This window comes from Kitasatospora sp. NPDC001132, from assembly GCF_053598415.1.
The window spans coordinates 1-55211 of the sequence record NZ_JBSFKF010000025.1 but is presented as its reverse complement, the minus strand read 5'-3'; the positions used below and the strand labels follow the sequence as shown (position 1 = coordinate 55211).

General features: G+C 74.7%; 49 protein-coding genes and 1 pseudogene. 22 read left to right on the top strand and 28 right to left on the bottom strand.

Going from position 1 to position 55211, the window contains the following annotated elements:
- The first annotated feature begins 194 nt into the window (after positions 1-194).
- Positions 195-611, top strand: coding sequence for a hypothetical protein (locus tag ACWDBE_RS27925; RefSeq protein ID WP_449809422.1), 417 nt, complete (start codon positions 195-197; stop codon positions 609-611).
- 122 nt (positions 612-733) lie between these two features.
- On the opposite strand, the gene ACWDBE_RS27920 is transcribed toward ACWDBE_RS27925, so the two are convergent.
- Positions 734-1414, bottom strand: coding sequence for a GOLPH3/VPS74 family protein (locus tag ACWDBE_RS27920; RefSeq protein ID WP_449790661.1), 681 nt, complete (start codon positions 1412-1414; stop codon positions 734-736).
- Between the two features lie 48 nt (positions 1415-1462).
- Positions 1463-1972 (bottom strand): Clp protease N-terminal domain-containing protein, encoded by a 510-nt coding sequence (locus tag ACWDBE_RS27915; protein ID WP_449809421.1) that lies wholly within the window; start codon positions 1970-1972, stop codon positions 1463-1465.
- A gap of 226 nt (positions 1973-2198) precedes the next feature.
- Between ACWDBE_RS27915 and ACWDBE_RS27910 the strand changes: the two genes are divergently transcribed.
- On the top strand, positions 2199-3182 hold the full coding sequence (locus ACWDBE_RS27910; protein WP_449809420.1) for a S1C family serine protease: 984 nt from the start codon (positions 2199-2201) through the stop codon (positions 3180-3182).
- Between the two features lie 103 nt (positions 3183-3285).
- Here the strand turns inward: ACWDBE_RS27910 and ACWDBE_RS27905 are convergent, their stop codons facing one another.
- A complete protein-coding gene (locus tag ACWDBE_RS27905; RefSeq protein WP_449790658.1) occupies positions 3286-3882 on the bottom strand; it encodes a GNAT family N-acetyltransferase in 597 nt (198 codons plus the stop codon).
- A gap of 275 nt (positions 3883-4157) precedes the next feature.
- Between ACWDBE_RS27905 and ACWDBE_RS27900 the strand changes: the two genes are divergently transcribed.
- Together ACWDBE_RS27900 and ACWDBE_RS27895 are read left to right on the top strand one after the other, a co-directional pair.
- Positions 4158-4526, top strand: coding sequence for an RNHCP domain-containing protein (locus ACWDBE_RS27900; protein WP_449790657.1), 369 nt, complete (start codon positions 4158-4160; stop codon positions 4524-4526).
- Positions 4527-4554: 28 nt separating this feature from the next.
- Complete coding sequence (locus ACWDBE_RS27895; RefSeq protein WP_449809419.1) at positions 4555-4983, top strand: RNHCP domain-containing protein; 429 nt, start codon at positions 4555-4557, stop codon at positions 4981-4983.
- Positions 4984-5188: 205 nt separating this feature from the next.
- Here the strand turns inward: ACWDBE_RS27895 and ACWDBE_RS27890 are convergent, their stop codons facing one another.
- The gene (locus ACWDBE_RS27890; RefSeq protein ID WP_449809418.1) at positions 5189-5650 is read right to left on the bottom strand and encodes a hypothetical protein; all 462 of its coding nucleotides are present in this window, start codon (positions 5648-5650) and stop codon (positions 5189-5191) included.
- A gap of 6 nt (positions 5651-5656) precedes the next feature.
- Complete coding sequence (locus ACWDBE_RS27885) at positions 5657-6220, bottom strand: universal stress protein (protein ID WP_449809417.1); 564 nt, start codon at positions 6218-6220, stop codon at positions 5657-5659.
- A gap of 318 nt (positions 6221-6538) precedes the next feature.
- Here ACWDBE_RS27885 and ACWDBE_RS27880 point away from each other — a divergent pair, with 318 nt between their 5' ends.
- Together ACWDBE_RS27880 and ACWDBE_RS27875 are read left to right on the top strand one after the other, a co-directional pair.
- Positions 6539-6886 (top strand): GntR family transcriptional regulator, encoded by a 348-nt coding sequence (locus ACWDBE_RS27880; protein WP_392878052.1) that lies wholly within the window; start codon positions 6539-6541, stop codon positions 6884-6886.
- Positions 6883-7896: a DUF1648 domain-containing protein gene (locus ACWDBE_RS27875; RefSeq protein WP_449790653.1), complete on the top strand. Its 1014-nt coding sequence runs from the start codon at positions 6883-6885 to the stop codon at positions 7894-7896. Before ACWDBE_RS27880 ends, ACWDBE_RS27875 begins: the two co-directional genes overlap by 4 nt.
- A gap of 83 nt (positions 7897-7979) precedes the next feature.
- Here the strand turns inward: ACWDBE_RS27875 and ACWDBE_RS27870 are convergent, their stop codons facing one another.
- Positions 7980-10811 carry a hypothetical protein gene (locus tag ACWDBE_RS27870; protein ID WP_449790652.1) on the bottom strand — a complete coding sequence of 944 codons (2832 nt, stop codon included), beginning with the start codon at positions 10809-10811 and terminating at the stop codon, positions 7980-7982.
- A 314-nt stretch (positions 10812-11125) separates the two neighbouring features.
- On the opposite strand from ACWDBE_RS27870, the gene ACWDBE_RS27865 reads away from it, so the two are divergent.
- Positions 11126-11893 (top strand): hypothetical protein, encoded by a 768-nt coding sequence (locus tag ACWDBE_RS27865; RefSeq protein ID WP_449790651.1) that lies wholly within the window; start codon positions 11126-11128, stop codon positions 11891-11893.
- A gap of 177 nt (positions 11894-12070) precedes the next feature.
- Entirely contained in the window at positions 12071-12910 is an 840-nt protein-coding gene (locus tag ACWDBE_RS27860; protein WP_449790650.1) for an SAM-dependent methyltransferase, read from the top strand.
- Positions 12911-12964: 54 nt separating this feature from the next.
- Here ACWDBE_RS27860 and ACWDBE_RS27855 read toward each other — a convergent pair whose 3' ends face one another.
- Positions 12965-13618: a response regulator gene (locus tag ACWDBE_RS27855; RefSeq protein ID WP_449809451.1), complete on the bottom strand. Its 654-nt coding sequence runs from the start codon at positions 13616-13618 to the stop codon at positions 12965-12967.
- A 50-nt stretch (positions 13619-13668) separates the two neighbouring features.
- Positions 13669-14907, bottom strand: a complete 1239-nt coding sequence (locus ACWDBE_RS27850; protein WP_449809416.1) for a sensor histidine kinase — start codon at positions 14905-14907, stop codon at positions 13669-13671.
- Positions 14908-15042: 135 nt separating this feature from the next.
- Here ACWDBE_RS27850 and ACWDBE_RS27845 point away from each other — a divergent pair, with 135 nt between their 5' ends.
- Both ACWDBE_RS27845 and ACWDBE_RS27840 read left to right on the top strand, forming a co-directional pair.
- A complete protein-coding gene (locus ACWDBE_RS27845) occupies positions 15043-15966 on the top strand; it encodes an ABC transporter ATP-binding protein (protein WP_449809415.1) in 924 nt (307 codons plus the stop codon).
- Positions 15963-16838 (top strand): ABC transporter permease, encoded by an 876-nt coding sequence (locus tag ACWDBE_RS27840; protein ID WP_449809414.1) that lies wholly within the window; start codon positions 15963-15965, stop codon positions 16836-16838. Before ACWDBE_RS27845 ends, ACWDBE_RS27840 begins: the two co-directional genes overlap by 4 nt.
- A gap of 88 nt (positions 16839-16926) precedes the next feature.
- Here the strand turns inward: ACWDBE_RS27840 and ACWDBE_RS27835 are convergent, their stop codons facing one another.
- Complete coding sequence (locus tag ACWDBE_RS27835) at positions 16927-17568, bottom strand: maleylpyruvate isomerase N-terminal domain-containing protein (protein WP_449790646.1); 642 nt, start codon at positions 17566-17568, stop codon at positions 16927-16929.
- Entirely contained in the window at positions 17565-19106 is a 1542-nt protein-coding gene (locus tag ACWDBE_RS27830; RefSeq protein WP_449790645.1) for an MFS transporter, read from the bottom strand. Before ACWDBE_RS27830 ends, ACWDBE_RS27835 begins: the two co-directional genes overlap by 4 nt.
- A 219-nt stretch (positions 19107-19325) precedes the next feature.
- Between ACWDBE_RS27830 and ACWDBE_RS27825 the strand changes: the two are divergent.
- Positions 19326-21391: pseudogene (locus ACWDBE_RS27825) on the top strand (MDR family MFS transporter).
- Between the two features lie 7 nt (positions 21392-21398).
- Here the strand turns inward: ACWDBE_RS27825 and ACWDBE_RS27820 are convergent.
- The 3 genes from ACWDBE_RS27820 to ACWDBE_RS27810 form a co-directional block, all read right to left on the bottom strand.
- On the bottom strand, positions 21399-21968 hold the full coding sequence (locus tag ACWDBE_RS27820) for a Uma2 family endonuclease (RefSeq protein WP_449809413.1): 570 nt from the start codon (positions 21966-21968) through the stop codon (positions 21399-21401).
- Between the two features lie 171 nt (positions 21969-22139).
- Complete coding sequence (locus ACWDBE_RS27815; protein ID WP_449790642.1) at positions 22140-23399, bottom strand: MFS transporter; 1260 nt, start codon at positions 23397-23399, stop codon at positions 22140-22142.
- Positions 23400-23485: 86 nt separating this feature from the next.
- Complete coding sequence (locus ACWDBE_RS27810; protein WP_449790641.1) at positions 23486-24154, bottom strand: GntR family transcriptional regulator; 669 nt, start codon at positions 24152-24154, stop codon at positions 23486-23488.
- Positions 24155-24343: 189 nt separating this feature from the next.
- Between ACWDBE_RS27810 and lysA the strand changes: the two genes are divergently transcribed.
- Both lysA and ACWDBE_RS27800 read left to right on the top strand, forming a co-directional pair.
- Positions 24344-25732, top strand: coding sequence for a diaminopimelate decarboxylase (gene lysA, locus ACWDBE_RS27805; protein ID WP_449809412.1), 1389 nt, complete (start codon positions 24344-24346; stop codon positions 25730-25732).
- A gap of 9 nt (positions 25733-25741) precedes the next feature.
- Positions 25742-26665 (top strand): LysR family transcriptional regulator, encoded by a 924-nt coding sequence (locus ACWDBE_RS27800; RefSeq protein WP_449790639.1) that lies wholly within the window; start codon positions 25742-25744, stop codon positions 26663-26665.
- Between the two features lie 52 nt (positions 26666-26717).
- Here the strand turns inward: ACWDBE_RS27800 and ACWDBE_RS27795 are convergent, their stop codons facing one another.
- The 7 genes from ACWDBE_RS27795 to ACWDBE_RS27765 form a co-directional block, all read right to left on the bottom strand.
- Complete coding sequence (locus ACWDBE_RS27795) at positions 26718-27581, bottom strand: serine hydrolase (protein ID WP_449790638.1); 864 nt, start codon at positions 27579-27581, stop codon at positions 26718-26720.
- On the bottom strand, positions 27578-29206 hold the full coding sequence (locus ACWDBE_RS27790; RefSeq protein WP_449809411.1) for an N-acyl-D-amino-acid deacylase family protein: 1629 nt from the start codon (positions 29204-29206) through the stop codon (positions 27578-27580). The genes ACWDBE_RS27795 and ACWDBE_RS27790 overlap by 4 nt, the downstream gene beginning before the upstream one ends.
- 41 nt (positions 29207-29247) lie before the next feature.
- Complete coding sequence (locus ACWDBE_RS27785; protein WP_449790636.1) at positions 29248-30048, bottom strand: amino acid ABC transporter ATP-binding protein; 801 nt, start codon at positions 30046-30048, stop codon at positions 29248-29250.
- Positions 30048-31046, bottom strand: coding sequence for an amino acid ABC transporter permease (locus ACWDBE_RS27780; protein WP_449790635.1), 999 nt, complete (start codon positions 31044-31046; stop codon positions 30048-30050). Before ACWDBE_RS27780 ends, ACWDBE_RS27785 begins: the two co-directional genes overlap by 1 nt.
- A 31-nt stretch (positions 31047-31077) precedes the next feature.
- Complete coding sequence (locus tag ACWDBE_RS27775) at positions 31078-31968, bottom strand: ABC transporter substrate-binding protein (protein WP_392878083.1); 891 nt, start codon at positions 31966-31968, stop codon at positions 31078-31080.
- 232 nt (positions 31969-32200) lie between these two features.
- Positions 32201-33034 carry a hypothetical protein gene (locus ACWDBE_RS27770; protein ID WP_449809410.1) on the bottom strand — a complete coding sequence of 278 codons (834 nt, stop codon included), beginning with the start codon at positions 33032-33034 and terminating at the stop codon, positions 32201-32203.
- Positions 33035-33163: 129 nt separating this feature from the next.
- On the bottom strand, positions 33164-35908 hold the full coding sequence (locus ACWDBE_RS27765; protein WP_449809409.1) for an SdrD B-like domain-containing protein: 2745 nt from the start codon (positions 35906-35908) through the stop codon (positions 33164-33166).
- Between the two features lie 383 nt (positions 35909-36291).
- Between ACWDBE_RS27765 and ACWDBE_RS27760 the strand changes: the two genes are divergently transcribed.
- From ACWDBE_RS27760 to ACWDBE_RS27750, 3 genes are all read left to right on the top strand, one after another.
- Positions 36292-37266 (top strand): NAD-dependent epimerase/dehydratase family protein, encoded by a 975-nt coding sequence (locus ACWDBE_RS27760; protein WP_449790632.1) that lies wholly within the window; start codon positions 36292-36294, stop codon positions 37264-37266.
- Between the two features lie 266 nt (positions 37267-37532).
- A complete protein-coding gene (locus ACWDBE_RS27755; protein ID WP_449790631.1) occupies positions 37533-37955 on the top strand; it encodes a hypothetical protein in 423 nt (140 codons plus the stop codon).
- A 104-nt stretch (positions 37956-38059) separates the two neighbouring features.
- A complete protein-coding gene (locus tag ACWDBE_RS27750; RefSeq protein ID WP_449790630.1) occupies positions 38060-39031 on the top strand; it encodes a hypothetical protein in 972 nt (323 codons plus the stop codon).
- Positions 39032-39043: 12 nt separating this feature from the next.
- Here the strand turns inward: ACWDBE_RS27750 and ACWDBE_RS27745 are convergent, their stop codons facing one another.
- Complete coding sequence (locus ACWDBE_RS27745; protein ID WP_449790706.1) at positions 39044-40081, bottom strand: aldo/keto reductase; 1038 nt, start codon at positions 40079-40081, stop codon at positions 39044-39046.
- Between the two features lie 117 nt (positions 40082-40198).
- Between ACWDBE_RS27745 and ACWDBE_RS27740 the strand changes: the two genes are divergently transcribed.
- Positions 40199-40864 carry a TetR/AcrR family transcriptional regulator gene (locus tag ACWDBE_RS27740; RefSeq protein ID WP_449790629.1) on the top strand — a complete coding sequence of 222 codons (666 nt, stop codon included), beginning with the start codon at positions 40199-40201 and terminating at the stop codon, positions 40862-40864.
- Between the two features lie 96 nt (positions 40865-40960).
- On the opposite strand, the gene ACWDBE_RS27735 is transcribed toward ACWDBE_RS27740, so the two are convergent.
- Together ACWDBE_RS27735 and ACWDBE_RS27730 are read right to left on the bottom strand one after the other, a co-directional pair.
- Complete coding sequence (locus ACWDBE_RS27735) at positions 40961-41563, bottom strand: SUKH-4 family immunity protein (RefSeq protein WP_449790628.1); 603 nt, start codon at positions 41561-41563, stop codon at positions 40961-40963.
- A 144-nt stretch (positions 41564-41707) separates the two neighbouring features.
- Positions 41708-42769, bottom strand: a complete 1062-nt coding sequence (locus ACWDBE_RS27730; protein WP_449809408.1) for a TerD family protein — start codon at positions 42767-42769, stop codon at positions 41708-41710.
- 168 nt (positions 42770-42937) lie between these two features.
- Between ACWDBE_RS27730 and ACWDBE_RS27725 the strand changes: the two genes are divergently transcribed.
- Positions 42938-44197: a pyroglutamyl peptidase gene (locus ACWDBE_RS27725; protein WP_449809407.1), complete on the top strand. Its 1260-nt coding sequence runs from the start codon at positions 42938-42940 to the stop codon at positions 44195-44197.
- Between the two features lie 49 nt (positions 44198-44246).
- Here ACWDBE_RS27725 and ACWDBE_RS27720 read toward each other — a convergent pair whose 3' ends face one another.
- On the bottom strand, positions 44247-44747 hold the full coding sequence (locus ACWDBE_RS27720; RefSeq protein ID WP_449809450.1) for an inorganic diphosphatase: 501 nt from the start codon (positions 44745-44747) through the stop codon (positions 44247-44249).
- Between the two features lie 109 nt (positions 44748-44856).
- On the opposite strand from ACWDBE_RS27720, the gene ACWDBE_RS27715 reads away from it, so the two are divergent.
- Positions 44857-45663, top strand: coding sequence for a hypothetical protein (locus ACWDBE_RS27715; protein WP_449790625.1), 807 nt, complete (start codon positions 44857-44859; stop codon positions 45661-45663).
- Between the two features lie 110 nt (positions 45664-45773).
- Positions 45774-46850 carry a restriction endonuclease gene (locus tag ACWDBE_RS27710; protein ID WP_449790624.1) on the top strand — a complete coding sequence of 359 codons (1077 nt, stop codon included), beginning with the start codon at positions 45774-45776 and terminating at the stop codon, positions 46848-46850.
- A 111-nt stretch (positions 46851-46961) separates the two neighbouring features.
- On the opposite strand, the gene ACWDBE_RS27705 is transcribed toward ACWDBE_RS27710, so the two are convergent.
- The 4 genes from ACWDBE_RS27705 to ACWDBE_RS27690 all read right to left on the bottom strand — a co-directional run bounded on the left by ACWDBE_RS27705 (position 46962) and on the right by ACWDBE_RS27690 (position 51626).
- A complete protein-coding gene (locus ACWDBE_RS27705) occupies positions 46962-48827 on the bottom strand; it encodes a CocE/NonD family hydrolase (RefSeq protein ID WP_449809406.1) in 1866 nt (621 codons plus the stop codon).
- Positions 48824-49249 carry a cupin domain-containing protein gene (locus tag ACWDBE_RS27700; protein WP_449809405.1) on the bottom strand — a complete coding sequence of 142 codons (426 nt, stop codon included), beginning with the start codon at positions 49247-49249 and terminating at the stop codon, positions 48824-48826. The genes ACWDBE_RS27705 and ACWDBE_RS27700 overlap by 4 nt, the downstream gene beginning before the upstream one ends.
- Positions 49250-49342: 93 nt before the next feature.
- Positions 49343-50131, bottom strand: coding sequence for a Mut7-C RNAse domain-containing protein (locus ACWDBE_RS27695; RefSeq protein WP_449790621.1), 789 nt, complete (start codon positions 50129-50131; stop codon positions 49343-49345).
- Between the two features lie 232 nt (positions 50132-50363).
- Complete coding sequence (locus tag ACWDBE_RS27690) at positions 50364-51626, bottom strand: MFS transporter (RefSeq protein WP_449809404.1); 1263 nt, start codon at positions 51624-51626, stop codon at positions 50364-50366.
- A gap of 861 nt (positions 51627-52487) precedes the next feature.
- Between ACWDBE_RS27690 and ACWDBE_RS27685 the strand changes: the two genes are divergently transcribed.
- Positions 52488-54497 (top strand): molybdopterin cofactor-binding domain-containing protein, encoded by a 2010-nt coding sequence (locus ACWDBE_RS27685; protein WP_449809403.1) that lies wholly within the window; start codon positions 52488-52490, stop codon positions 54495-54497.
- 41 nt (positions 54498-54538) lie between these two features.
- Positions 54539-55006, top strand: a complete 468-nt coding sequence (locus ACWDBE_RS27680) for a (2Fe-2S)-binding protein (RefSeq protein WP_392923516.1) — start codon at positions 54539-54541, stop codon at positions 55004-55006.
- The last annotated feature ends 205 nt before the right edge of the window (positions 55007-55211 follow it).

Here is a 55211-nt window from a genome sequence, read left to right as displayed (position 1 = left end):
GCTCCTTGCAGTGGTCGGGGCCGGCCGGGGTGACCGGGGCCGGTGAATGACAGGAACATGCCGCCGCCAGGGTGGACTGGACCATTCCGGGGCGTCAAGAGCGCCTCGTCCGCGTGATACTGGAGCCCTGGGGGCCTCCGGAGTCCCCGCGGGCACGGAGTCGCGGACACGGAGCCGCGGAGAGGGAGGCGGCGATGGGCGGCACGGCCGGGTTCGCCGTGGTGGTGTTCGGTGCGCTGGGCGGCGTGGTCGCCTACCTCGCCGGGGTGGTCGGCCTGCGCGAACTGCGGCGCCTGCGCCGGGTCGGCGTCCCCGCACGGGCACTGGTGCGCGAGCGCGCCGCGGCGCCGGAGGACCGCGCGCTGCCGCCGCGGCCGCTGCTCCAGTTCGCGACCGAGGACGGCCGGGTGGTCGAGGTCTTCTCCCCCGTCCCCTCCACCACCCGCCACCCACTGCCGGACGGCGGCTTCGTCCCGGTCCGCTACGACCCGGCGGACCCGTCGCAGGTCCTGGTGGACGGGCGGGAGCGCGCGGGGCTGGAGTACGGGTTCCTCGCGCTCGGGGTGCTGGTGGTGCTCGGCTCGATCACCCTCGGCGCCACGGTGCTCTGACCGGGCGCCCGGAACGGGGCACCGGGCGGTGGACCAGGCGGCGCATCGGGCGGGTCGCACGCGGTCGGGCCCCCGGGACGGCGCACCGGGCGGGCCGCGCGGTACGCGGCCCGCCCGCCCGCTCAGACGGTGGCGGCGGTGGTCGCCGCCACCGTCGCCGCGGTGGTGACGGCGACCATGGTGAGCTGCATGTTCCGGATCGCCTCGCGGACCGACTCTGCGGCCCCGTCACCGGCGGCGATCTCGGCGAAGCGCGGCTCGACCTGCTTGCGGGGCAGCTCGGGGAAGGCCAGCCGGTGCAGCCGGGAGCCGTGCAGCAGGGCCACCAGGGCGGCGGTGCGCAGGTCCGGCTCCGCGCCGTTCAGCACCGTGGCGGCGAGCCGCTCGCGCAGTTCGCGCTCCACGCCGCCGTCCGCCTCCGGGTAGCGGCGGACCGGGAAGATGCCGAGCGCGCGGCGCCGCTCCTCGACCACCAGGCCCCGCTCGCACAGCCGCGCGACGGTGTCGGCGACGGCCGTGGCACGGTCCTTGGTCAGCCAGTCGGCCGCCTTGGCCTTGCCGGAGCGGCGCCCCGCGGCCCACTCGTCGAGCCGGGCCAGCCGGCCGTCCAGCAGCGGCTCACCGGTCGGGGTCCGGTCGGCGACGGTGAGCCGGCCGTCCTCGATCGCGACCCGCCCGGCCAGCACCAGCTCGGCCAGGATGCCGCCCGCGGCGGCCCAGGCGGCGGTGGCGGCGTCCTTCGCGACGCCGGACTCGTCGTCCAGCGAGAGCAGCATCAGCTCCTCGGCGAGGGTGACGTGCATCGGGTGCCCCTTCCTCTCGGTACCGCGGTTCGCTGCGCCGACGGCGCCTCAACCGCGCAGTGTTTCGACCAGGCGCCGGGCCCTGGTGTCCTCCTCGAGCAACGCCCGGAGCAGTCGATCAGTGCCCTGACCTGCGACGTCGGCGAGGTAGGCCTCGACCGAGCGGGGGTCGGCGGGCAGCGTCACCCCGCCGGAGTCCAGTGCGGCCCGCGCCCGGGCGTAGTCGAGGCCGAGCCCGGCGAGCAGTTCGCCGGTGCCGCCCTCCTGTGCCAACTGCGGCTCGTGACGGGCCACTTCGTGTACGGCCAGCAGGGCGAGCAGGACGTGCTCGGTACCGGGCGTCCGGCGCCCGAGGCGCTCGGCCTGGGCGTCGGCCTCCGACCGGATCCAGGCCGCCGGACCGGACGAGCCCGGCCGCAGCACGCGCTTCCAGCGCGGCGCCGGGTGCGCGCGGCGGGCCAGCATCGCCTCCCGGGTGGGACGCAGCAGCGGGTCGAGGCCGCCTCCCCTCGGCACCGCGCCCTCTCGCCCTTCGGGCTCCAGCATGGTCGTGTCCATCGGCCCCTCCCATCACGACGGCTTTACTCGGACTATATTCCTGCTTTTCCTCTTCTTGGGAATTTCCCGCACGCCAAGAACATGTCAGGACTCCTCCGGCGCGGGGCGCGGAAGACGGGGCGCGGAAGACGGGGCGCGGAAGACGGGGCGCGGAAGACGGGGCGCCCCGCCGTTGTTGGCATCTGGTGCCATCGTGGGAACCGCGTCCGCGAGAGGGGTGAGCACCATGGCCGACACGCTCCCCGTGCCGGGTCCGGCCCCCGAGGCGCGGGCGCCGCTGGACGCCTACTCCCGGATCGTCACCTCCGTCGCCGCGGCGCTGACCCCGCGGGTCGCTGCGCTCCAGGTCCCCCGGCGCGGCCGGGGCGGCTGGTTCAGCACCGCCCTCGGCTCGGCGGTGGTCTTCACCGAGGACGGGTTCCTGCTCACCAACGCCCACGTCGTCGGCCACGCCGACGCCGGGACGCTGGCCTTCGCCGACGGCACCACCTCCCCGTTCCACACCATCGGCGCCGACCCGCTCTCCGACCTCGCCGTGCTGCGCGCCGACGGGCCGACTCCGACGCCGGTCTCGCTCGGCGAGGCGACCGGCCTGCGGGTCGGACAGCTGGTCGTCGCCGTCGGCAACCCGCTGGGCCTGGCCGGGACGGTCACGGCGGGCGTGGTCAGCGCCCTCGGCCGCTCGATCCCGGCCCGCTCCGGCAGCGCGGTGCGGGTCATCGACAACGTGGTCCAGACCGACGCCGCGCTCAACCCGGGCAACTCCGGCGGCGCGCTGGCCACCGCGGACGGCGAGGTGGTCGGCATCACCACGGCGGTGGCCGGCAACGGGCTCGGCCTGGCCGTGCCGCTCGACGCCACCAGCCGCCGGATCGTCGCGGCCCTGCTCGCCGACGGCCGGATCCGCCGCGCCTACCTCGGCCTCGCCGGGGTGCCCGCGCCCCTGCCGCCCGCCCTGCGCCACCGCACCGGGCAGCGCGGCGGCCTGCGGATCGTCGAGGTGGTGCCCGGCGCGCCCGCCGACCGCGCCGGGCTGCACGCGGGCGACCTGCTGCTCACCGCCGCGGGCGAGCCGATGGGCAGCGCCCAGGCCCTCCAGCGGCTGATGCTGGCCGACGCGATCGGCCGCCCGCTCCCGCTCACCGTGCTGCGCGGCGAGGCCCTGGTCGACGTGCTCGCCGTGCCCGCGGAGCTGCCCGCCGACGACTGACCGGGCCCCGGGGCCACCCCTACGCACGGGCCCCACCGACCTCACCGCCCGTCTCGGCCGGGCCGCCACCGGTGCCGCCACAGATGCCGCCCCGAAGGCACCGCTACGCGCGGGCCCCACGCCGCATCACCCAGAGCGCCGGCCCGCCCTCCGGCAGCCGGACCTCCTCCAGCACCTCGAAGCCGAAGTGCCCGTAGAGCGCGAGGTTCTCCTCCTTGGAGGACTCCAGGTAGACCGACAGCCCCTGGGCGTCGGCCCTGGCCAGCCCCGAGCGCAGCAGCGCGGAACCCTGCCCCCGGCCCTGGGCGACGGGGTCGGTGCCGATCACCGCGAGGTACCAGTGCGGCTCCTGCGGCGCGTTGTCGGCGGCCGCCTCGACGGACTGCCGGAACGACTCGGCCCGGTCGCCGAGCGGCGCGACCAGCTCCCGGAGCGTCTCCTCGTCCGGTACCGCCTTGTCCTGCGCGTGCGGCGGCACCCAGAACGCGGCCGCGTCCGCCGTCCGCTCGCACACCCCGTGCCGGACGTACTGCCGGGTGAACAGCGTGGTGAAGTAACCGCCCAGCCCCGCCTGCCGGGTGGCCGGGTCGGGGAAGAACCAGCACATCATCGGGTCGTCGGCGAAGGCCAGGGCCAGTAATCGACTGACTGACGACGCGTCATCGAGGGTCGCCGGCTGCGGCGTGTTGGTCATCTGCACACGGACATCGTGCGCGCCCTTTATCTCCGGCCCGGCGGTGAGGGTGGCTGCGGGCGGAAATAACCGTTGGCGCCCGTGCGATCGGCGTGGTTAGGCTGACGCCGTTCCGTACCGATCGACCCGGGCCACCGCCCGACCGGAGAGGGTGTCTTCATGTCCCGGACCGCGCCGAGTGCGCCTCGCCACACCGCCTGCAACCAGGCCTGACGAACCGTCGAGGCCACTCGGCCTGCTCTTGCTGTCATCGCAGAACCCCTCAGCAAGGAGCACCCCGGGTGTCCAGCACCTCCAGCACTCCCCCCACTCTGAAGACCTCCACCTTCGCCTGCGCCTGGTGCGGTCTGACCGTCTCCACCTACGCCGCCGACGGCACGCGGCGCAACCACTGCCCGTCCTGCCTGCAGTCACGGCACGTCCTCGACCAGGTCGAGGGCGGCCCGAGCGACTGCCGGGGCCGGATGTCGCCGATCGCCATCGCCGTGCTGCGCACCGGCGGTTGGACGGTCGTCCACCGGTGCGTGCGCTGCGACGAGCTGACGTCCACCCCCGTCTGCACGGACGACAACCAGCTCATCCTGATGCGGATGGCTGTCCGGCCGCTCGCCCAACCGCCGTTCCCGCTCGAAGCGTTCGGCACCCTCTGAGCCGCGCACGGAAGAGGGGAACCGAAGCATGCCACGACGCAAGAACACCGGCGGCCGGAGCCGGCAGGGCCGCCGCCCGCAGCGGCACAAGGACGTCCTGCACGAGCAGGGCGGTCACCGGGCGAACGCCTTCCGCTGCGTGGACTGCCGGCTGGACGTCCCCCTGGACGCCCCTGGCACCGCGCACCGCAACCACTGCCCGAACTGCCTGGCCAGCCGTCATGTCGACGGCCGGAGGCCCGGTGACCGGGCGGCCGGCTGCGGCGGCCGGATGGCCGTGCTGGGCCTGTCGGTCCGCGCCGACGGCGAGTGGATGATCATCCACCAGTGCCTGTCCTGCGGTGAGTTGAGCGCCAACCGGATCGCCGGGGACGACAACGCCCTGGCCCTGGTCCGCCTGGCCCTCGAACCGCTGCGGGACACCACCCTGGCCCACCGCGTCCTGCTCGCGCTGTAGGCCGGGCCCGCAGCTCGACCGGGGCGCGCGGGGTGGTGGTCGCGGCGGGCCCGTCCGTACGGGCGGGCCCGCCGTCCGAACCGGCGACCACTCCACGTGCCCGGGTCGCCCGCCTCCACCGGTTCGCCGGGGCTCCGGATACCGGCCGGAGCCCCGGCCCCCGGCGAGGTCCGTCCGTACGGGCGGACCATCCTTGGGCGGCGCCTCAGCGCGGGCCGTCGAGCCGCGGGCCGTCGAACCGCGGGCCGTCGAGCCGCGGGCCGTCGAACCGCAGCGGCGACACCCGTACGGTGCGGCGCGGCAGGGCAGTGGGCAGGGCCGCCAGCAGGGCGGTCGCGGTGAACATCGCGTAGTGCCCGGCCTCCGGCCACGGGCCCGCCCAGCCGAGTTCGCCGTGGCGGTGCTCGGCGAAGGCGTTGCAGCAGAGCCAGGCCGCCAGGCCGATCAGCGGTGCGGCCCCCGGCCGGGAGCGGCGCCCGACCAGTCCGCACAACGCCAGGTAGCCGAGGTACGGCAGCGGGCCGGAGTGCAGTTCGCGCAGAACCGCGAGCGCGGGTGCCAGCGCGCCGCCGCCCAGCAGCGCCACCGTGCCCGCGGTGGGGGCCGAGAGGCGCTCCAGCACCGGGCGGTAGCGGTCGGCGCCGGGGCGGGCCGAGTACATCCGCACCGCGGGCTACCGCTTCACCGCGAGGGCTTCGGGCGCGGGGCCGGCCGGCAGGTGCCGGCAGGCGCGGCGGTGCGCGGACTCCAGCCGGTGCAGGTCGCGCAGCAGTTCGGGCACCGGGACGGTCAGCACCGGGCAGCCGGCCTTCCGGGCGCAGTGGCCGGGCACCGAGCGCCGCAGCCGGCGGCGCAGCGGGCCGCCGCTGCGGCCGAGGACCAGCAGGTCGTCGGGCCGGTCGGCGACCTGCAGCAGGGCGGGGCCGGCCTCGCCGCGGATCACCACCGGGTGCAGCGGCACCCCGGGGTCGGCGCTGCCGAAGGCCGCGTCGAGGGCGTCCCGCAGGCGCTGTTCGGCGGCCTCCCGGACGGCGGCGAGCAGCGGCGGGCAGGGCGAGCGCCGGTAACCGTGCTCGCCGCCGGGCGGCTCCCAGGCGAGCACCGGCACCAGGGCGGCGCCGCGCTCGCGGGCCTCGGCGACGCCGCGGTGCAGTGCCGCGAGGCTCCCCAACGACCCGCTGACCCCGACCACCACCCTGGGTGCCGTGCCGCCTTCGTGCCGCCCGTTGCCGTGCATGATCCGTCCTCGTGTGGTCGCGTTCTCCGTCGTCCTCCACCCAACCGCCGTCGACGGGGTGACCTGCTCTCCTTGACGCCTTCCTGACGTCCCCGGGGTCGTTCCCAACGCACTCCATACGCGGCGCACCCGGCCAACCGGGGGCTCCCGCCACCCGGGCCTCACCCCGGGGACGAGCGGAAGCAGCCGCCCGAGACGGAAGGCGGAAAGGGAACGCGGAAAGGGGGCGGGCCCCGGGGCCCGCCCCCTTCGCCGTGCCCGCTCACCGTTCTCCGAGCAGCAGCAGTTGACATGAATGGTGCTATCGTCAGTAGCACCATGTTGCTGAAGCTGGACATCGGGGACACCCGACCGCTGCACGAACAGGTCGCCGGCGCGATCAGACGGGCCGTCGCCGAGGGCGAGTGCGCCCCCGGGGACAAACTGCCCCCGGCCCGGGAGCTCTCCCGGGCGCTGGGGGTGAACACCAACACCGTCCTGCGCGGGCTGCGCACGCTGCGCGACGAAGGGGTGCTGGAGTTCCGCAGGGGCCGCGGCATCACGATCGCGACCGGCGCCGACACCCGCTCCGAACTCGTGGACCGGGTCCGGCAGTTGGTCGAAGACGCGGCCCGGGCCGGCTACAGCAGGAACGATCTCGTGGACATGATCAGGGGGTTGTCGTGACGGACCAGGGGACGACTTCGACGAGAGCGGCGGCAGAGCGGCCGACGCACCGCGGCGCGGTCTGGGCGGCGGCGACCTGGTCGGCAGGCGTGCTGGCCCTGCTGATCGCGCTGCCGCTGCTGGCGCGTGACCGCCTGCCCGACCCGCTGGCCACCCACTGGGGCGGACGGGAACCGGACGACTCGATGTCGCTGACGGCCGCCGTGCTCTTCCCGGCGGCGTTCTGGGCGGTCCTGGTGCTGACCGCGGTGGCCCTGCGGCGGTACCGGGGCAACCTGGCGCCCGGTGCCGCGGCGACCACGCTGGCGGCCGGCGGGGTGCTGCTGACGGGCGCGCAGGCCTCCATCGTGCACGCCAACCTGGACCGTGCCCGCTGGCAGGACGCCGCGCCGATGGGCATCGAGGTGGTCCTGATCCTGCTGGCCACCGGCCTCGCCGGGCTGCTCGCCCGGCTGGCGAGCCACCGCTACGACGCCCGACCCGCACCGCGCCCGGCGGCCGGGGAGCCGGCGCTGGAGGTGCCGCCGGGCGCGCACCTCGTCTGGCTCTCCCACGCCGCCAACCCGTGGCTGCAGCTGACCGCGTCGGTGTTCGGACTGGCGGCGGTGGCCGTGGCGGTGGCCGCCGCCAGCGGGGTGGCCGACGTGGGCCTGCCGCTGGTGCTGCTGCTCACGCTCCCGGCCCTCGCCATCCTCGTCTGCTCCTCGGTGCGGGTACGGGTGACCGCCTCCGGCCTGACCGTCGGCTTCGGCCCCTTCGGGTGGCCCGCCCGCCGCTGGTCCCCCACCGAGCTGGAGTCCGCCCGCGTCGAGCGGCGCACCGCCACCCAGGCGGGCGGCTGGGGCTACCGGATCAACGGGCTCGGCACCACCGTGATGCTGCGCGGGGGCGCCTGTCTGGTGGTCCGCACCCGCCGGGGAACGGACTTCGCGGTCAGCGTCGACGACGCCGAGCGCGGGGCGGCCCTGCTCAACGCGCTGATCGCGCGCACCCGGCAGCCCGCCGGCTGAACCGGCGGTTCGGCGGTCCGGCGGTCCGGACGGCGGGGCGGTCCGGTCGTGGTGACCGGGCCGCCCCGCCGTTCATACCACCGTCAGGACTCCCCCGCGCGCAGTTCGGTGGCGATCTGCCGCCGGCCGGCCACCAGCGTCTCCAGCACCACCCCGAGGCAGGCCACCAGCGCCAGGCCCGCCGTGGGCAGCAGCACCGGCGGCGCCGCCGGATCCAGGGCGTGGCCGGCCCCGGCCCCGACCAGGGTGGAGAGGTCGAAGGCCGACCCGAGCAGGACGGCCGCCGCCACCGCGACCAGCCCGCCGCCGGCGGCCGCCACCAGGGTCCTCGGCAGCGCCTCCACGAGGATCAGCGCCAGCCCCTGCCGGGGCCGCAGGCCCATGGTGCGCAGCCGGGCGAGCACGGCCGTACGGTCGGGCGCGGCGCGCAGCAGCGTCAACAGGACCGCGAGGACGGCGAATCCGGCACTGGCGGGGACCGCGTACCGGAACAGCCGTCCGGCGGCCTGCTGCAGCGGGTCGGCGGCTAGGTGCCCGGCGTACTCGCGGCTGCTGCCCACCTCGTAGGCGGGCGGCAGTCCGTGGCTGCCCTTGCCGGCCGCCGCGGCGGCCTCCGCGACCCGCTTGGCGCTGCCGGTCGGCTGGACCACGCCCTGCTCCCGCAGCAGCGCCCTGACCCGCTCGGGGTCGACGTCTCCGACGGCCAGCCACCCGGTCGCCCGGCCGAGTTCCGGCAGGCGCTCCACCGCGGGGCCGGAGGGCACCACGACGAACGGCAGGCTCGGGTCCGGCAGCGCCGGGGTCGCGGTGACGATCCCGGCGACGGTGGTGCGCAGCTCGTTCGCGGTGGACAGGTGCACCGTCGGCGCGCCGGCGGCCAGCCGGTCGGCCAGGTCGCGGCTGAACAGCGCGGGTACCGGGGTGTCAGGGCCGCCGGGAGTGCCGGCGAGCCTCGCCGGGTCGAAGCCGCCGGCGCCGAGGGTGCGGGCGATCTCGGCGTACGCGGCCGGCTCGGCGACCACGAGGGTCACCTTGGTGTAGTTGTTCGAACCGGCGCCGACGAACAGGGCCCTGCGGTCGACCCGGATCCCGGTCGCGCTCCGGGTGCCGGGCAGCGCGCCGGCGGCCTCGAGGAACCGGTCCGGCAGGGTCGCGTAGTCCGGGACGGACACGGCGACGTCGGCGCCGGTGGCGATGCGCGCGGCGCGCAGCCGCCCGTGGTCCACCGAGTCGAGCACGGTGGCGCCGAAGCCGGTCGCGGTGGTGGCGATCAGCAGGGCGAGCAGCGGCAGCGCGCTGGGCCGGCGACGGCCGGAGACGTCGCGGGCGGCCCGGGCGAGGCCGAGGAAGCCGATCAGTCCCCGGCCGCGGCCGACGAGGGCGGCCAGCCGGCCGAGGAGCAGCGGCTCGATCCGCGCCAGCAGCAGTCCGCCGGTGACCGCGAGCAGCAGCGGGGCGACGACGAGCAACGGGTCCACGGCGGCGCCGGAGTGGCCGACGCCCCGGCGGCGGGCCTCGGCCACCGCCGCGACGGTGGCGGCCAGCAGGGCGAGTTCGCCGATCGGCCGGCGCCACCGCCCGGCCGCCCGGGGGCGCGCCCAGAGCAGCGCGACCCGGGCCGGGAAGGCCAGCAGGGCGAGCAGGGTGGTGGCGAGGCCGGCCGCCGCCGCGGCGCCCCACCGGGGCGTGGGCAGCAGCACCAGGGCGAGCGCCGTCCCGAGCGCGGCGGCGGGCAGGACGGTCACCGCGCCCTCGCCGAGCAGCCGCAGCAGCACCCCGCCGAGCGAGCCGCCGCGGGCCCGCAGCAGCCGGAGTTCGGCGGCGCGCCGGTCGGCGGCGAGGACCGCGGCCAGGCAGAGCACCACCCCGGCGACCCCGGCGGCCCCGGTCGGGCCGATCGCGCTGAGCGCCGTCGCGGCGCGGTGGCGGTCGGCCGCCTCGGTGAGGACGTCGGGCAGGAACGAGCTGACCCGCAGGTCGGCCCGTCCGGTCGCGGCGACCAGGGCGTCGTTCTCCGGTCCGGCGAGCAGGTGGGCGGCGTCGGCCCGGGTGCGGTCCAGCCGGTCGGCGCGCAGCGGCGCGGGGTCGACGGCCAGCCGCCAGAAGTTCTGGACGTTCTCGCCCCAGGCGGTCAGCGCCGCCAGGCTCGCGCCGTCGACGAGCCCGGTGAAGCTCAGCCAGTCGTCGCCGTACTGACCGAGTTCCAGGCAGGGCTGGTCGGGGCAGCCGAGGTCGTCCCAGAACGGGTCCAGCGGGTCATTGACCCGGTAGATGCCGGTCACCACGCCGGCCCGCCGGACCTGGCCCTTGCTGCCGCTGTCGACGACGTCGCCGACCCTGATGCCGATCATCTCGGCGGCCGTGCGGCTCACGGCCATCGGCAGCGGCGCGCCGGCCGTGGCGGGGCCGGGCCAGCTGCCCTCGGTCAGGGTGACGCGGTCGGCGGAGCCGTCCAGGTACATCAGGGAGAGCCGCGGCGGTACTTCGGCGTTGAGCCGCGCGAAGTCCGGGTTGTACACCTTGTCGGCCGCGGTGCGGGTGCCGTGGGCGTGGCCCGGCGCGGAGAGCGGCAGCTTCGCGCCGAACCGCGCGGCGAGCTCCCGCTGGACGGCGTCGAGGTCGGCGGCGGTGTCGGTGGGGCGGCTCCTCGCGACGGCCTGCAGGCTGGTCGGGTGGATGCCCTTCTGTCGCACGTGGTCCCGCAGGGCCGCGTCCGCGCCCCGGTCCGCGAGGCGGGGGACGGCCACGGCGAGCAGGACGGTGACGAACGCGAGGGCCGCCACGAGCAGGGCGGCTGCCGGGTCGGCGCGCAGCCGGGTGCGGACCCAGCGCGCCGGGCGGTGGGCGGTCCCGGGGGTGCCGGGGGTCCTCGGGGTGCCGGGGAGGGCGGCCCCGGTGGTCAGCGTCTCCTCCACGGGGCGAGATCGTACAGATCAATTCCGCTTCGGTCAGGCGCGGTTGTGCTGGTGGGGGCCGCTCCTCGACGCCCTCGGCGGTGACTTGAACCGAACGGGTGCGCGCAGCCGTGAAAGATGGTGCCCAGAGGCACTCCTGACGGTCATCGGGGGCGTAAACCGCTCAAATCGGTGGTGCTTCGAACGCTGATGCGGGTACACCAGTTGACGGTCGTTCAGGTGTGTGGCGGCGCCCGTCCGCACCGCCCACCCCGTCCCGCGCGGCCGGAGGACCAGCGGGCCCGCGTGCCCGTGCGAAAGGCAAGGAGGCGTCCGTGACTCACGACTCGCGCACGCAGAACTCCCCCGGCGTCCGGTGGAGCATCCAGGACGTTCGGACCATCGCGATCCTGCGCCTCGGTGTCGGCCTGATCGGCATCCTGCTGCCGCCGGCCCTGCCGTTCGGCAACTGGCTGTCCGCCGTGGTGACGGGGCGCAGCACGGACGGCTTCTGGCCGGTCTCGATGAGCGCCTCGTACTACACCGACACCCGGAACCTCTTCGTCGGCGGGCTGTGCGCCCTCGGGGTGTTCCTGATCTGCTACCGCTTCGACCGCAGGGACGACCGCTGGAGCACGGCGGCCGGCTTCTTCGCGCTCGGGGTCGCGCTGTGCCCGACGTCCGCCGGGGGCGGGTCCGGTGTCCAGCGCACCGTCGGGGTGCTCCACCTGGTCTTCGCCGGCCTGCTGTTCGTCATGCTGGCGATGTTCTGCCTCTACTCCTTCCGCAACCCACGCTCCGCCCAGCCCGCCCGGGTGGGCACGGCCTACCTGGTGGCCGGGGTGGTGATCCTGGCCGCCCTGGGGCTCTCCGTCCTGGCCGGGGTGACGGGCGTCGGCTCGGACTGGCCGGTACGGCCGCTCTACCTGGGCGAGTGGCTGGCGACCTGGGCCTTCGGCATGGCCTGGATCGGCGCCGCACTCGAACTCGCGGCGCACGGCCGCCGGTCCCCCTCCGACCGGGGCGACGCCGAGACCACCGCGCTCCCCCACCAGTCGGACGCCGCCGCGTCCGACCAGAGGCACCCCGAGGCACAGGCCTGAGAGCCGCACCCGAGAGCCGCACCCGAGGGCCCGCGCCTGCGGGTCGAGCCTGAGAGTCGCGCCTGAGGTCGAGTCTGAGGGCCAGTCATCTCATCACATTGGAAGACCGTTACCATGCGCACCATGGGCCGCTGCCACCGCGGCCCATGACGAATGCCCAGCACCGGGAGAGCGAGCATGGCGAACGAGATCCGAGTCGAGCACGGTCCGCACAAGGATCCCCCGTCGGTGGACCTGCGGATGGACGTTCCGCACTCCGCCCGGGTCTACGACTACCTCATCGGCGGCAAGACCAACTTCGAGGCGGACCGGGTCGCGGCGCACGCCTCGGTGCAGGCCTGGCCGTCACTGCCCGTCTCGATGCGCACCACCCGCGACTTCATGCAGCGCGCGGTGCGCCAACTCGCCGAGCAGTACGGCGTGCGGCAGTTCCTCGACATCGGCACCGGCATCCCGACCTCGCCGAACGTGCACGAGATCGCCCAGGCGATCGCCCCCGAGGCCCGGGTCGCGTACGTCGACAACGACCCGATCGTGCTGACCCACGCGCGGGCCCTGATGGACAGCACGCCCGAGGGCCGCACCTGTTACGTGGACGCGGACTTCCGCGACCCGGAGTCGATCATCGGCGACCCCCGGCTGCGCGAGGTGCTCGACTTCTCGCAGCCGGTGGCGCTGTCGCTGATCGCGATCGTCCACTTCGTACTGGACGAGGACGACCCGCAGGGCATCGTGCGCCGCTTCATGGACGCCCTGGCGCCGGGCAGCTTCCTCGCCCTGACCGTCTTCACCGGGGACACCGACCCGGTGGGGGTCGGCGGCGTGGGCCGCGAGTACAACGCCCGCGGCATCCCGCTCCAGATCCGCGACAAGGCCGAGGCGGAGGCCTTCTTCGCGGGCTACGAGCTGCTCGACCCGGGGGTCACGCTGGTGCACCACTGGCGGCCGGACGCCGGTGCCGCGCCCGTCCGCGACCAGGACATCGCGATGTACGCGGGCGTGGCCGTCAAGCGCTGAGCAACCGGCGCCCGACGACCGATCGCGGAATCGTTCCCGCGGTGGCGGGCCCGGTCAGCCGGACACGGAGACCAGGCCCGCCTCGTACGCCAGGATGACCAGCTGCACCCGGTCCCGGGCGTCGAGCTTGGCCAGCAGCCGGGTCATGTACGTCTTGACGGTCGCGATGCTGAGCACCAGTTCGGCGGCGATCTCGGAGTTGGACAGGCCCAGGCCGACCAGGGTGAGGATCTCCCGCTCGCGCCCGGTGATCGCCGCCAGCCGCCGCTCGGCGGCGGCAGCGGTGGCGGCGGCAGTGTCGGCGGCGGCGATGGCGGAAACGGCGGCCGCGGCTGGAGCGGCGGCAGCGGCGAAGGCCCCGATCAGCCGCCGGGTGACGCTCGGCGCGATCAGCGCGTCCCCGGCGGCGACCACCCGTACCGCGCCGAGGATGTCGTCCAGCGCCATGTCCTTGACCAGGAAGCCGGACGCCCCCGCGTGCAGCGCCGCGTACACGTGCTCGTCCTCGTCGAAGGTGGTGAGCACCACCACCCTGGTCGGCCCGCCGTCCGCGGTCACCAGCCGAGTGGCCTCGATGCCGTCCATGCCCGGCATCCGGATGTCCATCACCACGACGTCCGGCTGCAGTTCGGCGGCCAGCCGGACGGCCTCCGCCCCGGTGCCCGCCTCGCCGACCACCTCGACGTCCGCCGTCTCCGCGATCACCATCTCCAACGCGGCGCGCACCAGCGGCTGGTCGTCGGCCAGCACCACCCGGATCACGCGCCCGCCTCCTCGACCGACGAGCCAGGACCCGACACCGACACCGACGCCGACGCCGGCACCGGCACCGGCAACCGGGCGGCCACCCGGAAGCCGCCCCCGGGCAGCGGCCCGGCCTCGAACTCGCCGCGCAGCAGGGCGACCCGCTCCCGCAGCCCGGCCAGCCCGAACCCGCCGCCCGGCCCCTCCCCGGAGCCACTGCCCCGGTCGGCGACCTCGACCGACAGCTCCCCCGCCGCCCGGTGGTCCACCGTGACCACGCAGGCGCCGACGTCCGCGTGCCGCACCACGTTGGTCACCGATTCCTGGACGATCCGGAACGCCGCGAGGTCGACCTCCGGCGGCAGCGGCCCCGGTTCGCCGTGCCGCCGCACCTCCACCCGTACCCCCGCGGCGGTGGTCGCCCCGGCCAGCCGGTCGAGGTCCGCCAGGCCCTGCGGCACCGTGGCCGAGGCCTCTCCGTCGGCCCGGCGCAGCACGACCAGCATCCGGCGCAGCGCGGCCAGGGTCTCCCGTCCGGCGGACTCGATCTCGCCCAGCGCCTGCTTGGCCCGCTCCGGCCGACGGTCGATCACCCGGCGGGCGGCGCCGGCCTGGAGGGCGACGATACCGAGGCTGTGCGCGACGGTGTCGTGCATCTCCCGGGCGATCCGCAGCCGTTCGGCGGTGACGGCCTCCTCGGCCACCCGGGCGCTGAGCGCCTCGGCGTGCTCCCGGTTCTGCCGCACCGAGCGGCCGATCAGCCAGGCGACCAGCGCGAGCAGCGCGGCGCCGTCGGCCGAGCCGATGTGGGTACCGGTGAAGATGCCCACCGTGTTGCCGTGCACCATGCCGATGTGCAGCATCAGGAAGGCCATGACCAGCGCGAACGCGGCCCGGGAGCTGCGCCGCGGCCGGGTCGCGGTGATCAGGCAGAGCGCGGTGTCCACCGCGAGCAGGGCGCCGGGCGGCACCTGCGCGCCGCCGGCCCAGCCGTCGGTCTCGGTGAACGCGGCGACCAGCAGCAGGACGACGGAGAGCACCGGCAGCCGTCGTACCAGCGCCGCGCCCGCGAAGGCCACCGCCGTGTCGGCCAGGGTGAACGCCCAGCCGCCGTGGGCGGCGGCGCCGGGGTGCTGCGCGGCCTGGCCGCCGAGCCGGACGGCGGGGTAACCGGCCGCCACGCACCAGGCGAGGCCGACCCAGACCTCGGGCGGAACGCGCCGGAGCAGCGGCGGGGAGGGGGGTGAGGGCATGGTCCACGATCGTAACGACGGTCCGGGACGCCGTCATCCAACCGTGGTTGTACGGCCCCGGGTGGCCTCCGGTGGCTCGCGGTGTCGACACCGGTCCGATGTGCCCGCCCCACGATCCCCGGCACCGTGGGGCGCATGATCGAAGTCACCGAGCTGACGAAGCGCTACGGCCGCGGCCACCGCGTCCGCACCGCCGTCGACCGCCTCTCCTTCACCGTCCGGCCCGGCCGGGTCACCGGCTTCCTCGGCCCCAACGGCGCGGGCAAGTCCACCACCCTGCGGCTGGTCCTCGGCCTGGGCGACCCGACCTCCGGCACCGTCACCGTGGACGGCCGCCCCTTCCGCGGCCGGCCGCGCGGCCTGCGTCACGCCGGCGCCCTGCTGGACGCGGGCGACGCCCACGGCGGGCGCACCGGCCGGGCCCAACTGCGGGCGCTGGCCCGCGCCAACGCGATCCCGGCCGCCCGGGTCGAGCAGGTGCTGCACGAGGTCGGGCTCACCGAGGCCGCCGGACGGCGGATCCGCGGCTACTCGCTCGGCATGCGGCAGCGGCTCGGCATCGCCGGCGCGCTGCTCGGCGACCCGCCGGTGCTGCTGTTCGACGAGCCGCTGAACGGACTGGACCCGGAGGGCGTGCTCTGGGTGCGCGGGCTGTTCCGGCGGCTCGCCGCCGAGGGCCGGACCGTCTTCGTCTCCAGCCACATGATGGCCGAGATGGAGCACACCGCCGACCACCTGGTGGTGATCGGGCGCGGCCGACTGCTCGCCGACGAGAGCCTCACCGAGTTCGCCGCCCGAGCGGGCCTGCGCGCCGTCACCGTCCGGGCCGCCGAACCCGAGCGGCTCACCGCCGTGTTGACGACGGCCGGCGCCACCGTCCGGCCCGGCCCGGACGGCGAACTCGCGGTGAGCGGCCTGGACGCCACCCGGATCGGCGAACTCGCCCTGGAGCAGCGCCTGTTGCTGCACGCCCTGACCACCCGGGGTGCCTCCCTCGAGGAGGCGTTCATGGACCTGACCGCCGACAGCGTCGAGTACCCCGCCGGAGAACCCCGTTGAGCACCCTGCCCGCCCCGCACCGCACCGACCCCTCCTCGCCCCGCACCGGCCCCGCCTCGCTCCGCACCGAACCGCGCGCCCGCATCGGCGACCTGCTGGCCGCCGAGTGGATCAAGTTCTGGTCGCTGCGCTCGGTCCCCTGGGTGCTCGGTCTCAGCGCCGTGGCGATCGTCGCCGCCGGCCTCAAGTCCGCGCTCTACACCCGCGACCACTACACCCCGGGCGAGGATGACCCCGCGGTCATGGCGCAGGTGGCGCTCAACGACGCGTTCAACGTCGCCTCCGCCGACATCCTGATGCTGGTCGCGGGCGGCCTCGGCGCGCTCGCCATCGCGGGCGAGTACGCGACCGGTCTGATCCGCACCACCCTGGCGGCCGTGCCCGACCGCCGGGCGGTGCTCGTCGCCAAGGCCTGCGTACTGGCCGCCGTGCTGTTCGGCTACGGGGTGCTCACCGTCGGCGCCTCCTTCGGTGGGAGCCAGGCGATCCTGTCCGGGACGGGCATCGGACAGTCCGTCACCGATCCGGCCGCACTGCGGTACGTCGCGGCTGCGGTGCTGTTCGGCCCGGTCTGCGCCCTGGTCGGCCTCGGCCTCGGCACCCTGATCCGGCACGGCGCGGGGGCCGTGGTGGCCACCGTCGGGGTGCTGTTCTTCGTCCCGTCGCTGATCACCGAGCGCTACCGCTGGAGCGCCGACCTGCTGCACGCCCTGCCGCTGCCCGCCTGGCAGCGCCTGGCCCGGACCACCCTGGCGGGCCTGCGCCCGTCCGAGTACCCGGCCACCGTCACGGGTGCCTGGACCACCTTCGCGGTGTGGTCGCTGGCCTCGGTGGCCGTCGCGGCTCTCGCCATCCACCGCCGGGACCACTGAGGGCCCACCTGCGCGGCACAGCACGAGACGCGGCACAGCGCGAAACCCGGCACAGCGCGAAACCCGGCACAGCGCGAAGCACGGCAGCTCAGAACGCCGCGATGCTGCCCGGTGCCCGCTCGGCCCGACTGAGCGCCCGCAGCACGGCCGCCCGGCCGTGCCGCCGGACGGCCAGCCGGGCCAGTAGGCCGATCACCGACTCGGCGGTCTCCGGCGGCAGTTCGGGTCCGTCCACGGCGACGCTCACCGCGAGGTCGTCGCCGTGGACGGCGAGTTCCATCGTCCGGCTGGCCAGCAGGTCGTCGAGGGTCAGTGCCCACGGGCCCCAGAACGGCAGCCGGGCAGGCCGGGTGGCGTCCGCCGCCGCCAGGGCGTCCGCGAGCTCCGGCAGTACGGCGGCGAGCCGGCGGTGCAGCACGGCCGGCCCGTCGGCCGCGAAGGCCTCACTGCCCTGCCGGATCCGTACGTTGACGTCCGCGTCGAGCGCGGCGCCGACCCAGGCCGACCGGGCGTAGTGGTCCAGCAGCCCGACCACCGGCTCCGCCGGTACGGGCGCGGCCAACGCCTCCGGCACGCACAGGACCTGGTAGGCCAGGTGCCCGGCCAGCCCGCCGACGCTCCACTGCGCCAGCGCGCTCGGCCGCCGCCAGGCCCGGGCCACCTCCGGGCGGCGCAGCAGCTCCTCGGCTGCCGCGGCGGCGGCCAGGAAGTCCGTCCGGGCGCCCGTCACGGCTCGTCTCCGCCGCGCGGCCCGTCCCCCACCCGCGGCCCGTCCCCGACCCTCGGCCCGGCGGCCCGGAAGCTGCCCCGGCCCGAGGCCATGTCGGCGACCGCCACCAGCAGCGCCGCCAGCACCAGGCCGGCCGCGACCGTCACGCCCAGCTGGAAGGCCAGCGCCCAGTCCGGGCGGGGCCCGGTCGCACGGGCGAAGAACACCGAGCCGACGACGGCGATGCCCACCGCCGACCCGACCCGCTGCGCGGTCTGCAGCACCCCGCCCGCGCTGCCAGCCCGGGCCACCGGCACCTGTTGGAGGGTCAGCGTCTGGTTCGGGGCGATCACCAGCCCGCTGCCCGCCCCGGCGACCAGCAGCGGCAGCGCCGTCGTCCATCCCACGTGGGGCCCCGACCACAGCTGCACCGCCAGCGCCGAGGCCAGCAGCCCGGCCAGCACCAGCAGCAGTCCGGCCACCACCAACCGCCGCCCGAGCCGGCTCACCAGCCGCCCGCCCACCGCCGCGGACACCCCCGAGCCGACCGCGAACGGCGTGACGGCCAGGCCCGCCGTCAGCGCCGAGTAGTGCAGGCCCGCCTGGAGGTAGAGCGTGAAGATGAAGAAGACCGCGGTGAACCCGGCGAAGTACACCAGCGACAGCAGCGTTCCCGCCGCGTACGGCCGCACCGCGAACAGCGCCATGCTCACCAGCGGTTCCCGCCGCCGCCCGTAGTGCAGCTCCCAGCCGACGAACACGGCGAGCAGCACCGCCGCCAGCGGCAGCAGCAACCAGCGGACCCAGCCGTGCCACTGCTGGGCCTGGACGAACGGCAGCAGCAGCGAGACCGTCCCGGCGCCGAGCAGCAGCACGCCGACCGGGTCGAAGTCCCGGTGCCCGGCCCGCTGGTCGGCGGGCGGCGGCTCCGGAAGCAGCCGGTAGGCGATCGGCAGCAGGGCGACGCCGATCGGCAGGTTGACCAGGAACACCCAGCGCCAGCCGTTCTCCGGGCCGACGGCGTGGATCAGCAGCCCGCCGAGCAGCGGTCCGACGGCGGTGGACAGCCCGATGGTCGCGCCGAGGGCGCCGAAGGCCCGGCCGCGCTCAGCGCCCTGGAACAGCACCTGGATGAAGCCGGACACCTGCGGCACCAGCACGCCGCCGGCCGCGCCCTGGAACAGCCGGGCGAGCACCAGCCACTCCTGGCTCTGCGCCGCGCCGGCGAGCGCGCTGGCCACGGTGAACAGGGCGAGCCCGGCGAGGAAGACGGCCCGCCGGCTGCGCGCGTCGCCGAGCCGCCCGGCGGGCACCAGCACCAGGCCGAAGGCCAGCGAGTAGCCGCTGAGCACCCACTGCAGGCCGCTCTCGGACATGTGCAGCCCGACCCGTACGGTCGGCAGCGCGACGTTGACGATGCTGACGTCCAGCAGGGTCATGAAGCCGGCGACGAGGCAGACGGTGAGCGCCCGCCACCGCCGGGCGGCGGCCCGGGCGCCCACGGCGGTGGATCCGGACTGCTCGGGGTTCGTGGTGTGGCGCGGGGGGTCGGCGTTCATGGGAGCCTCCCGGGGGCCGGGGCTTCCTGGTCGACATCCTGGTCGACGGGGCATCTGGTCGATGGGGCGTCCTGGGTCGACGGGTGATCGTCGTTCGGCCCGGCTCGGATCATCGTCGCCCGGCCCACCTGTGCCCGCCACCCGGGCGGATTCCACCCGCTGTCACCCGAACGGCCGAACCGGATCGCGACCGCCGCCCGCGCCCCGGAGGCTGACGGCATGACCGTCGCCAGCGAGACCGCGCCCTCCGCCCCTCCGGTGCTGGACGTCCGGCAGCGGAACGTCGTCTTCGCCACCATCGTGCTGGGCGTGCTGCTGGCCGCCCTCGACCAGACCATCGTCGGCACCGCGCTGCCCACCATCGTCGCGGACCTCGGCGGGGCCGCGCACATGTCCTGGGTGGTGACCTCCTACCTGCTGGCCGAGACGGTGGCCACCGTGCTGGCCGGCAAGTTCGGCGACCTGTACGGGCGCAAGCTGCTGTTCCAGATCTCCGCCATCGTCTTCGTCGCCGGCTCGTTCCTGTGCGGCCTGGCCACCTCCATGACCCTGCTGATCACCTGGCGCGCCGTGCAGGGCTTCGGCGCGGGCGGCCTGATGGTCACCTCCATGGCGCTGATCGCGGACGTCATCCCGCTGCGCGAGCGCGGCAAGTACCAGGGCGCGATGGGCGCGGTGTTCGGCGTCGCCACGGTGATCGGGCCGCTGCTGGGCGGGCTGTTCACCGACCACCTGTCCTGGCGCTGGGCGTTCTACGTCAACGTGCCGCTCGCGGTCGTGGTGGTCGCCGCCGCCGCCCGGACCATCCCGTCCGTCCGCTCGGCGACCCGCCCGGTCGTCGATTACCTGGGCATCGTGCTGGTCGCGGCCGGCGCCGGCGCGCTGATCCTGGCGACCAGTTGGGGCGGCAACCAGTACGCCTGGGGCTCCGGGGTGATCATCGGCCTGTTCGTCGGCGGCGCGCTGGCGCTCGGCCTGTTCTGCTGGGTGGAGACCCGGGCCGTCGAACCGATGCTGCCGATGCGGCTGTTCCGCAACCCGGTGTTCACGGTCTGCTCGGTGCTCAGCTTCATCGTCGGCTTCGCCATGCTCGGCGCGCTGACCTTCCTGCCGACCTTCCTCCAGTACGTGGACGGCGACTCGGCGACCGTCTCCGGCGTCCGGACACTGCCGATGGTGATCGGTCTGCTGATCGCCTCGGTCGCCAGCGGCAACGCGGTCAGCAAGACCGGGCAGTACCGGCTGTTCCCGATCGTCGGCACGGCGGTGATGGCCCTCGGCCTCTACCTGCTCTCCCGGCTGGAACCCGGCACCGGATCCGTACTCGCCTCGCTCTACATGTTCGTGCTCGGTGCCGGCATCGGACTGAGCATGCAGGTGCTCACCATCGCCGTGCAGAACACCGTCGACTACGCCGACCTCGGCACCGCCACCTCCGGGGTGACCTTCTTCCGCACCATCGGCAGCTCCTTCGGCACGGCGGTGTTCGGCACCATCTACGCCAACAGCCTGAAGACCGAACTCGCCGGCGGGATCGCCACCGCAGCCCGGCTCACCGGCGCCGACCCGGCCGCGCTCACCCACGCCGCGCAGAGCCCGCAGGGCCTGCACCAGCTGCCCGCCGACCAGGCCGCGCCGATCGTCCAGGCCTACTCCGACGCCCTGCACACCGTGTACCTGTGGACCATCCCGGTGGCCGTGATCGGCTTCGTGGTGTCGCTCTTCCTCAAACAGGTGCAGCTGCGCGACACCGCCCGGGCGGGCTCCACCGACATGGGCGAGGCCTTCGGCCAGCCGACCACGCCGACTCCGACCCGCACCTGGAGTACGCGGTGTCCACGCTCGTACGAGGAGTGGACCTCGACACCGTCCGGACGATCGTCTCCGGCGCCGGCACCCGGGTGGACCTGGCCGGGGCCTGGGCGCTGATGGAGGTGGCCGGCCACACCAAGGCCGTCGGTTACGCCTCGCTGGACCTCGTCGGCGCCCGCAAGCGGGTGCCGCCCGAGGTCCTGGAGCCGGTCTTCGACCGGATGGCCGCCGAGGGCTACCTGCTCCGCGACGGCGACCACCTCTCCCTCACCGAGGCCGGCACCCACGAGGTCCGCACCCTCGCCCACGCCTGGTCCGACTGGCTCAACGCCCGCCTCGACGCCGACGCCGGCCGCCCCCGCAGCCCCCGCCTGCGCGCCGCCGCCGACGCCATCGCCTGGCGCCTCCTGGTCGAGGACCTCGCCAACGGCCTCCCGGCCCACGTCCGCCCGACGGACGGCGCCACGGTCTAGGCGGCACCTACAGACGGGTGGTGTCGATGTCCAGGTCGAACGGCGCCGGGAGGTGAACGGGCACGCCGAAGGGATGCGGGCCGCTCTCGGCGGCGTAACCGAGGCGGGACGGCTCGCTGTACAGGGTGCAGCTGCGGTTCTGCCGGTCGACGAGGAGGTAGAGCGGGGCGCCGTATTGGCCGTAGCGGCGACGCTTGACGACGCGGTCGGTCTCGGCGTTCGACGGCGAACTGACCTCGACGACCAGGAGGGTCTGATCGGGCAGCAACGCGCCCTCGGTCTTCAGGGCGAGTTCGGCCGGTACGACGGCCAGATCGGGGATGTACCAGTTCTCGCTGCCGGGCAGGTCGAGGTTGCCGGAGCCGGACACCAGGTCGAGCTGGTCCATTCGGGGTCCGAGCTGGCGGCGGACGATCTCGGCGGCGGACTCGTGCGCCCATGACGGCGACATGGGGGTGATGACTCCCTCGATGATCTCGGTGCGGTCGCCCGCGATGTGCCGGATCGCGTACTTCAGGGCCCGCTCGGGGTCGCTGACAGTGCTGTAGTCACCGGGGACCTGGGGTGCCGTACTCACAGCGCGTCTCCTTCCGTCATGTCATTCTCCCCCGGCTCGTGTGGCTGCCTCGCCCACTGACCGGACTTGGACGCACACTGACCGTTCATGCCCGCAGCAGCACCCTCGTGCAGCGCATTCTGTCTCCCCGCCCGGGAACGGGCGTGGAGGCAGGAGAGCGGCGGCCGGGCGTCAGCGGGAGGCTTCCGCCGGGGTCGGGGCGGGGGCCGCGCGGCGGGAGGAGAGGACGATCACGGCGAGACTGGCGAGGGCGAGGGCCGTCACCACGGTGAGCATCACGGTGTAGGAGGCCATCGAGGAGAGCGCCGCGAGCACGGCGGGCAGCAGGAAACCCGAGTAGCAGAGCGCGTAGTAGACGCCGGTGATGCCGGCCAGGTCGTCCGGGGTGACGATGCGCTGGATCTCCAGCAGTCCGGAGACCACCCCGATCCCGTACGCGGCGCCGAGCAGGACCGCGCCGCCCAGGCCGAGCAGCGGGGAGCGGACCGCCGCGTCGCCGGCGCAGACGGCCATGCCGCAGGCCATCAGCACCATGGAGACGATGACGCCGCGCGCCGAGGAGAGCGAGTCCAGGCGCTTGGCGAAGGGCTGGACGAGGGCGCCGGTGCCGAGGGTGAGGACGGTCAGCAGGGTCGCGTAGGCCAGCGACCAGTCGCCGAGCCGGTCGCCGACCAGCTGCGGGGTCACCGCGTACGCGACGCCTGCCGAGCCGAACACCCACGGGGCCATCGGCAGCACGACCCGGACGAAGCGCCGGTGCCCGGCCGCCGGGACCTTGAGGTCCGCCCAGAGGCTGCGGACGGCCGCCGAACGGGCCCGGGTCTCGACGGCCCTCGGGAGCAGGAACAGCGCGGGCAGGGTGACCAGCAGGTGGGCGAGGTACGGGGTGACCATCGGCCAGGGGCCCCACTGGGCGAGCACCCCGGCCACCCCGGCGCCGAGGCCGAAGCCGAGGGTCAGGGCGAGGGAGGCGCGGCGGGCGCCGGCGCCCGGGTCGGCGGCCGGGTCGTGCGGGGCCTGGGAGAGCTCCTTGACCCAGCTGGTGCCGACGGCCATCGCGATGCCGACGGCTATGCCGGTGAGGAACCGCCCGGCGTAGATGGGGAGTTCACCGGCGGCACCGCCGCACAGCACCGCGCTGGCGGCGAGCGAGACGGCCACCGCGCCGATCATCAGCGGGCGGCGCCCGTAGCGGTCCGAGGCCGCGCCGCCGACCAGCAGCCCGGGGACCAGTCCGAGGACGTACGCCCCCAGGAAGGCGTCCACGGTGACCTCCGAGTAGCCGCCGAGGTGGCGGTACATCAGCAGCAGCGGGGTGAACTGGTTGCCGCCCCACCCGCAGCAGAGCATGGCCAGGGCCGCGGGCAGCCACGGCCGCCCCCGGCCGGACGGTGCGACGGGACCGGCGGACGGCGGCCGGGTGGTGCTCATGGTGGTGCTGCTCCTTGTCGGATGGTCGGTCCCGGCGGTCCGTCGGGGGTGTGCGCGCACGGTCGTCGGCGCGCGGTGAAGGGGGGTCAGCGGTCGGTGACCGCCCGGTGGGCGTCCAGGTGGGCGCGCAGGGCGGCGGTGAAGCCCTCGGCGTCACGGGCCGCGATCCGCTCGACGAGCACGGTGTGCTCCTCGACCAGCGTGGCCAGCCGTTCCGCCTGCCGTTCCGGCCGCACCTGGAGCAGTTGGACGGCCATCCGGCGCTGGCGGTCGCGCAGCGTCCCGTAGAACCGTTCGGCGAGCTCGTTGCCGGAGGCCGTCACGATGCCCCGGTGGAAGGCCTCGTCGGCGTCGGCGAAGGCGCCGAGGTCGGCCCGGCGGGCCGGTCCGCGCTGCTGGTCGATCAGTTCGGACAGCTGCCGGACCAGCGCGTCGAGGCCGTCGGGGCGGCGGGTGATCCGGCGCACGGCGGTGCTCTCCAGCGCCTCGCGCAGTTCCAGCACGTCCTCGGCCTCACCGGGGCCGACCGGCACCACGACGGCTCCGCGCTTGGGGAAGAGCTGGAGCAGCCCCTCGGCCTGCAGCCGCAGGAAGGCCTCCCGGACGGGTGTGCGGCTGAGCGATGCGCGCTCGGCGATCTCGCCCTCGCTGATCAGCGTCCCGCCGGGCAGGGCGCCGCCGAGGATGAGGTCCTTGGTCAGTTCGTACGCGCGGTCCGCGGCGGGTACGCGGGCGGGGGGCGGGGTGTCGGCCATGGAGCACACCGTAGCACCATAGATGCAAGCTTAGATGCAACAGCTGGATGGGTTCTTCGGCGGAGCCCGAGCATCGGTTTCGGTACTGCTCAGGGCCCGAAGAATGCGCTTTCTCAGTCCCTCCCGCAGGGCCGAGGATGGGCGGGGCCAACAGCCTGCCGGGAGGAAGCCTTGTCGCCCATGTCGCCCGTGTCCCCTGTGCCGCCGGCCCTGCCGCCCGTCGACCAGGCCCTGCCGGCCATCGATCCGGGCCTGCCGCCCGTCGATCCGGGCCTGCTGCCGCTCACCGCCGAGTTCCGCCCCGAGGGCCTGTCCGTCGGCGGCGTGCTCCTCGCCGAGGCGGCCCGCCGGTACGGCACGCCGCTGTTCGTCTACGACGAGGAGCACCTGCGCCGCCGCTGCCGCGAGGCGGTGGCCGCCTTCGGCCGGGGCAACGTCGCCTACGCCTCCAAGGCCTTCCTCTGCACCGCGATGGCCCGGCTCGCCGCCGAGGAGGGGCTGCTGCTGGACGTCGCCTCCGGCGGCGAGCTGCGCACCGCGCTGTACGCCGGAGTCGCCCCGGAGCAGATCGTGCTGCACGGCAACAACAAGGACGAGGCCGAGCTGCGCACCGCGCTGACCGTCGGCCTGCGCCACATCGTGGTGGACAGCTTCGACGAGCTGGACCGGATCGAACGGCTGCACCACGAGGAGGGCCTGCCCCCGGCCCGGATCCAGCTGCGGGTGGCTCCCGGGGTCGCGGCCGGCGCCCACCAGGCCATCCAGACCGGCGGCCACGACTCCAAGTTCGGCTTCGGCCTGGCCGACGGCGCTGCCGCGGCCGCGGTGCGCCGGGCCGAGGCCTCCGCCGCGGTACGGCTGGAGGGCGTCCACGCCCACGTCGGCTCCCAGGTGCTCGACCCGGCCGAACTGGCCGACGGCGCCGCCGCGGTGGCCCGGTTCGCGGTGGAGCACGGCCTGCGCCGGCTGACCGTCGGCGGCGGCCTGGGCGTGGCCTACCTGAGCGGGCAGAGCGCCCCCTCCTTCGCCGTCTGGGCCGAGCGGGTCCGCGCGGCGGTGCGCGGCGCCGGCTGGAGCGGCGAGGTCGGCGTCGAGCCCGGCCGCTCGATCGCCGCCCGGGCCGGGCTGACCCTGTACCGGGTCGGCACCGTCAAGCGGATCGAGGGCGTGCGCACCTACGTCAGCGTGGACGGCGGGATGAGCGACAACCTGCGCCCCGCCCTGTACGGCGCCCGCTACGAGGCCTTCCTGCCCCGCTGCCCCCAGGCACCCCGCCCGGCCCGCGCCCGGCTGGTCGGCAAGCACTGCGAGAGCGGCGACGTGATCATCGACGACGCCGCGCTCCCCGCCGACCTGCGGGTCGGCGACCTGCTGGCCACCCCGGTGACCGGCGCGTACGGCTACGCCATGGCGTCCAACTACAACAAGCTGCCGCGGCCCGCCGTGGTCTTCGTCCGCGACGGCGAGGCCCGCCTGGTGGTGCGCCGGGAGACCGAGCACGACCTGCTCCGGCTGGACGTGGCCGCCGCCTCCGACACCCGCGAACCGGTGGCTGCGCAGCCGGCGTACACCCTCTAACCTGGGCCGATGCTGAACAGCGCCCGACTGCACGTCCTCCTGGAGATCGCCCGCCGGGGCACCATCGTGGCCGCGGCGCAGGCCCTGCACCTGAGCCCGTCCGCCATCTCGCACCAGCTCGCCCGCCTGGAGCAGGAGCTGGGTGTCGCGCTGGTGGAACGGGCTCCGCAGTCCCTGCGCCTGACGCCGGCCGGGGTCCGGCTGGCCGAGCACGCGCAGGCGATCGCCGATCTGATGGCCGTCGCCCAGGACGACCTGCGGGCGCACGCCGAGGCCGCGGCCGGCGTGCTGCGGATCGGCTTCTTCGCCTCCGCCGGGCTGGACCTGCTGCCCCGGGCGCTGGCCGCGTTCGCCGCCGGGCACCCCCAGGTGGAGCTGGAGCTCATCATGGGCCAGCCGCACGAGCTGGTCCCGGACCTGGAGGCCGGCCGGCTGGACGCGGCCGTCGTCTTCGAGCACCCGTTGGACCCGTGGTGCCGGCAGGCGGCGGTGGACGTGCGGATGTACTTCGAGGAACCGCAGCTGGTCGTGGTGCCGCTGCGGCACCGGCTCGGACGGCGCTCGGTGGTGCGGCTGGCCGAGCTGGAGGGCGAGAGCTGGATCGGCACCCACGGCGGCAGCACCGGCGAGCCGGTGCTCGAACGCGCCTGCGCGGCCGAGGGGTTCCGCCCCCGGGTGCGCTGCCGCAGCGACCACTACCAGGTGACCATCAACCTCGCGCGGGCCGGCATGGGCGTCGCGCTGATCCCGGCGCTCGGCCTGGCCGACAGCGCCGGGGTGCACGTGTGCCGGCTGGACCACCCGCAGCTGCACCGCCGGATCGGGGTGGCCACCCGGGCCACCAACCGCAACCCGGTGCTGCGGGACTTCCTCGCCGAACTCGGCGCCGCCGCCGGGGAGATCAGGTCCCTGCTCGACATGCGGTGGGCCTGATCCCCCGGCCCGGGCGGCCCGGGCCGGGGGATCAGGCCGGCAGGGAGCCGGCTCAGGCCGGCCGCTGGGCCCAGGCCGCGAGGGCGCGGCCGACGTCCCGGATGGCGTGCACGGCGGCCCGTTCGGTGCTGGGCCCGAGCGCCACGTCCCAGTGCGCGACGACCGCGTAGGCCACCCGGCGGGCACCCACGACGACGCCCGCGTCGGCCCGTACCCCGGTGTCCGTGCCGGTCTTGTTGGCGACCAGCAGGCGGCCGGGCAGCGGCTCGGGGAAGCCCGGGGCGTACGGGTCGTGGTCGATCAGCGCGGGCACCAGGCCGTGGTCGGTGTTGGCGCGCATCCAGCCGAGCAGCCGGGCCGAGGCCGCCGGCGTGGCCATGGTGCCCCGGACGGCGAGGGCCACCAGGCGGGCCAGGTCGCGGGCGGTGCCGGTGGCGAAGACGGGCGGGACGTCCGGCCCGCGCTCATCGCGCACCCGGTCGTGCAGGGTGAGCCGCTCCAGCCCGAGCTCGCGCGCCAGCCGGGCGGTGGCCGGCAGCCCGACCAGTCGCAGCAGCGCGTTGGTGGCGGTGTTGTCGCTGACCGCGGCGGTCAGCCAGGCCAGGTCCTCCACCGTCCAGCCGGGCCGGCTCAGCCGGCCGAGCAGGCCGGTGCCGCCGGTGACGTCCTCGGGGAGGATCGCCACCGGCCGCCCGGCCGTCAGCTCCCCGGTGTCCAGCCGCCGGGCGACCTCGGCGAGCAGCAGCAGCTTGGAGGCGCTGGCGACGGGCAGCACGACGGTGTCGTCCACCCCGACCGCGCCGACCGCGCCGCCGTCGGCCGGGCCGACGGCGTCCACGTCCACGGCCGCCACCGCGAGGGTCAGCGGGAGCGCCGCCGAGCTTCGCGCGGCGGCCGCCACCTGGGCGAGGCTCATCGGACCCGCACCACCTCTCCGGAGCGGATCGCGGTCGCCCGGCCGCCGCGCACCGCGACCCGCCCGGCCACCACCACGGTCTCCACCCCCACCGGCGGCAGCAGCGGCCGCTCGAAGGTCGCGCCGTCCAGGACGGCCGCCGGGTCCAGCACCACCAGGTCCGCGATCGCGCCGTCCCGGACCACCCCGCGCCCGGCCAGCCGGAAGCGCTCGGCGGGCAGGCCGGTCATCTTGTGCACCGCGAGCTCCAGCGGAAGCAGCCCCTGCTCGCGCCCGTAGTGGCCGAGCACCCGGGCGAAGCTGCCCGCCCAACGGGGGTGCGGGCGGCCGGGTTTGGGCACGCCGTCGGAGCCGATCATCGACAGCGGGCTGGCCAGCACCCGGCGGACGTCGTCCTCGCGCATCGAGTGGCTGATGATGGTCACCTCGCCCTGCGCCTCCAGCAGCAGGTCGCAGACGAAGTCCACCGGGTCGGCGCCGCGCTCGGCGGCCAGGTCGGCGATCCGGCGGCCCTCGGCCGTACGGCGGGCGGGGGCGGCGGCCACCGAGATCAGGTCCCAGCCGCCGTTGCCGACGGTGTTCTCCCAGCCCTCGACGCCGTTCGCGATGTCCGTCCGGATCCGGTCCCGCACCTCCTTGCTGCGCAGCCGCTCCAGCAGCGCGGCCGGCCCGCCCTCGCTGGTCCAGGGCGGCAGCATCGCGTGCAGCACGGTGCTGCCGGCGGTGTACGGGTAGACGTCGCAGAGCACGTCCACGCCGTCGGCGCGGGCCTGCTCCAGGCGCGGCAGGGTGCGCAGGGTGGCACCCCAGGCGTGCCGCCCCGCGGTCTTGTGGTGGGAGACCTGGAGCGGGGCGCCGGAGCGCACCGCGATCTCCAGCGCCTCCTCCAGGGCCTTCTCCACCTGGGACATCTCGTCGCGCAGGTGCGTGACGTACGGCTTGCCGTGCCGGGCGGCGACCTTCGCCAGGGCGACGATCTCCTCGGTGTCCGCGTAGACGCCGGGCGGGTAGATCAGGCCGGTGGAGAGCCCGGCCGCGCCCTGGCCCAGCGCCCGGTCGAGCAGCTCGCACATGGCGGCCAGCTCCTCGGCGGTGGGCGGGCGGTCCTCGAAACCCATCACCCCGGCGCGCAGCGTGCCGTGGCCGACCAGCGAGGCGATGTGGTTGCGGCGCAGTTCGGGCCGCTGGCCGGCGGCGAAGGCGTCGAAGTCCTCGGCGGGCAGCACCGGCCCGAGGCCGAAGGAGACCCGCAGGTGCCCGGCCAGTTCGGGCAGCCGCTCGGGCAGCGCGGGGAACAGGCTGATCCCGCAGTTGCCGCTGATCTCGGTGGTGACGCCCTGGAGCAGCGGGGCGAGCCGCAGCTCGTCCAGGGCGTCGCCGTCGGTGTGGCTGCCGCCGCCGAAGGGGGCCGCGAGCGCGTCCGAGTGGGTGTGGACGTCGATGAAGCCGGGGGTGACGACCCGTCCGGTGACGTCCAGGGTCTCGGCCGCGGTCACCGCGGTGCCGGGCGGCAGCACGGAGACCCGGCCGTCCGCGACGGCGAGGTCGGCCGGACGGGCGGGCGCCCCGGTGCCGTCCACCAGGGTGCCGCCGCGCAGCAGCAGGTCGACCGGGGTCGTGGTCACGTCCGCTCCCATCTGTGCCATCGCTGGTCCCATCGCTCCCATCAGAGCACCGTCGAGAGGAAGGCCCGGGTGCGGTCGTGCCGCGGGGCGGTGAACACCTCGGCCGGGCTGCCGGCCTCCACGACGGCGCCCTGGTCCATGAAGACGACCCGGTCGGCGACCTCGCGGGCGAAGCCCATCTCGTGGGTGACGACGATCATCGTCATACCGCTGCGGGCGAGGTCGCGCATCACCCCGAGCACCTCGCCGACCAGCTCCGGGTCGAGCGCGGAGGTGGGCTCGTCGAAGAGCATCAGGGTCGGTTCCATGGCCAGTGCCCGGGCGATCGCCACCCGCTGCTGCTGGCCGCCGGAGAGCTGGGCCGGGTAGTGGTCGGCGCGGTCGGCCAGGCCGACCCGGGCGAGCAGCTCGCGGGCCTGCCGCTCGGCCTCCTCCCGCGGGCGGCCCTTGACCGCGACCGGGCCCTCCATCACGTTCTGCAGCGCGGTGCGGTGCGGGAAGAGGTGGAAGCGCTGGAAGACCATGCCGATCCGCTCGCGCTGGTGGCGGATGTCGCGCGGGCGGCGCTCGCGCAGCCTGCTGCCGGAGGCGCCGTGCTGCTCGTAGCCGACCAGCTCGCCGTCCACCTCGATCCGCCCGGCGTCGATCTTCTCCAGGTGGTTGAAGCAGCGCAGCAGGGTGGACTTGCCGGAGCCGGAGGGGCCGATCACGCAGAGCACCTCCCCCGACCTGACCTCCAGGTCGATGCCGCGCAGCACCTCCAGGTCCCCGAAGTGCTTGCGCACCTTCCGGGCCGACAGGACCACCTCGGCGGCCGGCTTCTCCAGGTCCGCACTCATCATCACTTGCCCTCCCCCTTCTTGACGCTCTTGCGTGCTCCACCGCGCCCGGGGCGCAGGTTGGCCAGCACCCGGCGGTGCAGCGCCGGCGGGGCCCCGGCCGGGTTGAACCTCCGCTCCACCGCGTGCTGGGCGACGCTCGCGATGGTGGTGAGCACCAGGTACCAGATGGACGCGACGATCAGCAGCGCGATCACCTCGAAGTTGGCGAGGTAGAGGTGCTGGGAGACGGTCATCAGGTCGGCGCCGGCGATGACGGAGACCAGCGAGGTGGTCTTCAGCATCGAGATGAACTGGTTGCCGAACGGCGGGATGATCACCCGCATCGCCTGCGGCAGCACCACCCTGGTGAGGATCTGCCGGTTGGACATGCCCAGCGAGGCACCGGCCTCGCGCTGCCCGGGGTCGACGCTCTGGATGCCGGCCCGGACGATCTCGGACATGTAGGCGCCCTCGTTGATCGACAGGCCGAGCAGCGCCGCCACGAAGCCGGTGATCAGGGTGTTGGACTGCCAGCTGACCAGCTTGGGCCCGTCGAAGGGGATGCCGATGCTGATCTCCGGGAAGAGCAGCGCCAGGTTGAACCAGAAGATCAGCTGGACCAGCAGCGGGGTGCCGCGGAAGAACCAGGTGTACGCGCCGGCGGTGGTCCGCAGCACCGGGCTGTCGGACAGCTGCATCACGGCGACCACCACGCCGATGACGATGCCCACCACCTGGGAGATCAGGGTGAGTTGGACCGTCACCCAGAGCCCTTCCAGGATCACGCCGTCGAACTGGTACCTGGCGACGATGTCCCAGTGCAGGTTGGGGTTGACGATGACGGTCCAGGCGAGCCAGACGGCGACGAAGGCGGCCGCCAGGACGGCGAACCAGCGGGCCGGGCGGGGCCGGCCGGTCACCTCGAAGGCGAGGTCGTCGTCGGCGGCGCCCCCGGAGGTCGTCGCGGGGCCGGCCTGGGCGGTCGTCGCGGGGCCGTCGGACGTCGCGGGGTCTCTCATGTCGGTGCTCATCTCGTCGGTACCGCCGTTCTCACTGCGCCGCGTTGACGGTGGCGCGCTCCACCGCGCTGCCGCCGACCTGGTAGGTGTCCAGCACCTTGCGGTACTCGCCGCTCTCGATCAGCTCCTGGAGCGCCTTCTGCACCGCGTCGCGCAGCCCGGAGTCCTTCTTCGCCACCGCGATGCCCCAGGGCGCCGTGCCGTACTGCTCCGGAAGCACCTCGTAGGAGCCGCTGTTCTGCACGAACATCTGCGCCACCGGGTAGTCCACGATGGTGGCCACGGCCCGCTCGCTGTCCAGCTGGAGCAGCCCGGTCGGGGCGTCCTCGCTCTGCGAGATCGCCATCTTGGCGGCGCACTTGGCGTTCTGCTGCTCGCCGATCTCCAGGTTGGAGCTGCCCTTGGCGAGGACCACCTTCCTGCCGCAGAGGTCCTCGATGGACTTGATGCCCTCGGGGTTGCCCTTCTTCGTCATGATCACGCCGCCGGTGCGGAAGTAGTCGACGAAGTCGACGGCCTGGCGGCGCTGCGCGCTGTCCGTCATGGAGGACATCACCAGGTCGTAGCGGCCGGCCTGGAGTCCGGGGATCAGGCCGTCGAAGGAGGAGTTGGCGAGCTCCAGCTTCAGGCCGAGCCGCCCGGCGACGGCGGCGGCGAGGTCCGGGTCGACGCCGGTCAGCTCGGTCGTCCCGGGCTTGTACATCTCCATCGGCGGGTAGCCGACGGAGGTGGCCACTCTGAGCACGCCGCTCTGCTTGTTCTTCGCCGGGAGCAGCTCGGCGGCGCTCTTCCCGGAGTTCTGCGCGGCCTGCGCCGCGCCGGCGGCCGGGGAGCCGCCCTGGTCGGAGCGCCCGCAGGCGGTGGCGGCCAGGACGACCAGGGACAGTGCGGCCAGACAGCGCAGGGAACGGGGGCGGTTCATCGGCTACTCCCTCGGGCGGTGACGGTGCGCCGATGCTGGCAGCCGGGTCCGGGTGAACGGAAGATGATGAAGCTATTGCTGGCTCACCAACGATTTTCGTACGGCTGATCGCCCCCTGCGGAGGTGTTCCGCCGGGCCTGCGGGCCTGCGGGCTTGTGGGCTTGTGGGCTTGTGGGCTTGTGGGGTTGCAGGGTTGCAGGGTTGTGGGACTGCGGGCCTGCGGCCCGGCGCGTCAGCCGGTGAGCCAGGGGGCCTCGGGCAGCTTGGCGTCGGCCTGCCGTCCGGTGAGCTCGACGGTGGTCGGGGTGCCCAGCCCCGGCATCCGCATCGTCACCCGGCGCAGCCCGCCGTCGCCGTCCACCCAGTACGTCAGCGGCGAGCGGGCGCCGTCGGGCGCGGAGCCCTGGGCGCGCGGACCGGCGAAGCGGTCGTAGTCCCGGCCGTCGATCCGGTCCCGGCCCAGCCAGCGGGCGCCGGACTGGGCGAGCAGCAGCGGGTTGTCGGGGCGGTCCGCGCCGAGTTGGACGAGCAGGTTCAGTCCGGCGTCCAGCGGGTCCGCCGTGTAGGTGCGCGGCGACCAGCCCTGGCGCGGGATGTGCTCGGCCTGCTGCCAGGCGGGGGCGTCGGTACCGGGGCTGCCCGCGCTGCCCGCACTGCCGGTGCTGCCGGTTCCGGCCTGGTCGGGCGCCAGCCCGAGGCCGCCGGTGTCCCAGACGATCAGACCGTGGTCCATCGGTCCGCTCGCGCCGGTGGTCCGGTAGCGGCCCACCCCCCGGTGGGTGCGGTAGTCGACGACCCCGTCGACCCGGATGCTCACGCCCCCGCCCTCGTCGGCCGTGAGCGTCACCGCCACCGGGCTCGCCTGGTACAGGTTCAGGCGCGACAGGGCGAGCCGGCCCGCCTCGTCGGTGGTCACCGGGCGTTCGACGGCCTCGTCGGAGACCGTCCGGTAGACGGCCACGCCGCCCGCCGCGGCGCCGCACACCGCGATCGCGATCACGGCCTTGAGCCAGCCGGCCCGGGCCCGACGGGGCGCTCGACCCTCGGCCTTCGTCTTGCGGGGCATGCGGCCCGCTCCCTCTCCTCGGTCGGACACGACAGTCGGGCGGGTCCGGGGGACCCAACGGTCCCACGAACCCGCCCGATTCGGGCCCGGCGGAGGTCTCCCCCACCGGGCCCGCTCACTGCGAAACCGCTAGCCGCGCTGGGCGGCCTTGCGCCTGCGGACCACCAGCACCATGGCGGTGCCGAGGGCGATCAGCGCCGCCGCGCTGGTCAGCGCGATCGGCATCCCCTCACCCGCACCGGTGTTGGGCAGGTGCCCGGGTGCGGGGGGCTGCGGTGCGGGCGGCACCGGAGCCGCCGACGTCGGCGCCGAGGTCGGCGTCTCGGTCGGGGTCGGGGTGGGCGTCGGCTTGGGGATCAGCTTGTTGACGGCCGTCACCTCCACGCCGGCGTCCAGGTTCGCCGAGGTCAGCTTCAGCGGACCGAAGACGGTGACCTCCGGCGCGGCGTAGCCGTCCGGCGGGCTCAGCTCCTGCCAGTAGTACGTCCCCGGCACGCCGGTGCCCTGGCAGATGCCGTCGGCCCCGGTGGTGCAGGGCTCGCCGACCTTGGTGTCGGGCTTGTCGCCGGTCGGCTGGAGCCCGTCGGTCCCGTTGGTCTCGTGCCACAGCTGGAACTTGGCGCCCGCCAGCGGCTTGCCGTCCTGGTCGTGCTTGACCAGGCGCAGCGCACCCTCCTGCAGGCGGAAGCCGAAGTCGTAGGTGTGGTCGTTCTCGCCGGGTCCGCCGGTGGTCAGCGCCCGCTCCGGGAACTTGCCGTCCTTCGGGACGATGCCCTTGGAGTCGACGAAGTGGTTGTCACCGACGTCGTGGTCGGTCGGCACCCACTGGAAGAGGGGGCCGTCCTTGGCGTAGTCCGCCGGGTTGTCCAGCTTGATCGTGTACTTGGTCCTCGGCTTGAGGCCTCCGTCGACGTTGCTGTCGTCGAAGTAGTACTCGCCGCGCTTGGTCGTCCTGGTGGTGCCGACGAGCTTCCCCGCCTCGTCGTACAGGTGCACGGTGGCACCCGGCACCGGCTTCTGGCCCGGCAGCTGGAGGCCGCTGCGCTCGGGGTCGTACCAGACCCGGTTGCCGATCTGGAGCGGCGCCTGGTCGCAGAGCACCTCCAGGTCGCCCATCGCGGCGCCCTTGCCGAACGGCGGGGCGCCCGGGGCCGTGTTGAGCCGAACGCCGCCGTCCGCCTTGCCGTTGCGCTTCTGGAAGGCGCTGCCGTAGCCGTAGGCCCGGCTGTCGCTGTCGTAGCCCGAGGTCACGATGGAGTCCTCGACCTTGGACAGCGCCATCCCGGCGTTGGCGGGGTTGTTGTGGCCGATCCGGGCGTTGTCGAAGAACCGCTGGCCCCGGGCCGTGGAACCGCAGCCCAGGTTGGTGTCCAGCACGTACGTGCCGTTCGCCAGGCAGGCCTTGAGGAGGTCACCGCCGGGCAGGACCTTGGCCATCACGCTGCCCGTCGGGCTGGCCGCCGACTGGTCGCCGAAGCGGTCCCGGAAGGCGAGCAGCATCGAGCCGTCCGTCTCGAACGTGATCTCGGCGACCGCCGGCTCGGGGTTGGCCAGGTAGTTGTCCCCGCAGGCCTGGCCGTTCTGGCTGGCCGGGAAGGTGTCCTGCCACGGGAACCAGCCGGTGCCCGGGCACGGCCCGCCGACCGTGGTGCCACGCGGGTAGTCGAGCGGCTGGTTCAGCACCGCCGACTTGAACGCGCCGGTCGCCAGGTCGAACGGCAGCACCACGGCCCGCAGGTCCGAGGCCTTGTGGGTGGACTCGCCCGAGCAGACGCCGCCGAGGAAGCCGACGCCGTCCTGGATGCCGAGGCCGTACGGACGCCAGTCCCCCGCCGCCGGGCAGCCCGGGTCCGGGATGGCGTAGGCGGCCTTGGGTGCGGCCGCCGTCGCCGCGGTGGCGTCGTAGCGGTAGAGCTTGCGGTCGTGCAGGTTGACGACGAAGAGGTCCTTGCCGTCGTCGGTGATCTTGATGCCGCCCAGGCTCTCCTTGCCCACCGCGGCCAGGAAGCCGTCGTCGTTGCCCGGGGTGTGCGGGGTGGTGCCCGCGTCCGGGACGGTGGCGAACAGCGTGGTCTTCTTCTTGTCCCAGTCGGTGACGTAGATCCCGCCGGGGCCGCCGGGGCCGTAGCTGGTGGTCCGCTTGGCCTGGGCCGAGGAGAACACCCTGCGGTCGACCCTGTTCCAGGCGATGCCGTAGAGGTTCCCGGTCTGCCCGGCCGTGGCCACGTCGGTCAGGGTGAAGCCCGTGCCGGCCGTTCCGCGGGACTCGTACGGGAAGGACACCAGCGTGTGCTGGTTGTCCCCGTCCGCGGGCGGGTTCTGACAGGTCGACACCAGCGGCGCGTTCTTCTGGCAGTAGTCACCCGGGCTCCAGAGCCCCGTGGTGAGTTCCACCGTCTTGCCGCCGGAGAGGTCGACGAACTCCTCGTTGGAGCTCAGCTTGTCGGGGGCGCCGTCCAGTCCCTCGCGCGAGGCGAAGGCCGGGTAGAGCACGCCCGGCTTCGGATTCGCCACCTGGACGCGGTACTTGCCGCCGGTGAGCTTGCTGGTGGCCGGCGCCAGCGTCACCGTGCCGTCGGCCGCCGTGGTGCCCTCGACGGCCACCCCTGCGTCGTCGGTGAGCGTCACCTTCACGCCCGCCATGGTCGATTCCAGCCCGGGGGTCCACACCCCGTCGGTGTCGACGGCCCGGATCACCCGGACCTTCACGGTGCCGTCGCCGGCCGCCGGGAAGGCCGAGGGGGCCGCCGCCAACGAGCCGGCGCCGATCACCACGGCAAGGGCCGCCGCGCCGGCCACGGTGCGACCGAGTCCGCCCTGCCGCCGGTCCGGGCCGCGCGCGACACCGGCCGTTCGTTCACTAGTCGTCGTCATCCCTGCTCTCATCGTCAAGTTGGGCCTTCCGCCCGACCTCGTGAGGGAGTTCGTGAGCGGCGAAAAACCGCCATCGTTAACGGGAGCTTAAAGGGCCTTCACACAAGTTCGCCGGGAAACAGGGAACTTTGGCGGTCCATCAGACGTTTCGAGGCCGTCGCGGCCCTCGGCCCCCACTCCCGCCATCGGGCAACCTACCAGCGACGACCGGTCCGGCGCGTCCCGGCCCCCGTCAACGATCGCGGCCACGGGCCGTCGACCGTCGAACACAGTTCCCACCGGAACCGCACACACCGATCCTGACTCACGCACCCCACCCACAACTCGGGTAACGGCCAGGCGCCGATTGGCACTGCTCCACCGTGGACTGGCACGATGTCAGGATGCGCATTCTGGTCATCGGCGGCACCCGTTTCATCGGTTTCCACTTCGCCGAGGCGGCCCTTGCCGCCGGGCACGAGGTCACGCTGCTCCACCGGGGCCGCTCCGGCGCCGGACTGCTCCCGGACGCCGAGCACCTGATCGCCGACCGGGACGACGACCTGTCCGCGCTGCGCGGCCGCAACTGGGACGCCACCGTCGACACCTGCGCCTACTTCCCGCGCCAGGTGTGGAAGTTGGCAGCCAACGTCGACCCCGGCGCGGCCGGGCGCTACCTGCTGGTCTCGACCCTCTCGGTCTACGACGACCCGGCCGCCCCCGGCTACGCCGAGGACTCCCCGCTGCTGCCCTCCAACGGCCCGGAGGCCGAGGAGGTCACCGCCGCGACGTACGGCGTCCTCAAGGCCCAGTGCGAGCGCGCCGCCCGGCAGGCCTTCGGCCCGGAGACGCTGATGGTGCGCCCGACGTACGTGATCGGCCCCCGGGACTACACCCACCGCTTCGACTACTGGGTGCAGCGCCTCACCCGCGGCGGCGAGGTGCTCGCCCCGGGCCGGCCGGACGCGCCGCTGCAGGTGGTCGACGCCCGCGACCTCGCCGCCTGGATGCTCGCCCTCCTCGAACAGGGCGCCTCCGGCCCCTACCACGCCGCCACTCCCCCGCCGTTCGGCATGGGCGACCTGCTCGACGCCGTCGCCTCGGCGGTGGCCCCGCCCGGCACCACCCTCACCTGGGTGGACGAGGACTTCCTGCGCGCCGCCGACGTCCCGGAGCGCGCGCTCCCGCTCTGGCCCGCCAACCCGCACACCCGCGCCACCAGCACCGCCGACCCGGCCGCCGCCCTCGCCACCGGGCTCGTCCTCCGCCCGGTGGCCGAAACCGCCCGCGACATCGAGCCGTTCGAGCCCCAGCCGGAGACCCTCACCCCCGACCGCGAGGCCGAACTGCTCGCCGCCTGGCACGCCCGGCAGGCCTGACGCCCGCTCAGCCACCGGCGCGGGGCCGACCGCCGCCGCTCGGCAGCCGGTCCGGCCCCGGTCCGGACATCTCCCGGGCCGGGGCCCCGCGGCACGCCCGCGCCCCGCGGCGCACCACCGCGCGCGGCGATAGCGCCCCCGGGAGCGGCGCGCTATCCATCTTTTGACACCCGACCGGGCCGGTACTGGATAGGCCCTGCTTTCGAATCCCCACAGACTCAAGGGCAGCCGGAAACCCTCCGGTTCACCCAACGGAAGGCAGTGGGATGAAGAAGAAGCTGGCAGCCGCCGCCCTGGCCGCGGCCACCCTCGGCACGGTGCTCCTCGGCGCCGCCACCCCGGCCCTCGCGAGCAGCGGCGGCTGCATCGCGGGCGACGCTTGCCTGTACTACAGCCCCAACCTGCAGGGTGCCTTCTTCGGCAAGGGCGAGGCCGGCAACTACGACGGCTACTTCGGCGGCGGCGGGGCCGGCAACGGCCAGCCCGTGATGAACAACGCCGCGTCCGTGAAGAACATGGACAACAACTACAACCTCTACGTGCACTACCGCGAGTACAGCATCCGGGACACCGGGCCGAACCAGTACATCCAGGCCGGCCACTCGGCGAACCTGGGCACCGTGTGGTGGTCCGGCGTCTACATCGACATGCGCAACAACAACCACTCGCAGAGCTGGGAGCACATCTAGCCCCGACCGGGCGCCGGGCCCCCGCCCCGCCGGGGGTCCGGCACCCGTCCGGCCGTCATCGACCGACCGCACCACCCCGCGAGCCGGCCCCGAGGAGCCCCGCCATGACGTCCCGCCACCGCAGCCGTTCGCTGCCGGCCCTGCTGCTGATCCCCCTGGTCCTCGCCGCCGGCTGTGCCTCCGGCCCTTCCCGACCCGCCGCCGCCCCCGTCCCTCCCTCCGCTTCCCTCACCCCGATGGACCCGCCGCCGGTCGGCGACACGCCCCGGCTGAGCCAGGTGGCCGACCGGACGCTGCCGATCGAGTCCTACCTGCTGAGCAGGGAGGACTACCGGCAGTACCACGCGGCGGAGGCCGTTCTGGTCACCCGCTGCGTCCGGGGCTTCGGCCTGGACTACACCCGGCCGACCGGCGGCGGAGCGCCGTCCAGGACCCAGACCACCCACCGGTACGATCCGGTCGAGCTCGCCGACGTCTCCGTGAACGGCTACCACTCGCCCGACCCGTCCGACGGGAAGAAGTCCGCCGATGGGCCCGCGCTGAGTCCTGACGTCAACACCGTGCTCGGCAGCGGCCTCGGGACGGACGGGAAGCCCGCCCCGGGGACGGCCTCCTCGTTCCGGGGGAAGGCACTGCCGCCCGGCGGGTGCATCAGCGCCGCACAACAGGAGCTGATCGCGCACGGCGGCACCGGCGGGGACGCCGACGTCGCGGTGGGAATCAACTTCGAGGGCTTCGAGCGCTCGAGGTCGGACCCCCGGGTCAAGGCCGTCTTCCAGGACTGGTCGCGCTGCATGGCGGAACGGGGACACTCCTATGCCACCCCCGGGGACGCCCTGAAGGACCCCCGGTGGGGGGCGAACACCAGGCCGTCCGCCGAGGAGATCGCCACGGCCACCGCGGACGTCCAGTGCAAGGAGCGGACCAACGTGGTCGGGGTCTGGTTCACCGTCGAGACCGCCTACGAGAACGAGCTGATCCGCCTCCGCCTGCCGGAGCTCACGGCGGCGAAGGCTGGCAACGACGCCATGCTGGCGACCGCCCGGGCCGTGACCGCCACCGCCGGACAGTCCTGACCCCTACGGGGCTCAGCCCGCCAGCGGCGGGTTGAGCCGGGCGAAGGCCTCCTGGCGGCGGTACGGGAAGTACGGGTACGGCGCGGTGCGGGCGCTCGCCGCGTCCAGCCGGGCCACCTGCTCCTCCGTCAGGGACCACCCGACCGCGCCGAGGTTCTGGCGCAGCTGCTCCTCGTTGCGGGCGCCGATGATGACGGAGGAGACGGTCGGACGGCACAGCAGCCAGTTGATCGCCACCTGGGGGACGGTGCGGCCGGTCTCGGCGGCGACCTCGTCCAGTGCGTCGACCACCCGGTACAGCAGCTCGTCCTCCACCGGCGGGCCGTAGTCGGCGGTGTCGTGCAGCCGGCTGCCGTCCGGGAGCGGCTGCCCGCGGCGGATCCTCCCGGTGAGCCGGCCCCAGCCGAGCGGGCTCCAGACCAGGGCGCCGACGCCCTCCTCCTCGGCGAGCGGCATCAGCTCCCATTCGTAGTCGCGGCCGACGAGCGAGTAGTAGACCTGGTGGGCGGCGTACCGGGGGCGGCCGTGCCGGTCGGCGAGGGCTAGGGACTTCATCAGCTGCCAGCCGGAGAAGTTGGAGGCGCCGGTGTAGCGGATCTTGCCGGCCCGGACCAGGTCTTCCAGGGTGGCCAGCACCTCCTCGATCGGGGTGGCGGCGTCGTAGGCGTGCAGCTGGAAGAGGTCGAGGTAGTCGGTGTCGAGGCGGCGCAGCGCGTCCTCCACCGAGCGGATCAGCCGGGCCCGGGAGGTGCCGGCGTCCTGGGGGCCGTCGCCGGTGGGCAGTCCGGCCTTGGTGGAGATCAGCACCTGGGCGCGGCGGCCGCGGACCGCCTGGCCGAGCACTTCCTCGGAGGCGCCGTCGGAGTAGACGTCGGCGGTGTCGAAGAGTGTGACCCCGGCGTCCATGGCGATGTCGAGCAGTCGGCGGGCCTCCCGGACGTCGGTGGTGCCCCAGGCACCGAACAGCGGGCCGCGGCCGCCGAAGGTCCCGGTGCCGAGGCTGAGCGCGGGCACCTTGAGCCCGGACGCGCCGAGTCGGCGGTACTCCATGTCGGTGGCGATGGTCATGGCGATTCTCCCCTCGAAGCCCCTAATGGGACTCCTGTTCCGTTAGAATGCCTCGAAGTTAGCAGACTCCGCCCGGCTAATGGAACAGGAATCCCGTTAATGGCTGTCGAGCCCTCCCTGCCCGAGACCTCCCCGCCGGAGACCTCCCCGCCCGAGCCCTCCTCGCCCGGTACGGTCCGCCCCGGCGGCCGGACCGCCCGGGTCCGCGCCGCCGTCCTGCGCGCCGCCGAGGACGCCCTGGTCGAGCACGGCTTCGGCGGCCTGGACCTCGGCGACATCGCCCAGCGGGCCGAGGTCGGCCGCACCACCGTCTACCGCCGCTGGGGCAGCACAACGGCGCTGGTCGCGGACCTGCTCGCGGACATGGCCGAGCAGTCCCTGCCGCGCACCGACAGCGGCTCCCTCGCCGGGGACCTCCGGGCCAACGCCCGGCTCGTCCAGCGCACCCTGGCCGACTCCCGGCAGGGCGCGCTGTTCCGCGCCGTCATCGTGGCGGCGACCTGCGATCCCGACGCGGCCGAGGCGCTGCGACACTTCTACCGGCGCCGGGTCGAGGAGTGGGCGCCGTGCGTCACCGCGGCCGTCGAGCGCGGCGAACTCCCGCCGGACACCGACGTGTTCGAGGTCGTCCGGGCGGTCTCGGCGCCGCTCTACTACCGGATGCTCACCACCGCGGAGCCGCTGGACGAAGCGGCCGCGGACCGCGCGGCGCAGGCCGCCGAGGCGGCGGCCCGGGCCGGGGCGTACCGGCGCCAGGGCGATTAGGGCCCGTCGGACAGGAACGGCCGCACAGCGCCGAAGCGCCGTGCGGCCGTTCGCAACCGACCGGAGCCGGGGAAGACCGACCGGGGCCGGGGAAGGTCAGCCCTCGTACTCGTCGCGCAGGTTCTCCAGCAGGCCCGACCAGAGGTCCGACTCGTCCGGCCCCTGCCCCAACTCCCGCACCAGCGCGGCGAACTCGTCCAGCGCGGCCTTGGCGTCCCCGCCGCAGATCCGCTCCTCCAGGCGGGCCAGCAGCGCCAGCGCGCCGACCAGCCCGGGCAGCGAGTCGGCCGCCCAGCCGCCGTAGCCGTCCCCGTGGTCCCAGCCGTCCGGGTGGTAGATCCGTACGGTGCCGGTGTCGCCCGACACCATCAGGTGCCGCTCGCCGAACGTCCCGACGCAGTACCCCCAGTTGCTCGGCGGAGTGTCGTCGTCCGGGGTGCGCTCGCCGAACAGCTCGTCCAGGTCCGCCTCCCACATGCCGCGTTCGGGCAGGCCGGTGGCGTCGAAGCCGAGGAAGTCCAGCTCGACGGCCGGGACGCCGACCTCGGTCAGGAACGCCCGGGCGGCCTTCGACGTCAGCCGCTCGGGCAGCGCCCCGGGCTCGGGCCGCCACAGCGTGCCGGGGCCGAAGCAGGACTCCAGCCAGGCGGCGGTGGGGTTCCCGGCGGCGGCCGGCAGCTCGGCGTCGGGCGTGGTCATCGGTGCGTCTCCCCCGGTCGGAACGGTGCTCTGCCGCCATTCAAGCCCACCGCGCCGACAGCCGGGACACGCCCTCGGGCCGCCGGGGAGGACCCCCGGCGGCCCGAGCGGAGCCGCGGCCCGATGGTTTGGCGGCCTGATGGTTTAGAAGAAGCCGTCGTCCTCGTAGTAGTTGTTGACGACCACCTGGGGATCGTCGTCGAAGGCCTCGTTCAGCAGCGCGCCGCCAACCAGGCCGGCCGCGCCGGCGCCGATCAGCGCGCCGGTGCCGAAGCGCCGCCCGCCCTGGGCCGGCTGGCCGGGCAGCTGCGGCTGGCCCTGCTGGACCGGCTGGGGGTAGCCGGCCTGCGCCGGGGTGTAGAACGGCGGGACGTTGGTCTGCACCCGCTGGGCGCAGGCCACGCAGGCCTCGATCTGGCGCGGCACGCCCCACTGCGGCGACCAGTACACCGCCGTGGTGCCGGCGCCGTGCGAGGGGTCGAAGAAACACGTCACGGGAAAGCTCCCTGGCTGGGTCGGGGGAACGGCGGGTTCGGCGGCGGTGGGCACGGCCGGCACCGGGGCCGCGACCGGCACGGCCAGCGCGACGGGCGGCTTCACCGGCGCGGGCGGCACGGGCGGCGCGACCGGCACGGCGGCGGGCGCCGGCTGCAGGACGTCCACCCCGAAGTCGGTGGCGATGCCCGCGAGCCCCGCGGCGTACCCCTGCCCGACCGCCCGGAACTTCCAGTCCGCGCCGTGCCGGTACAGCTCGCCGAACACCATCGCCGTCTCGCTGCCGCCGTCCGACACGATGTCGTACCGGGCCACCTCGGCGCCGCCCTCCGGGTCGAGGACCCGGATGTGGGCGCCGCTGACCTGCCCGAAGGACTGCCGACGCTGCGCCGCGTCGTAGATCGCCACCGCGAAGACGATCTTCTCCACCCCGGCGGAGACCTCCGCGAGCCGGACCTCGATCTGCTCGCGGTCGGGGCCGCCGCCGGAGCCGCCCTGGTGCCGGACGGAACCGTCCGGGCTCTGCAGGTTGTTGAAGAAGACGAAGTGCTGGTCCGAGGCGACCTTCCCGTCCGCCCCGCAGAGCAGCGCGCTGGCGTCCAGGTCGTACCCCGCCCCGGCCGTCCAGCCGAGACCCACCCGGACCACCCTCAGCCCGGGGGCCTGCCTGCCCAGGGAGACGTTGCCGCCCTTCGTCAGGGCCACGCTCATGGAACTTCCTCCACCACCGTACGAGTACCGCTGTTCTTCCACGACAACGCTGTAGAACTCGCGACGGTTCCCGGTCGAACCGTCAGTTTTCCGTCAAGGCCGAAACAGCGCGAGGTACGGTGCCGACACTCTGGCGGGCCGTAAGGTCCGGACCTATTGTCAGCGGACATGACATGTCTACGCCGCGCCGCGGGACTGGCCGCCGCGCTCACCGGAACGCTCGCCGCCCTGCCGGCCCCGGCCGCCGCCCAGGCCGCACCGGCCGGCTGCCGCACCTCGGCCACGATGGCGTTGGACGCCGAGCAGGCCCGCCTCCAGGACGCCCGTACGGCCGGTTTCACCGAGCGCTCCGGGCTGGGAGAACTGCTCGGGGCCTTCCCCTCCGCCCTGTGCGCCGCCCGCGACGCCCGGCAGGCCGAGCGGGTGGTCACCACCTGGGGCCGGACGCTCTGGCAGGCCGGACTGGACCGCGCCCAGGGCCGGCGGCCCAGCGGCGAACTGCCCGCCAGGGACGACCGCCCGCTGTACTGGACCAGGCTCGCGATGACCGTCCGGCTCGCGCGGTGGCAGCCCCGGTTCGACGTCGACCACGCCGCGCTGCGGTCCCGCTTCGAGGACGCCTCGCGCGGCCTCGACGACGGTTTCGACTCCGCCTCCGGCGTCCGTCGGATCTTCGTCAGCGGCTTCGACCCGTTCGGCCTGGACGCCGAGCCGCGCCGCGCCAACCCCTCCGGCTCGGCCGTCCTGCAGCTGCACGGGCAGCGGATCGCCCTCGCCGACGGCAGCACCGCCGAGGTCCGGGCGGTCGTGCTCCCCGTGCGCTACCGGGACTTCGACGAGGGCATCGTCGAGCGCGCCTTCACCCCGCACCTGCGGCCGGGCCGACAGTCCGCCGACCTGATCACCAGCATCAGCCAGGGCTACCCGGGCAAGTTCACCCTGGAGGAGTGGGCCGGGCGCGCCCGCTCCGCCGACCCGGCCACCGACAACGTGGCCGCGCTCTCCGGTGGCACCACCCGGCACCCGGTGGACGCCCCCGGCCTGACCGCCGGGCCGCAGTTCGTCCGCACCACCCTGCCGACCGACGCCATGAGGGCCGTCCAGCAGCCCTTCCCGGTGCTGCTCGACACCTTCGTCACCGAGATCCCGGCGGGTGCCACCGACCCCGTCTTCCGGCCGGACGGGCCCACCCCCGGCTCCCGCGCGGTCTCCGGTGGCGGCGGCGGGTACCTGTCCAACGAGGTCGCCTACCGCTCCAACCGGCTGCGCACGTTCCTCGCCCCGGGACTGCCAGGCGGGCATCTGCACACCCCGGTCCTGACCGGCCTGCCGGCCGACCCGAGCCTGCTCACCGCACCGGAGTTCGAGCAGAACGAGGCCGCGATCGGCGACGAGGTGCGGGCGATCCTGAGCACCGCCCGACTCTGACGGCGCCTCCGGGGCGGGCGGTGGGAACCGGCCCGCCCCGGACGCCCGTTCAGGCCGGGCCGGCGAAGCGGGTGCCCGCCGCACGGGCGCGCGAATCGGCGATCTCGGCGTAGGCGGCGTCGTGCCCCGCCCAGTGCGAGCCCTCGACGGACTTGCCGCGCTCCAGGTCCTTGTACACCAGGAAGAAGTGGGTGATCTCCAGCAGGTCGAACTCCCGGACGTCCCCGATGTCCCGCAGGTCGGCGTAGCGCGGGTCGTGGGCCGGGACGCAGAGCACCTTCTGGTCCGGGCCGCGCTCGTCGCGCATCACCCACATGCCCACCGCCCGGCAGGTCCGCAGGCAGCCGGGGACGGCCGGCTCGCCGCCGAGCACCAGGGCGTCCAGCGGCTCGCCGTCGCCGCCGAGGGTGCCCTCGACGTAGCCGAAGTCGGCGGGGTAGGCGGTGGCCGTGAAGAGCATGCGGTCCAGGCGGATCCGGCCCGCCACGAAGTCCATCACGTACTTGTTCTGCGACCCCTGAGGGATCTCGATCATGACCTCGAACTCCACGTCGAACGCCACCGCGGCCTCCTCCTCGGTTCCTGGGGGAATTGTCGGCCGTCCGGACGGCCACCGAAAGCACCCCCGCCGTTCAACCCGCCCCACTACCGTCCGGCGCATGGGGAACTGGCGGGTCACGGTCCTGGATCGCCGTCGCCGCGCGGGCGGACGCCCGCAGGGCCTTCCGGACGGGCCGCTGGCCCGCCGGGACGGAACGGAGCTGCACGTCCGGGACGGCGGGCTCGTCCGCGTCGACGCCACCGGCGGGGAACGCTGGCGGCGGCCCTGCCCGGGCCGTCCGAACGCGGCGCACCTCTCGGCCGGCCGGGCGCTGGTCACCACCGACTCCTTCACCCGCACCGCGCCGGGCCCGGCCCTGCTGCTGGACCTCGCCGACGGCGCCACCCTCGCGGAGCTGCGCGGCGAGCGCGGCGCGGCCCTCGGCGGCGGCCGCTTCCTGCTCGGGTCGGCGGGCCAAGGCGCCTTCGGCACCCGGGCGTACGACCGGGACGGCACCCTGGTCGACTCCTGGCTCAGCTATGGCCACTACGTGGTCGGCGGCGCCCTGCGGGTGGTCGAGACGGACCGTCGCCACCCGACCGGAAGCCGGGTGGTCCGGCTGCTGCCCGGCGGCCGGATCGAGCACGGCCCGCTGCTGGCCGACCCGCAGGCCCCGGCGCCGCTGGTACTGCCGGACGGCACCCTGCTGGTGCTGGACGCGGGGGTGCTGCGCGCGGTCGGCCGGGACCTGGACGACGCCGTACTGGCCGAGCTGCTCCCCCTCGCCCCGGAGGACCGGCCGCGCCACACCGGCTCGCTGCACCGCACCGCCGACGGCCTCGCCGTCACGCTGGTCGAGCGCCACCCGACCCGGATGGGCGCCTACACCACCCACGCGTGGACCCTCGACCTGCACGCAGGCTAGCCTCCAGATCTCGATTGTGCGGCGGAACTGACGGCCCGACATCCCTTCGTCCACGATTCCTCTACGGTGACGCCTGCAACAACCGTCACCATGCAAGAGGGGGCACGCCCATGTCCCGGAGCCGGAAGCTCCACCGCCTCAGCAACCCCGACGTCGACGAACGCCGCGCCCAGCGCGCGCTGTTCCGTCACCTCCGCGACGACACCAACGCCAACCGCGGCCGGATGGCCAAGCGCGTCCGCGAGCTCCAGCTGCTGCTGGCGATGGACCCGGTCGAGTTCGAGGGCCTCATCGCCCGGCTGATGGAGGCGATGGGCATGAAGGTCGAGCTCACCGCCCGGTCGCGGGACGGCGGGGTGGACGTCCGCGGCGTCGACCCGGACCCGTTCCGCGGCGGCAACGTCATCGTGCAGGTGAAGCGGTACCGGGACACGGTGGCGCCGTCCGCGGTGCGGGACCTGTACGGCACGCTGCGGCACGACCGGGACGCGACCAAGGCCGTCCTGGTCACCACCAGCAAGTTCGGCCCCAGCTCGCACCAGTTCGTCGCGGGCAAGCCGGTCAGCCTGATCAACGGCGCCGAGCTGGTCGGGCTGCTCAAGCACCACGGCTTCCACGAGGTGTTCGCGGCCGTCCAGGACGGGGACTCCCCCGAGGCCGACGCCCTGGACGGGCTGCCCGCCATCGAGGTGGCCGCCGAGCCCTCACGGCTGCTGCTGCACTGGACCGGGGAGGAGGAGTACGACATCGCCGCCCTGGTCTGCACGGGCAACGTGGCGCTCTCCGACGACCACCTGGTGTTCTACAACAACGCCTCGACGCCGGACGGTTCGGTGCGGTTGGTGACTGGCTACGGCGACGCGAACGCCTGCCTGATGGTCGACTTCGACGCGCTGCCCGCCGAGGTCGACCGGCTGGTCGTGATCGCCGCCGCCGACACCGAGAACCACCCCGGGGCCACCATGGGCGGGTTCGCCGGGCCGGCGCTGATCCTGGAGGCCGGCTCCGGGCAGGACGCGGCCGTGGTGCACCTGGCGGACGGCGCGGAGACCAACACCGCGATGCGGCTCGGCCGGTTCGACCGCGAGCCCTCCGGGGACTGGGAGTTCACTCCGGCGCTCGCCGGGTACCCGGGCGGGCTGCGCCAGGCCGTGACCGCCTACGGGCTGGAGGTCGTGGACGCGTGACGGGGCGGGGCGCCCGGTCGTCGACCGGGCGCCTCGCCCCGCGAACCCGACGCTTCACGCGTCTCGGCCATTGCGCCTCAGCGCTTGGCTCGTCTCGGCACTTCGCGGACCTCAGTGCACGACCGGCAGTTCCAGCACCGACCCCCGGTCCCCGCCCCAGCCGATCCGGTAGTCCGCCCGCCCGTCGGCCGGCAGCAGCTGGAAGGAGTCCGGGTTGGCGGCGGCGACGGTGAGCCTGATCCGCTCGCCGGCGCGGAACAGCACCGAGACGGGCTGGAGGTCGATGGTGACGCGCTGGGCGCTCCCCCGCGGGAAGTCCTCGGCGTCCTCGGCCGCGTAGCTGCGCGGCGTGCGCAGCCGGCGCCAGTCCGGGTTGTCCGACCGGTCGGCCACCGCCCTGTCCGCCATGGCGAGTTGACCTTCCGTCAGGTACGTGACCCGGCCGTCCGGAGCGATGTCCTCCAGGTAGACGTGCAGGGCGCCGCGTGCCGAGCCCGCCAGTCCGGTGACATCGAGGGTGACCTTGCCGTTGCCGGTGACCCTGGTGTCGGCGGTCAGCGGCGCCGTGGTGTAGCCGAGCAGCTTGGCGTCGACGGCGGCACGGTCGGGGTAACTGACCTCGTCACCGCTGAGGTTGGTGTTCCAGCGGTCCAACGGGCCGGTGCCGGCGGTCGGGTCGAGGTGCAGCGGGTCTGAGCCGTGGCGGTGGTCGTCGGCCCGGCCGGCGAGCGTGCCGCCCGCGCCGAGGTGGAACCGCTGGGTGCGGGTGCCAGGCACCGGCCAGCGGGTGGTGGTGCGCCAGACGCCCTCGTTGAAGGTGTAGTAGTGCACCTGTCGGCGGCCGTCGGGGCGGGCGTCGCCGCGCACGTAGCGGTCGAAGAAGTCGAACACGCGCCGGTCGTTCTCGTCGTGTTCCCGCTCGGTGAGCGGGCGGGCGGGCTGGAACGGGTCGGCGAGCCACCCGGCACCGTGGTTCCACGGGCCGAGCCAGACGTCCTGCGTGTTGGACAGACCGGTGAACTGGGAGAGCGTCCCGTTGGCGGTGCCGGCGTCGAGCCAGCCGGCCCGGGTCAGGACGGGCACCCGGCCGGCCTCGATCGCGTCGGTCCGTTCGCCGACGCTGCCGACCGTCCAGCTCTTCGGTCCGTCCCGGTAGTCGCGGTGGACGCCGGTGTGCGCCATCTCGACGAGGTTGGCGTTGTCCGCGTGCTCGGCGCGGGCGGCGGCGAGCAAGGCCGGCCCGTCGGGGCCGTCGACCGGCCGGGGCTGGAGCCCGGTGAGGCCGACGTCGGCGCAGAGCTTCCGGGTCCGCTCGTCGGTCTCGCAGGTGGTGCCGCCGGCCTGGTCGAGGACGCGCAGCAGCAGCGCGTACTGGGCGATGCGCGGTTCGATGAGCACACCGCCGGGGCGGACCAGGTCCTCGTACGGGTCGAAGTCGTAGGAGATCGGGGCGGCGGCGGTGATGTGGTGGTTGCCGAGGGCGGTGGCGAGCATCGCGGTGTCGCCGCCGTAGGAGATGCCGGTGGTGCCGACCCGGCCGTTGGACCAGGGCTGGGCGGCGATCCAGTCGCTGAGCGGGCCGCTGTCGGCGGTCAGGTCGGCGCCGAGTTCGGAGGTGAGGGTGCCGAAGGAGGCCCCGGTGCCGCGCAGGTCGGCGGTCACGAAGGCGTAGCCGCGGGCGGTCCACCGCCGCGCCTCGCCGCTGACGCCGTCGGTCTGGCCGGCCCGGACCCTCGCCCGCCAGTAGCGGTTGGTGACCAGCACGGTGGGCAGTCGGGCGCCGGCCCGGGTGCCCTCGGGGAGGTGGACGTCGACGGCGAGACGGACCCCGTCCGGCATCGCCACGTAGAGCGACCGCCGCGATGGTTCGGCGGAACCGGCGGGCGCGGCGGCGGCCGCCGGGGCGACCGAGAGTCCGAGCACGGCGGCGGCCGTGAGCAGCGCCGCCAGCGGGCGGCGCGGCAGTCCCCGCCTCATCGGACGGTCGCCTTCCAGCGGCCTTCCTCCGGGCGTGCCTCGCGGTCCGTGCCGGGCCAGGGCGGCATGGTGACGGCGGTGATCCGCAGCGGCCCGTCGGAGTCCTCGTCCGCCCGGAACTGGAACGCGGTGCCCAGCGGAATCGACACCGCCGTTCCGGGCGCGAGCCGTACGGTCTCCTCGCGGCCGCCCTGGCGGCGCCACAGCTCGCCGCTGCCCGCGGTGACCTGCCACAGCTCCTGCACGGTGGCGTGCGACACCGCGTGGGTCACCTGCCCGGGGGTGAGCGTGAAGACCGCGAGGCTCCCGGATCCCTCCAGCACCAGCAGCGGGCGCACCTCGGCCCCGTCCGGGGCGGTCACCACCTCGGCGTCCCCCACGTCCGCGGTGCCGAAGGGCTGGTGCCCTGTGTGATGTCCCATGTGACGACCTGGCCTCTCATCCGAGTGAGTAGCGTGGTCTCGTCCCCCACCGTCGATGGGATCACGGGCCCCCGGCCGTCCGCCAGGGCGGGGCTACCCTGAGACGACCCCGATCCGGCCCCGGCCCTCCCCGGACTCCTGGCCTCCTCCCGCGGTCGGATCGGCTCCGAAGTCGCGCACGGCCTCGGTGACGATCGCCTCCAGGCGGGCGTGATGGGCGCCGCGCCAGTAGGCCTGTCCGCAGTCGGCGCACTGGGCGAAGGCGTCGTAGGAGCGCTCGGTGCCGTCCCGCAGTTGCTCGCGCACCGAGGTCTTGGTGGCCGGGTGCAGCGTGCCGTTGCAGGCGGTGCAGCGGCTCCAGGGGGCGAGCGGCGGCGCGAAGCGGGAGAGCACGTCGCGCAGTTGCTCGACGGGGCGGTGGCTGTACACGTAGGCGCCGGCCCACAGTTCGCGGCGGCGCAGCAGGCCGCGGTCGCGGGAGAGCATGATCCGCTGCTCGGCGGCCGAGCGGGCGGCCAGGGCGGCGTCGCCGATGTCGGGGTTCTCGTACGCGGCGTCCACGCCGAGCAGGCGCAGCCGGCGGGTGAGGGTGCCGAGGTGGACGTCCAGCAGGAAGCGCGCCGGGGCGGGCGAGCGCTGCGGCCTGGTGACGGCCCGGACGGAGATCTCCTCGCCGTCGGCCGGCACGTGGGTGTCGGGCACGGCCCGGCCGTCCACCAGCAGGGCGCCGACCTCGGTGAGCGGGACGCCCAGGGACTCGACGACGTGGCCGAGGGTGGAGGTGCCGTCGGTGCGCAGCGCGGTGCTGCCGGCCCGCCGGGGCGCGGAGACGAAGAGGTGCAGTTCGGGGGCGAAGTCGAGGCTGATCTGGGGTCGGTCCACGCGGCCAGCATGCCAGCGGGCGGCGGGCCGGGGCCACCGGGTTTGCGGCTCGCCGTCGGACCGGCCGTCCCGGGCGCACGGCGGCCGTCCGAGCCCAGGCGGCCGCGGACGCGGGCGAGATCGGACGGCCGACGGCACGGGCGGGCTCGGGCGGCCGCCGACGCGCCCGGGCGCGGGCGGGCTCGGGCGGCCGACGGCACGGGCGGGCTCAGGCGGCTGGCGACGCGCGGGCTCAGGCGGCCGCCGCGACCACCGTCGACGGGGACACCGGGTGACCGCGGTCGCGCGCCGCCCAGCGGGCGACCGGCCCCATCGCGTACCCCGCCGCGAGGAACGCCCCGCCCAGGACCAGCCAGCCGACCAGACCCCCGTCCAGCAGCAGTGTGGTGAGCAGCAGCGGTCCGAGGGTGCGGGCGACGGCGACGCCGGTGCCGAAGAAGCCCTGGTACTGGCCGACCCGCCCGGGCGGGGCGAGGTCGAAGGCGATCTGCCAGCTGCCGGCCGACTGCCGCATCTCCCCGGCCACCTGGAGGACGGAGGCCGCGACCAGCAGTGCGCCGACCGCCCAGACCGGCACGTCCAGCGCGGACAGTCCGAAGACCGCGCAGGATGCGAGCAGCAGCAGCCCGGCGGAGCGGACGGCCCGGGCGGCCGGGGCCAGTCCGGTGACGCCGCGTGCCGCCCGGACCTGGAAGGCCAGCACCGCGAGGGTGTTGAGCACGAACAGCGCCGAGCCGAGCCAGCCGAGCCCGGGGGCGCGCGCGGCGATCCAGAGCGGGATGATCAGGCTGAGCAGCGGCATCCGCAGCAGCAGGACGGCGTTGACGGCCGTGACGGCGGCGTACCGGCGGTCGCGCAGTACGGCGAGGCGCGGCCCGGCGTCCGAGGACCCTGCCGCGGGCGGGGCTTCGGGCAGCCGCCGCAGGAACAGCGCGGCGAGCAGGAAGCCGAGCGCGGTGACGGCGAAGGCGGTCAGGTACGCGGCGCGGGTGCCCAGGCCGAGCGCGATGCCGCCGATCGCCGCGCCGACGGCCAGTCCGCCGTTGAGGGTGGACTGCATGTGGGCGAGCAGCGCGGTCCGCTGCGCGGGCGGCACCAGCGCGGCGACCAGTGCCTGCCGGGCGGCGGTCAGGCCGGACTGCGCGGTGGCGTAGAGGCAGACCGCGACCAGGAACAGCGGGTAGGAGCGGATCACCAGGAAGGCGGTGACCACGGCCGCCGTGCCCAGCGCGAGCGCCACCGAGGTGCGGCGCGGGCCGCGCCGGTCGGCGAGGTGCCCGAGCGGGACGCCGGCCACGGAGCCGAGCGCCCAGGCGAGGGTGAGGCCGATTCCGAGGGCGGTCGGCGACATCCCGACCACCCTGGTGAAGTAGAGCGCGGAGCAGGTGTAGTAGGCGCCGTCGCCCACGGCGGCGGCCAACTGGGCGGCCGCGAGGGTCCGCTGGGGCCCGGCGGGCGGCAGGGCGCCGCGGCGGGCGGCTCGTTCGGTCGGCATGCCTCTCCTTCGCTCGTGCGCGTTCTGGTGCGTAGGCGCGGTCACCCACACGCGTCCACCTGTGTAAACGACTTCACGGACCGTCACCCCTACCCGCGACCGCCGGATGGGCGGCGCACGGAGCGGCTCTTCGCGACCGCGGCTCTGGCGCCCCCTCACCCTAGGAGAGAACCGGCCCAGTGGACCGGTCCAGTGATCAAGGAATTTCCTGGGCCAATCCGCCATGCCGCCGCACCGTCGACCGACCCGTGAACCCGCGTGCGAGGGGCTCCAGTTGGCGCCTCCGAGTTCTTCGGAGCGGTCCCGCCCCGGCCGCGCCCGCGCCGGTGAAGCGCCGTCCGTACCCGCTCCGAATCCGGCTCCGCCGAGCGCTGCAAAACCGCGATCGGACAGACCAGGGGCCAACTTTGACCGTGTTGACCCGTCAGTAGCGCCCTTTTATGCTCAACGGCGTTCGCGATCCGGCACCGGGCCGGGGCCGCCCGGCCCGCCCGCTCCATCGCCGTCTCCGGTTCGAAGGGTGGCCTCCCCATCAGCACCTCCATCGCGCCCTCGGACTCCACCGACCGACCCGACGGCCCCGGGCACCCGCACACCCACCCCGCCGACGCTCCGTACGCCCCGGCGTCGGACGGCGGCACCCGCCGACGGCGTTTCCTCACCTACCTGCTGGCCGCCCCCACCCTCACCGTCGCCGCCGGCCTCGGCCTCGACACCGCCGCGCCCGCCACCGCGGAGGCCGCCGCCCCGACGCCCGTCCAGCCCGCCGCCGCAGCCGCCGCGCCGGCCCGCGAGACGGCCCTCCCCCAGCAGCTGATCGGGCTGCCCGGCATCCCGGACATCGTCGACCTCGGCGACGCGATGGTCATCGCCGGGCTGCCGACCGCCCACCTGCTGGTTCTCGAGGTCACGGCCGACGGCCGCGCCGCACTCCACCTGCCCCGGCTGGAGGTCGGCCAGGGCCTCACCACCGCGATCGCCATGATCGTCGCGGAGGAGCTCGACGCCCGGCTCTCCGACGTCGACGTCCCGCTCTCCGACGCCCGCCCCGAACTGCTCTTCAACCAGCTGACCGGCGGCTCCAACTCGATCCGCTCGCTGTACGACCCGGTGCGCGCCGCGGCTGCCGCCGCCCGGGCCCGGCTGGTGACCGCCGCCGCCAAGCGCTGGAACGTTCCCGCGGCCACCCTGCGCACCGCCGACTCCGCCGTCCTCGCCCCCGACGGCCGCCGCCTCGGCTACGGCGACCTCGCCGCCGAGGCGGCCCGCGTCGCCGTGCCCGCCGTCCCGGCCGTCCCCAAGACCGCCGACCAGCTGCGCCTGGTGGGCAGGCCGACCGGCCGGATCGACGCCCGCGACATCGTCACCGGCCGGGCCCAGTACACCGGGGACCTCCAGGTCCCGGGCGCCGTTCCCACCGTGGTCGCCCGCCCCACCACCGTGGGCGGCACCCTCAAGTCCCTGGACGCCTCCGCCGCCCGCGCCATGCCCGGCGTCCTCGGCGTGGTGCGGATCCCGACCGGCGTCGCCGTCCTCGCCGAGACCTTCGACCAGGCGCTCAAGGCCCGCGACGCGCTGGTCACCACCTGGAACCCGGGCCCGGTCGCCGGCCTGTCCGACGCCGACGTACGGTCCAAACTGCGGGCCGCCCACCTGCCGTCCCTCCCGCCGCCGCTGCTCTCCCACCGGGTCGAGGGCGAGTTCGACTTCGCCTTCGTCAATCACGCCCCGATGGAGGTGCTCACCGCCGTCGCCGACGTCCGGCCGAACCGCGCCGAACTGTGGTTCGCCGCGCAGAGCCCGATCCTCGCCCAGGGCACCATCGCCAGGGAACTCGGCCTGCCGGAGAACGCCGTCACCGTCCACGTGGTGCGCGGCGGCGGTTCGTTCGGCCGCCGGCTGTTCTTCGACGCCGCCCTGGAGGCCGCCCAGGTCTCCAAGGCTGCCGGCCGCCCGGTCAAGCTGATGTGGACCCGCAACGACGACATGCGCCACGGCCGGGTGCGCCCCGCCAGCCACCACGTCATCCGGGCCACCTACGGCCTCGGCCAGGTGTTCAGCTGGGAGCACCGCGTGGCCGGCGTCCGGACCGACCTCGGGCACGGCCTCGGTGAGATGCTCACCGCCGCCGGCTACAACCTCCCGCTGGCCGGGCTCACCGCCTCCGAACTCTTCTTCCTGCTCACCGAGAAGATCCCGTACGACGTCGGCGTCCCCACCCAGCTGCTCGCCGAGCTGCCGCTGGAACTGCACACCGGCAGCTGGCGCTCGGTCTACTCGGGCACCGTCCGGGTCTCCGACGAGATCATGATGGACGAACTCGCCCGCGCGATGGGCCAGGACGAACTCTCCTTCCGCCGCGACCGGATGCGCAGCGCCGCCGGACGGGCCGTGCTGGACGAGCTCGCCAGGCGCGGCAACTGGGGCCGCCCGATGCCCCCCGGCCAGGCCCAGGGCATCGGCTACCACGACGAGCACAGCGCCTGCGTCGCCTACCTGGTCGAGCTGGACGCCACCGCCCGCGCCAACCCGCGGGTCACCAAGGCCGTCGTCGTCGCCGACGTCGGCCGGGTGATCAACCCCAGGGGCCTGGAGGCCCAGCTGACCGGCGCGCTCGTCGACGGCATCTCGGTGATCCTCCAGGCCGGCAACCACCTGGACAACGGCGCCTTCCGGGAGGGCAGTTACGGCGACTTCCACTACGCCCGGCAGCGGCACACCCCGCCGGTGGTCGAGATCCACCTGATGCCGCCGAGCGGACAGCCCGGCGGCGCGGGCGAACTCGGCGTCCCGGCCGCCTCCGCCGCCGTCGCCAACGCCTACGCCCGGGCGACCGGCACCAGTCCGCGCTCCTTCCCGATCAACTTCTGACCACCGGCTCCTGATCACCAGCTGAGGAATCCCGACTCCCCATGCCCACCCACACCTTCGTCCTCAACGGGAAGCCCGTCACCGTCGAGGCCCCGGACGACATGCCGCTGCTCTGGGTCCTGCGCGACAAGCTCGGCGTCACCGGCCCCAAGTACGGCTGCGGGGTGGGCGTCTGCCGCGCCTGCACCAGCCACCTGGACGGCCAGGAGTTCCAGCCCTGCACCCGGTCCGTCAAGGACTGCGAGGGCCACACCGTCACCACCATCGAGGGACTGGCCGACGGCGAGGTGCTGCACCCCGTCCAGGAGGCCTGGCTCGCCTGCGACGTCGCCCAGTGCGGCTTCTGCCAGCCGGGCCAGATCATGACCGCCGTCGCCCTGCTGCGCCGCACCCCGAACCCGACGGACGCGGACATCGACCAGATCCAGAACATCTGCCGCTGCGGCACCTATCCGCGCATCCGCGAGGCGATCAAGCAGGCCGCCGCCCGACAGGGCGCCAAGCCCTGAGCGGACGGCGAGCCCTGGCGCGGCGCGAGCAGTTCGGCGCCCTGGCCACACCGGTCCGCACCACCTAGGCTGGCCCGGGGATCCAGTCGCCGAGCCACGCGAGGATGACACATGATCAGGCGCCGTTCACTGCTCGCCCTCGCCGGCCTGGGCGGGGCCGCGACCCTGCTGCCCGCCGGGCCCGCCCAGGCCGCCCCGGCCGCCC

What these genes read in the sequence shown, in the direction of transcription:
- ACWDBE_RS27925 (WP_449809422.1), top strand. Translation starts at nt 195, where the DNA reads ATGGGCGGCACGGCCGGGTTCGCCGTGGTGGTGTTCGGTGCGCTGGGC.
- ACWDBE_RS27920 (WP_449790661.1), bottom strand. Translation starts at nt 1,414, where the DNA reads ATGCACGTCACCCTCGCCGAGGAGCTGATGCTGCTCTCGCTGGACGAC.
- ACWDBE_RS27915 (WP_449809421.1), bottom strand. Translation starts at nt 1,972, where the DNA reads ATGGACACGACCATGCTGGAGCCCGAAGGGCGAGAGGGCGCGGTGCCG.
- ACWDBE_RS27910 (WP_449809420.1), top strand. Translation starts at nt 2,199, where the DNA reads ATGGCCGACACGCTCCCCGTGCCGGGTCCGGCCCCCGAGGCGCGGGCG.
- ACWDBE_RS27895 (WP_449809419.1), top strand. Translation starts at nt 4,555, where the DNA reads ATGCCACGACGCAAGAACACCGGCGGCCGGAGCCGGCAGGGCCGCCGC.
- ACWDBE_RS27885 (WP_449809417.1), bottom strand. Translation starts at nt 6,220, where the DNA reads ATGCACGGCAACGGGCGGCACGAAGGCGGCACGGCACCCAGGGTGGTG.
- ACWDBE_RS27880 (WP_392878052.1), top strand. Translation starts at nt 6,539, where the DNA reads ATGTTGCTGAAGCTGGACATCGGGGACACCCGACCGCTGCACGAACAG.
- ACWDBE_RS27860 (WP_449790650.1), top strand. Translation starts at nt 12,071, where the DNA reads ATGGCGAACGAGATCCGAGTCGAGCACGGTCCGCACAAGGATCCCCCG.
- ACWDBE_RS27855 (WP_449809451.1), bottom strand. Translation starts at nt 13,618, where the DNA reads ATGGTGATCGCGGAGACGGCGGACGTCGAGGTGGTCGGCGAGGCGGGC.
- ACWDBE_RS27850 (WP_449809416.1), bottom strand. Translation starts at nt 14,907, where the DNA reads ATGCCCTCACCCCCCTCCCCGCCGCTGCTCCGGCGCGTTCCGCCCGAG.
- ACWDBE_RS27845 (WP_449809415.1), top strand. Translation starts at nt 15,043, where the DNA reads ATGATCGAAGTCACCGAGCTGACGAAGCGCTACGGCCGCGGCCACCGC.
- ACWDBE_RS27830 (WP_449790645.1), bottom strand. Translation starts at nt 19,106, where the DNA reads ATGAACGCCGACCCCCCGCGCCACACCACGAACCCCGAGCAGTCCGGA.
- ACWDBE_RS27815 (WP_449790642.1), bottom strand. Translation starts at nt 23,399, where the DNA reads ATGAGCACCACCCGGCCGCCGTCCGCCGGTCCCGTCGCACCGTCCGGC.
- ACWDBE_RS27810 (WP_449790641.1), bottom strand. Translation starts at nt 24,154, where the DNA reads ATGGCCGACACCCCGCCCCCCGCCCGCGTACCCGCCGCGGACCGCGCG.
- ACWDBE_RS27800 (WP_449790639.1), top strand. Translation starts at nt 25,742, where the DNA reads ATGCTGAACAGCGCCCGACTGCACGTCCTCCTGGAGATCGCCCGCCGG.
- ACWDBE_RS27795 (WP_449790638.1), bottom strand. Translation starts at nt 27,581, where the DNA reads ATGAGCCTCGCCCAGGTGGCGGCCGCCGCGCGAAGCTCGGCGGCGCTC.
- ACWDBE_RS27785 (WP_449790636.1), bottom strand. Translation starts at nt 30,048, where the DNA reads ATGATGAGTGCGGACCTGGAGAAGCCGGCCGCCGAGGTGGTCCTGTCG.
- ACWDBE_RS27780 (WP_449790635.1), bottom strand. Translation starts at nt 31,046, where the DNA reads ATGAGAGACCCCGCGACGTCCGACGGCCCCGCGACGACCGCCCAGGCC.
- ACWDBE_RS27775 (WP_392878083.1), bottom strand. Translation starts at nt 31,968, where the DNA reads ATGAACCGCCCCCGTTCCCTGCGCTGTCTGGCCGCACTGTCCCTGGTC.
- ACWDBE_RS27770 (WP_449809410.1), bottom strand. Translation starts at nt 33,034, where the DNA reads ATGCCCCGCAAGACGAAGGCCGAGGGTCGAGCGCCCCGTCGGGCCCGG.
- ACWDBE_RS27765 (WP_449809409.1), bottom strand. Translation starts at nt 35,908, where the DNA reads ATGACGACGACTAGTGAACGAACGGCCGGTGTCGCGCGCGGCCCGGAC.
- ACWDBE_RS27760 (WP_449790632.1), top strand. Translation starts at nt 36,292, where the DNA reads ATGCGCATTCTGGTCATCGGCGGCACCCGTTTCATCGGTTTCCACTTC.
- ACWDBE_RS27755 (WP_449790631.1), top strand. Translation starts at nt 37,533, where the DNA reads ATGAAGAAGAAGCTGGCAGCCGCCGCCCTGGCCGCGGCCACCCTCGGC.
- ACWDBE_RS27750 (WP_449790630.1), top strand. Translation starts at nt 38,060, where the DNA reads ATGACGTCCCGCCACCGCAGCCGTTCGCTGCCGGCCCTGCTGCTGATC.
- ACWDBE_RS27745 (WP_449790706.1), bottom strand. Translation starts at nt 40,081, where the DNA reads ATGGAGTACCGCCGACTCGGCGCGTCCGGGCTCAAGGTGCCCGCGCTC.
- ACWDBE_RS27740 (WP_449790629.1), top strand. Translation starts at nt 40,199, where the DNA reads ATGGCTGTCGAGCCCTCCCTGCCCGAGACCTCCCCGCCGGAGACCTCC.
- ACWDBE_RS27735 (WP_449790628.1), bottom strand. Translation starts at nt 41,563, where the DNA reads ATGACCACGCCCGACGCCGAGCTGCCGGCCGCCGCCGGGAACCCCACC.
- ACWDBE_RS27730 (WP_449809408.1), bottom strand. Translation starts at nt 42,769, where the DNA reads ATGAGCGTGGCCCTGACGAAGGGCGGCAACGTCTCCCTGGGCAGGCAG.
- ACWDBE_RS27725 (WP_449809407.1), top strand. Translation starts at nt 42,938, where the DNA reads ATGACATGTCTACGCCGCGCCGCGGGACTGGCCGCCGCGCTCACCGGA.
- ACWDBE_RS27715 (WP_449790625.1), top strand. Translation starts at nt 44,857, where the DNA reads ATGGGGAACTGGCGGGTCACGGTCCTGGATCGCCGTCGCCGCGCGGGC.
- ACWDBE_RS27710 (WP_449790624.1), top strand. Translation starts at nt 45,774, where the DNA reads ATGTCCCGGAGCCGGAAGCTCCACCGCCTCAGCAACCCCGACGTCGAC.
- ACWDBE_RS27705 (WP_449809406.1), bottom strand. Translation starts at nt 48,827, where the DNA reads ATGAGGCGGGGACTGCCGCGCCGCCCGCTGGCGGCGCTGCTCACGGCC.
- ACWDBE_RS27700 (WP_449809405.1), bottom strand. Translation starts at nt 49,249, where the DNA reads ATGGGACATCACACAGGGCACCAGCCCTTCGGCACCGCGGACGTGGGG.
- ACWDBE_RS27690 (WP_449809404.1), bottom strand. Translation starts at nt 51,626, where the DNA reads ATGCCGACCGAACGAGCCGCCCGCCGCGGCGCCCTGCCGCCCGCCGGG.
- ACWDBE_RS27685 (WP_449809403.1), top strand. Translation starts at nt 52,488, where the DNA reads ATGGTCATCGCCGGGCTGCCGACCGCCCACCTGCTGGTTCTCGAGGTC.
- ACWDBE_RS27680 (WP_392923516.1), top strand. Translation starts at nt 54,539, where the DNA reads ATGCCCACCCACACCTTCGTCCTCAACGGGAAGCCCGTCACCGTCGAG.